The organism is Leisingera sp. ANG-M7, assembly GCF_000813965.1.
GTDB lineage: Bacteria > Pseudomonadota > Alphaproteobacteria > Rhodobacterales > Rhodobacteraceae > Leisingera.
The window spans coordinates 1-41,177 of sequence record NZ_JWLI01000009.1; the positions used below are offsets into that span (position 1 = coordinate 1).

Genomic DNA, 41,177 nt, shown 5'->3' on the forward strand with positions numbered 1-41,177 from the left:
TCACCGCCTGACAGCGTGTCCGCCCCGACGCCACCTTGCAGTTCGTCATTACCAGAGCCACCCCACAGCTGGTCATCGCCCCAACCGCCGTCCAGTGTGTCTGCGCCTGCATCCCCGTACAGAAAGTCAGCCCCGCGGCCGCCATTGACCGCGTCGTGGCCATCGCCGCCATGCAACTGGTCAGCTCCGGCATCGCCCCACAAACCGTCATCGCCGCCGCCGCCACGCATCATGTCGCCGCCGTCACCGCCTGACAGCGTGTCCGCGCCAATGCCGCCCTGCAGTTCGTCATCGCCGGTGCCGCCCGAAAGAAGGTCATCCCCCCAGCCGCCGTCCAAAGTGTCTGCGTCGGCATCCCCGTACAAGAAATCAGCTCCGGTTCCCCCGTAAATCAGGTCTCCGCCCGCTCCACCATGCTGCTGGTCAGCTCCAGCCTCACCCCGCAGCGTGTCCTGTCCGTCATCTCCATAAAGGAAATCATCTTCCAGGCCGCCCCAAATCGCATCCCCTTCAGATCCGCCGTAAAGGGTATCGGATCCGGTGCCACCATAAAGCAGATCCTGACCGCCATTGCCCCTGATCAGATCCGCTCCGGAAAGTCCGTAAAGGGTATCGCTCTGGTCCGAACCGTAAAAAGTATCGGAGCCGCCGTAGAAAAGCAGCAAAAACTCATCTGAAGTGATGTTTGGATCTGCAACGACGGTGTTGGCATCAAGCGAAAGGCCAGTAACAGAATAAGTAAGCTCTGTAACGCTATAGGACTGGTACTGATAGTAGGACTCAATAGTGCCGGTCACCGAGAAGCTGTTGTTCGGGCCAATAATCAGCTGGAACTCCGAACCCGCCGCAGCTCTGTATTCTGCACGAAAGCCATCGGCGCCCGTAAAAATGATACTGCTGCTTGTCACCAGAAACTCTGCTTGAATTTCTGTACCGACAACAAAGGGTTCGTAAAAGGTGATCGTCGCCATGGCGGCCTCATCAAATCTTTGCAGGTGTATTAATCGCGGCCCGGGGCAACCCGCTGCTGACCAGACCTTTGGCTTTGGGAAAAATGGCAGGCAGTTGTCCCGCCACGCCAGAACACGCTAACCTAAATTGCACACTATCTCCAGACCAGTGCCGCAAGGATTTTCTTACTACCAGGCACAGATGCAAAAATGGCACCGCCTTACCACTCTTACAATGCAATCTCTATGCCGTGCCATTTGGTGAGGAACATTCATCCAGACAAATTTACGAAATGAGGTTCCCGCATGCTCCTTCTGAAACCACCCGTTTCCAATCCTCGCCATGCTAGGTGGAGTGTTGCACTGCAATGTAACAGCAACCATGCAGCATTTGTCTCAACTCCAGGCTGTTTTAGCCGTTGCTGAGTTGCTGATTTCACCGGCCTATGCCCCAAGCTGGCTAGTGCTGCCGCCGGATTGGCACAGGCAATCAATTCTGTGCCGTCTATCGAGCTTTACCGGTTCGCCTAGTTGCAGGGCTCCTGCAAAAGCTCCAGTGCCTTGCGCAAGCCCCCTGGACCGTGAGCACAGCCTGTTCCCCTCTTAGAAAGAAAGGTGAGCCAGGTCCCAAGCCGGCCACACAGCAACGGCTGCTGCGAAAAGCTTACGCGGCGCAACCGGCTGCAGCACGTTCACTTCAAAAGTGCCGCTGCCTCTGCCCCCGTACTGCAGACAATGGTTTGGTTAGACCTTTTCGGACCAAGGGGAACTTGGCCGCACGTTCATGCGCTGGCCCGCAAATTTTCCATTCCATGATCCAGATTCAGCGCTGCGGGAACACTCTCCAGATTGAGCCCCGCAAGAACCATTGCCACGGCAATTTCCGGCCGGATGCCAACAATTGCATTCTGCGTACAGCGCAGGGAAACCGACGCTGCGACATCGCTTTCTTACAGCTCTTCCTGAACCGCTGCTATCAGCACATCCCCCTGGCTTATATCGGAACGCACCGGGCTACTTCAGCGCTCCAGCAGGTTGCGGGCAGTTGCAACGCCGCGCTCTAAATCGCTTGCGGGGTTCAGAGCGTCACCTGTCACACCGGTCTTGACCAGCGCCTGAACCACTTCTGCGCTGAATCCGGTCAGCACCGATTGCGGCACCAGTCCGCCGGCAATATCCCTGGTGGGGCCGAAAGCGCTTCCTGGGTAAACCTCAAAGGACCGCGCCATTGGCCTTGGCGAGGCGTACGCCGCTCCCCAACAGCGCGTTGCGAACGGCTGCAGCAATCGCAAGGGCTGCCGGAGTGTCGCCATGAAGGCATATGGTGTCGATCCGCGCCGGGATACGCTTGCCGCTGGCGGTGATAATGGCCTTTTCCTGGACCATCTCTACCATCCGCCGTGCGGCTTCCCCAGGATCATGGATTACTGCGCCAGGAAGCCTGCGATCCACCAAAGTTGCATCGTCGTTATATGCACGGTCGGCAAAAATCTCGCAGGCAGTGTTAAACCCCAGTTCCTGTGCTGCCTGCTGCTGGGCGGTTCCCGCCAGTACCATGACGATGATCTGCGGGTCCACTGACAGCGCTGCCTTATAACAGGAGCGCGCCACAGCCAGATCCTCCGAGGCCATATTGGCCAGCGCACCGTGCAGCTTCAGGTGCCGCACTTCGCCGCCCGCGGCGCGTGCCATCGCCTGGGCCGCGCCGAGCTGGTAGCGAACCATGTTCCCCAAGGTCTCATTCGGCACCGACATGCGGCGGCGGCCGAAGCCCTGCAGGTCGGGAAAGCCGGGATGAGCACCAATTCCAACATCTTTGGCCACTGCGATCTTCATTGTCGCGGCCATCACGTCCGGATCACCTGCGTGATAACCGCAAGCAATATTGGCCGAGGTCACAATATCCAGCAGCCCGGCGTCATCACCCAGGGACCACGCGCCGTAGCTTTCACCCAAGTCTGCATTCAGATCGACAGTCCTGGTCATCTCATTTCCTCCAAGACATCATCTTCACCGGCAATCGCGCCGCTGATCAGCTGATAGGACAGCAGATTGGGCATGGTGCGCGGATCCCGGATCAGGGGAAGGCACAGACTGCGCAAGCGCTCACACCGCTCCGCCTCGGCCCGTTCCAGCGCCACCGCCTCTTCCAGCGGGATGAAACGGAAGTGCAGCTCCGCCCCCGCTGCCGCCTGCGCCAGCAGCGGCAGGTCGCAGGGCACCACTGTGCCGATCCGGGGATAGCCGCCGGTGGTCTGGCACTCCGACAGCAGCACATAAGGCGTGCCGTCGCCGGTCACCTGGATGTCGCCGGGCACGATCACCTCAGAGACAACCGTGCGCGCGCTTTCGGGGCGGAAGCCTTCGCCATCGCTCTCCACCGGAACGCCCATCCGGTTGCCGCGCGCTCCCCGGCGGAACATCGTCTGCTCAAACCGCGTCAGCTCGGCCTCCAGGAACAGCGCCGTCTGCAGGCTCGCCACCACCCGCACGGTGCCGCCCTCGAACCGGTTCTCCGGTGCCAGCCCCAGCCCGGTGCCGCGGCCGCCGTCCGCCCCGGTTTCCAGCACGTCCCCTTCGGCCAGCGGCGCGCCGATACCCGCCGCCAGATGCGTCGAGCGCGCGCCAAGACGCTCCTGCGTCTGAAAGCCGCCGCCCACATGCAGATAGCCATAGCTGCCGCGCTGCGCCGCGCCGATCACCAGCCGCGCCCCCGCGGGCAGCAGGTGGCTGGAGTTCCAGGCTGCGGCGGCGCCGTCGATGCTCGCCCGCATCGGCGCGCCGGTCAGGGCGATACGCAGATCGCTGTCCGCCTGAAACTCGCCGCCCATGCCGGCCATCTCGACTGCCGCCAGTTCCGCGCCCTGCCCCAGCAGCGCAGCGCCCTCGGCCAGCGCCAGCCGGTCGGCAGCGCCGCCGCGCGACACCCCGTATTCCAGCCAGCCCGGGCGGCCGAGGTCCTGAACCGTCACCCCTGGCCCTGCGCGCAGTACTGTCAACGTGCCGGTCAAGACAGATCCTCCGCCTTGGCGCCGCCCAGTGGATCGCGCCGCAAGCCTTGCAGCTCTTCCGGCGTCACCGGGGTGAATTGCACCTCATCGCCGGGGCGCAGCAGGAACGGCTCCTCCGCTTCCGGGCGGAACAGCCGCACCGCGGTCTGGCCCGCGTGCATCCAGCCGGTCGGCGTCGCCACCGAGAACAGCACCAGCTGCCGGATCGCAACCGCCAGCGCGCCTTCGGGGATGCGGGTGGTCAGCTGGGTCTGGCGCGGAATGTCCCACGCTTCCGGCAGCTCGCCCAGATAGGGCTGGCCGGGGGCAAAGCCGATGGTCTGCACCCGCACCCGCGCCGCCGACAGCGAGGCCACCGCCTCCGCCTCCGTCATCCCCGCGGCCTCTGCCGCCTGCGGCAGCTGCGGCGCCAGCTCGGTGCCGAACACCGCCGGGATCCGCCACAGGCGGCGCTGGCCGGGCAGCTCTGCCGCGTACCAGTCGCGCTGCGCCAGCAGCGCCCCCAGCCGCGCCCGCAGCGCCGCATGGTCCAGATGCCGCAAGTCAAACCGCACATAGGCCGACACCAGCGAGGTAGAGACTTCCTCGACCCCGTCCCAGCTTTCCGCTGCCAGCGCTGCACGGAACGCTAGGGCGGCGCGATTGGCAGGCTCGCTCAGGCGGCTGCCAAAGCTTACCAGCATTCCGTCCACCCCCACCGTGCGGATCTCGGGGGCGGGCGTTGCTGCGCTCTCCCGTGCCATCACATCTGCTCCGGCAGGAAGGTTACGATGGACGGGAACAGCACGATCAGCACCAGCGCCACGATCATCAGGAAGAAGAACGGAAGCGCCGCCTTGGCCACCGTCAGAATGTCCCGCCCGGTCAGCGACTGCAGCACAAACAGGTTGAAGCCGACCGGCGGCGTGATCTGCGACATCTCCACCACGATCACCAGGAAGATGCCGAACCACAAGGGATCAATCCCCGCCTCCAGCACCATCGGCATGATCACCGAGGCGGTCAGCACCACAACCGAAATCCCGTCGAGGAAGCAGCCCATGATCACAAAGAAGATGGTCAGCGCCGCCAGCAGGGTGAAGGTCGACAGGTTCAAGGACCCGATCCACTCCGCCAGGATGCGCGGAATGCCGGTGAAGCCCATCGCCACGGTCAGGAACGACGCCCCTGCCAGGATAAAGGCGATCATGCAGGAGGTGATTGTCGCCCCCATCAGCCCCTCGGTAAAGCTCTGCCGGGTGAGCGAGCCGGACTGCCACGACAGCAGCAGCGCCAGCACCACGCCAACAGCTGCAGCATCGGTGGGCGAGGCAATCCCCGCATAGATCGAGCCGATCACCCCGCCGATCAGCAGCACCACCGGCAGCAGCCTGCGGGCGCGCTTCAGCTTCTCGCGGAAGGTGGCCGCAATGTCCTCGGTCGGCAGCTGGCTGCGGTTGAGCAGCGCCCAGACCACCACATAGCCCACGAACAGACCAACCAGCAGCACGCCGGGCAGAACGCCCGCGACAAACAGCCGGGCGATGGATTGTTCGGTCGCCACGCCATAAACGATCAGGATGATCGACGGCGGGATCAGCAGCCCCAGTGTGGCGGAGCCGGCCAGGGTGCCGATCACCAGCTTTTCGGGGTAGCCGCGGCGCGACAGCTCCGGGATCGACAACTTGCCGATGGTGGCGGCTGTGGCTGCGGACGAGCCCGACACTGCGGCAAAGATCCCGCAGGCAAAGACGTTCACATGCAACAGCTGGCCCGGCAGCCGGTTCATCCAGGGCGACAGCCCGGTGAACATGTCCTCCGACAGGCGCGAGCGGAACAGGATCTCGCCCATCCAGATAAACAGCGGCAGCGCCGCCAACGCCCAGGAGTTGCTGTGGCCCCACATGGTGGTGGCCATCACCAGCCCCAGCGGCGCCTCGGTGAACAGCGCCATCGCGGCGATGCCCACGCCCAGCAGGGCAAAGGCCACCCACAGGCCGGCGCCCAGGAACAGGAACAGAAGGACCAGAAGAATGATGGAAAGCGCGGCAACCGACATGATGATCCCCTATTCGCTCAGAAGATTTTCGCCCTTGCCCTCCCAGGAGGGCAGCGCGCCGCGCAGCATCGAGATCAGCTCGTCCGCCAGCGCCAGGGTGAGGATCGCAAGGCCGACCATCACCGGCATCTGCGGCAGCCACAGAGGCACCGACACCATGCCTGCGCTGCGGTCACCGAACTCCCGCGATTCCAGCAAGAGCAGCCCCATGTACCAGGTGGCATAGCTGCTCATCGCCAGCGCCAGCAGGATCACGCCCAGCTCCGTCGCGCGGTGCGCGGCAGCAGGCAGCCGGTTGGTCAGTAGCGTCACCCGGATATGACCGCCAGCGCGCAGCGCATAGGCCAGCGCCAGAAAGGTCGAGGCCGCCAGGAAAAAGCCGGTGAAATCCGCATAAGACGGGATCGTCAGCCCCACTCCGGTTCCGGTCAGTGCCACCGCGATCTTGTCAGCGAGGTTCAGGCACACCTGCGCAAAGACCAGCGCCACGATGGCCACGATGAACAGTGCTGCCAGCCCGCCGGCCGCACGGTAGATGAAATCAAGCACAACCCGCATGGCTGCTCCTCCTCCCCAGGAGACCGGACGCCGCCCCCGGCGCCCGGCCATGGTCACGTTACTGCTGGTAGGCGTTCAGCAGGGTGGCACCGGCCTCCCCGGCCTCGCCTTTCCAGTTCTCCAGCATCTGGGCGCCAATCGCGCGCAGGCCGTCCATCAGCTCTTCCGACGGCTCGGACACGGTGATGCCGTTTTCCTTCAGCACCTCGATCTGGCTGCTGGTCTCGGCCCGGCTCATTTCCCAGCCGCGCGCCTCGGCCTCAGCCGCGGCTTCCAGAATGGCGGTCTGGGTCGCTTCATCCAGACGGCGGAAGGCGCGCTTATTCACCACCACGATGTTCTTCGGGATCCAGGCCTGGATGTCGGTGTAATGGGTCAGGAAGTCCCAGGCCTTGGAATTCACGCCCGTGGAGGGCGACGTGATCATCGCCTCAACCCGGCCGGTGCTGAAGGCCTGCGGAATGTCCGGCACCTCAACCTGCGTCGGCGCGGCACCGGCCAGGTTGGCGAACTCTTCCAATGTCGCGTTGTAGGTGCGGAACTTCAGACCCGCCAGATCGTCAACGCTGCTGATCTCCTTGGTGGTGTACAACCCCTGCGGCGGCCACGGCACCGCGTAGAGCGCCATCAGCCCTTGTGCGTCCAGCAGCCCGTCGATTACGCCCTTTTGCGCCGTCCAAAGGCGTTCGGCCTCTTCATAACTGGTGGCCAGGAACGGCAGCGAGTCGGCGCCGAAAGCCGGGTTGTCATTGGCGAGCAGTGACAAGAAGAACTCCCCCGCGGGTACTTGGCCGCTGCGTACCGCCTTGCTGATTTCAGGATGTTTAAACAGCGAGCCGGCCGAGTGGACCTTTATCTCCAGCCCGCCGCCAGTCGCCTCAGCAACGTCACCGGCGAACTCAGCGATGTTTTTGGTGTGAAACGTGGCGTCCGGGTACGGGGTCGGCATGTCCCAGGTTGCCGCCTGCACCGAAACCGAAAGCCCGGCAATCAGGACAGCAGCGCTGCCCAGCATACGCGTGATCTGCATTTTCTCCTCCCAATGTGATATACTTATATTTCGTACTCATAACGATTACATTTTGTCAACGTTATGCAAGCATATACCAAATATCTGCTTGATCTCCTTGAAATCCTGCCCTTTTAGCTTCAAACATAGGCAAAACACCGGGGTTTTACTGACAAAGAAGAGGCATTCAATGAGTGAAAAATTGCCAGAATCCCGCCGAATCGTCTCTTCGCGCCATCTGGCCGAAGGTGAAGGCTGGGAGCTTTCGGAACTGGAGTACGGCCTCATCGTGGCCTATAACGCCTTTTCACGCTGGATGATCCGCTGCATGAGCGCAGCCGGGCAGCCCAACCTCAGCGCGCTGGAAATCCTGATCCTTCACAACGTCAACCACCGCGGCAAGGATAAGCGCCTGTCCGACATCTGCTTCCTGCTCAACATTGAAGACAGCCACACGGTGAACTACGGGCTGCGCAAACTGCTGAAGGCCGGGCTGCTGGACTCGGAGAAACGCGGCAAGGAGGTTTTCTATCGCACCTCGGCAGAGGGCGCGGACCTTTGCGCCGCCTACCGCGACATCCGTCGTCATTGCCTGCTGGATGGATTAGAAGCAGGTGATCTGCCAGGAAAGGACCTGCGCGAATTGGCCCGCAGTCTGCGCGCGCTTTCGGGGCACTATGACCAGGCCAGCCGCGCGGCGGCGTCTTTATAGTTCCGCCCCCACTAATTTTAAGTGTTCGGCATTGTTCACCGGCAAAGAACAAGCGGTGTCCGGCTCAAACTCTTTGTGCTGTCACCGCACGATGCTGCCACGCTTTCCAACAGGGCAGACATGGCGTAACGACAAAGCCTTTCAGGTTCCGGTCTGTTACCTTAACGCCAGCCCGGCCGAATGCGCTGCAATCCACTCGAATACCAGATTGGGGCCGCGCAGGCGGCTTGAGTAGTCGCGTGACATCACATAGCCCGCGTCGCTGGCGACGACATCCCCGGTCACCTGCACCAGCCTGCCATCAGCCAGCAGGTTATCGATCAGCCCCAGCCAGCCCAGCGCGATGCCATCACCTGCCACCGCCGACTGCACCACCATGTCGTAGTTGTTGAAGCTGATGTAGTTCTTGGAGCGTTCCCCCGCGATGCCTAGCCGATCGAACCAGCCCTGCCAGGTCTGCCACTCCGCCGAAGCCGGTTTCGACAGGCTGAGAAGGTGGCAGTCCAGCAGATTGGCAGACGCGGCAATCGGGCCGTGAGCCTCAAGATAGGCAGGGCTGCTGACAGCCGTGACCCGCTCCTGAAGCAGCATCACATCGCCGTCCACCATGCTGCTGCGCGGAGAAACGTGGATCTTGATGTCGCAATCATCGCCGTAATCGTCCGGCGGCACCTGTGCCGCAAGGATCTGGATCTCTATTTCATCCCCCAGCTCTGCCCTCAAATGCGACAGCCGCGGCAGCAGCCAGAAACTGGAAAAGGCAAAGTCCGCTGATATCCGAACCCTTGGCCGCGACTTGCGCTCCATCAGGGAAGACACCGAGTTCCCCATTTGCGCCATAGCCGGGCGTACCACGTTCAACAGCCGCACACCCTCGTTGGTCAGAGACACCCCGCGGTGCTCGCGCCGGAACAGGGCAATGCCCAACTCCGTCTCCAATCCCTTGATTTTCTGGGAAACCGCCGACTGCGTCAGCCCCAGTGATTCAGCTGCGCCGGTAAAGTTGCCATGCCGGGCTACCAGGTCGAAGGTGTGCAGCGCGACCAGGTTGTAGCTCAGCTTCCTATTAATACTGCTAATGTCATTCATAAAATATTGCCTACTGCAAAAGGGCAAATTTTTATAACAAAAAATGCCCTGTGTAAGTTCTGCTAAGGCCGCAGCCCCGGCGGCACCTCCAGGCAGATCATAAAAAGACAGGGACACTGCATGTCAATTAAACCTCCTTTAACGGATTTGCCGATCGGCACGTCCGACAGCGGATTTTATCGGGGCTTCAGCCAGATCGTCACCATTTCATCAAAGCTGATGATCGGCGGGCTGGTGGTCTGGGCGATTGCCTTCCCGGAACAGTCGGGTGCGGTCTTGAACTCGATAAACGGCTTCATCCTCGCCTCCTTCGGTGCCTGGTATATCTGGACCGTGGCGCTATTCGTTCTGTGCTGCATTGCGCTGGCGATCTGGCCAACAGCAGGGCGGCTCAAACTGGGCCAGCAGGGCGACGCGCCGGAATTCTCCAACTTCTCCTGGTTCTCGATGATGTTCGGGGCTGGAATCGGGGTCGGCATGCTGACCTGGGCGGTGGCCGAGCCGATCTATCACTGGAACAACAACCCGGAAGTGATCCAGGGCCTTACCACGGGCGGTGGCGCCGACAATATCCGCATGGCTTACAAGTGGTCGTTCCTGCACTGGGGCCTGGGCGCCTGGGCCTGTTATGCAATTGCTGGGCTGGCGCTGGGGTTCTTCAGCTACCGCCGCGGGCTGCCGCTCACCATGCGCTCCTCGCTGACGCCTCTGTTCGGCACCCGCCTCTCCGGCTCCATCGGTCATCTGGTAGATATCGTTGCCGTGGTCGCCACCATCCTCGGCGTGGCGCAGACTCTGGGTTTCGGGGTGGAGCAGTTTGTTTCCGGCCTGACCCGTATCGGTATTACAGGGCTGACCAATGAAGCCGGCACCGCGAACACCACCGGTGTGCTGGTTGCCATCGTGGTGATCATGGCTGCCTCCACCGCCTCTGCGCTGTCCGGAGTCGGCAAGGGCATCAAGTGGCTGTCCAACCTGAACATGGTTCTCAGCATCGCGCTGCTGAGCTTCTTCCTGCTGTTCGGCTCCACCTTCTTTGGCTTGCAGGCGCTGGTTGTTGGCCTGTGGGATTACCTGGCGGCGCTGCCGGACATGAGCTTCCGGGTCTGGACCGGTGACGGAAACCCGGACAGCGTGGCCTCCAAGCTGGAGGGCTGGCAGGGCGGCTGGTCAGTGTTCTACTGGGCTTGGTGGATCGCCTTTGCGCCCTTTGTCGGGCTATTCCTGGCCCGCATCTCCAAAGGCCGCACCATCCGTGAGTTTGTGCTGGGAGCGATGATCGTGCCGTCGCTGATGTGCTTTGTCTGGTTCACCTGGGCCGGCGGCACCGCTATCGACCTTGAGCTGAACGGCGGCGCCGGCGGCCAGATCTCCGGCGCGCCGGATGGCGACAAGATCTTTGCCATGGTGCAATATATGCTGTCACCCTGGCTGGGCTGGGCGATGTCGGTGATGATCGTGGTTCTGCTCATGACCTATCTGGTGACAACGGCTGACAGCGCGGTGCTGATCGTCAATACCATCAACGCGGCCGGCGACGAAGGCCCCAAGGCCCGCCCGCACATCCTGTTCTGGGGTGCGGCTCTGGGTGCGGTGGTCACCGCGCTATTGCTTGTCGGGGGCCTGAAGGCGATCCAGACTGCAATGGTGATCGGCGCCCTGCCCTTTTCGGTGGTGATGGTGCTGCAATGCGCGGCACTGATCAAGGCGATCTACAACGACGGCCGCCGCGCGCAGGCAGGCGTGGCCACCACTATAACCCAGGAGCCCGCTGAATAAAGTTCTCCCCGCGAATGGCGGCCAGCGGGCAGGGCCGCCGTTCAAACCTCCACACTGCTGCCCGCACCCTTTCCGGGGCTGAGCACAGCAACAAAGGACGCAAAATGACCCAATACTACAACAGGGAAACCCTCCACCCGGCAGTCCGGATGCACGTGGCGGAAGCGGCTGAAGGCAAGCTGGACCGCCGCGAATTCCTCAGCCGGGCAACTGCGCTGGGGGTAACCGCCTCTGCCGCCTACGGCATGATCGGCCTCAGCCAGCCGGTGCAAGCGGCAGCCAATGCGCAGGAAGGCGGCACAATCCGCATCCAGCAGGTGGTGCGCGCGCTGCTGGATCCGCCGCTGTTCAACTGGCCGCAGCTGGGCAACCTGGTGCGCGGCTATCTGGAATATCTGGTGCAGTACAACGCCGACGGCACCTTTGAACCCCGGCTTCTGGAAAGCTGGGAAGTCAACGAGGACGCCACCGAATACCTGCTGCACATCCGCCCCGGCGTGAACTGGAACGACGGCCGCGGCACCCTTACCGCCAAAGATGTCGCTTATAACTTTGCACGCTGGTGTGATGGCAAATGGGAAGGCAACTCAATGGCGGCCCGCATGGGCTCGTTGCAGAACGAGGCCGGCGACGGCCCCGCCGAGGGCGCACTCGAGATCGTCGATGACCTGACACTTAAACTGAAGCTGACCCGCCCGGACATCACCATCATCCCGGCGGTGACGGAATACCCCGCTGCCATCGTGCCGGACGGCTGGTCGGGTGATCCGGGCGCTGATCCGGTCGGCACCGGCCCCTACAAGCTGGTGGAGTACGAGGTCGGCGTGAAGGTGGCGCTTGAGAAGAACACCGACCATGAATGGTGGGGCGAAGGCGCCCATCTGGACCGGATCGAGTTCATCGACTTCGGCAACGACGGCTCTACCCACCTGTCCGCCGCCGAAGCCGAAGAAATCGACATGGTCTATGAAACTGTAGGCGAATATGTCGACATCTTCTCCTCCATCGGCTGGAACGTAAGCGAGTCAGTCTCGGCCAATACCCTGGTGCTTCGCACCAACCGCGACGCCATCGTGGACGGGGCAACCCCCTATGCCGACGCCCGTGTCCGCCGCGCCCTGGCGCTGGCCTGCGACAACGCGGTGCTTCTGGAACTCGGCTATGACGGCCGCGGCACCCTGGCTGAAAACCACCACGTCTGCCCGATACACCCGGAATACGCCGACATCGGTGCGCCTGCGCGTGACGCCGAGGCGGCGCGCCAGTTGATGGAAGAAGCCGGCATGCTCGATTTCGAGCACGAGTTGATCTCAATCGACGACGATTGGCGGCGCAATACCACCGATGCGCTGGCGGCGCAGATGCGCGATGCGGGGCTCAAGGTCAAACGCACCGTGCTGCCCGGCAACACCTTTTGGAACGACTGGGACAAATACCCGTTCAGCTCAACCGACTGGGGCCACCGTCCGCTGGGGGTGCAGGTGCTGACGCTGGCCTACAAGACCGGGGTTGCATGGAACGAAACCGGCCTCGCCAGTGCCGAGTTCGACAGCATGCTGGAAGAAGCTTCAGCTATTGCGGATGCGGATACTCGCCGCGGTCATATGGAAAAGATCGAGCAGTTCATGCGCGAGGACGGGACCATCATCCAGCCCTACTGGCGCTCGCTCTACCGCCACGCGCGGCCTGGCATTATCGGTGCCGAGAGCCATCCGATCAATGAAATCCACGTACACAAGCTGGCTCTTGAAGCTTGACCACAGCTTAAATCCATAGCCGCGATGACAGCGAAGCGCGCACCAGAGTTGGTGCGCGTTTCTTGCCACTTTGAGTGCCATCCTACAAAGGAAATTCAGGCAGAGGATTGCTTCCTGAACTGGCTGGGGGTGGCCCCCTCCTGCTGCCGGAAGGCGCGCTCGAATGCAGATACCTCGGAATAACCCAGCCTTTCGGAGATGTCATGAAGCTGCGCGTTTGAGGCCAGCAGCATGCGCTTGGCGATCTCCATCCGGCAGCCTGCCAGCAGGCGGGAGAACTTCTGCCCTTCATCCTCCAGCCGCCGCCGCAGGGTGCGGCGCGACATGCCCAGGGCGGCGGCGATGGCGGTCTGCTCAAAGCTTTCGCGGCCGATCCGCATCAGCAGCTCGCGGCGCACCCGCACGGTCACCGGCGCTTCGCGTTCGCTTTGCCGGGCGGTACGGACAATGGATTGCGAGGCGGTTTTGAAAGCGGGGTTTTCGCGGTCCGCCAGCGGCAGATCGAGGAGGCCTGCGGAAAACACCAGCGTATTCGAGGGGGCGGAATATTGCACCGGGCAGCGTGGCCCGGCGGCACTGCGGCTGTGCAGCGCGCTTGATTCGTGCTCCAGCGACAGCAGGTCGGGCCGCCAGTCCGGCCCGGTGGCGGAGCGGATCAGGCTGTGAAACACCGACAGAGTCAGCTCCGCATCCTGCTGCCGCGGCCAGATGCGGGTGTCGAGAATCCGGTAGGTCAGCCGCGCCTTGTCCCCGTCGACCGTCAGCCGCAGTTCCGAGTCGCTTTGCACCATTGGAAAGGCATTGCGGAACAGTGCCAGCGCCGCCCCCAGCGTTGGCGCCTGCAGGATGTATTCCCCAAGCGTGCCAAGGTTTTGCAGGTTGAAGACCGAGCCGACCCGCCAGCCGAAATCAGGGAGGCCGAGCTGACCGGAGGCATGTTCGCAGAAGTCCACGAATTTCTTCAGTCCGATCTCGCCGTCCAGGTCCTGGGGGCTGATCCCGGCGTTGCGGGAGATCGCGGCGGCATCGCCGTTCATGAACTCGACAGCCCGCAGCGGGTCGTTCAAAGTGGAGGCGGAAATCCGGGGCTGATAGGTGTGTGGCATCGCGCAGTTCCTCAGGATTGCGCCAGAATACCGCAAAAATCCGCTATTCCAGAAAAATTGCCGCAGGCAGGTCTCAAGCGGCCGATTCTGTCCGAAAATGTCGGGTTGTTGTCCGGATGTGTCCGCCACAAGGCGCGGCCCGCCGGGGCACCTTGGTTAAATGGCACCTCAAATTGGCACCTTTGATATTGCGATCGCAGGCGGCGGACCGGCCGGGTCGGTGGCGGCGGTTCTGCTGGCACGGGCCGGGTTCCGCGTGGCGCTGGCTACTCTGCCGCCGCGCGGCCCCCGGTATGAGGGCATGTCCGCCCGCGTCGCGGCGATCCTGGCGCAGCACCACCTGCCGCTGGCCGGGATCGGCCCGGCGGCGCAGCGCCATGTCAGCTGGGGCGCATTCCAAGGCGGGCAGAACAGCGAGCATCTGGCCGACCGCAGTGCCTTTGACACCGGGCTGCTGGAGGCGGCGCGGGCCGAGGGTGTCAGCGTTATCTATGCATCAGTGTCCAGTGTGCGGCCCGAGGCGGGTGAGATATGCATGGCCGATGGCAATTGCCTGTCTGCCCGGCTGCTGTTTGAGGCCCGGGGCCGCCGTGCGCCGCGCCAAAGTTCGGATTTGAACCGGGATGAATTGGCCGGTCCAGACACAATCTCCGTTGCCGGATTTGCACCGCCTCAGGCGGGAGATATGGAAACACCGCGGATCGAGGCACGGCCTGATGGTTGGGTCTGGTCGGTTCCGGTGGACCGGGGCTGCTTGTGGCTGCAGGCGGTGGGCGCTGCTGCCTCGCTGGGCCGGACCAACGGCAAGGCCGCGGTCGCGGAGCTATGGCACAGCGTGCTTGGCAAAACCGCCCTGCCCCGCCGCCCCGTTGTTCATGCGATTGCTCCACGGCTGACGGCGCCGGATCTGGACCCGCGCTGCCCGCGGCTGGGCGATGCCGCGGTGGCGCTGGATCCCCTATCAGGTCACGGGATGTTCTGGGCGGTGTCCTCGGCGCTGATGGCGGTGCCGGTTGCGAGGGCGCTGCTGGCGGGGGAGGCGGACTTGGCTCGCGATTTCTACCGCAACAGGGTGGCGGAGACCTTCTGGCGGCAGGCGCGGGTCGGGCGGGACTTCTACCGCGAGGCGGGGTTCCAGACGCCGTTCTGGCAGCAGCGTGCGGCCTGGCCCGACGAGGCGCCGACGCATGACACGGACATTCGCCCGCACACCGCGATGCGGGTGGTGGTGCAGGACGGGTATCTGGCGCGGCGCGAGGTGCTGATTACCCGGGACGCCCCCGGCGGTGCGGCGTTTGCCGCCGGGCAGGAGATCGTGCCGCTGCTGCGCCGCCTGAACGGGCAGGCGCTGCCGCAAGCGGACCGCTTTCACAGCGCGGTTCTGCCCGAGGCCCCGCCGCAGGCGGCGCGGGCGATCCATCAATGGCTTTTATCGCAAGGCTTTACCGAGGGGGCGCAGATCCCCTGGGACACTGCAAACAGGGAGACTGAACCATGCAACTACGACCCCGCGGCCTGACGGCTGCACTTCTGATATCAGCGGCGGGCGCAATGCCGGCAATGGCCAGCGAAGAGCTGCTGCAGAACATCTGCTCTGCCTGCCACATGGCAGAGGAAAACGGGCTGAGCCGGATCAGCGGCCAGCGCAAAAGCCCCGAGGGCTGGATGATGACCATCGTCCGGATGCAGCAGGCGCATGGGCTGGAGATCAGCGCCGAGGACCGCCGCGCCATCGTGCAGCATCTGGCGGACACGCAGGGGCTGGCGCCTGCCGAGGCCGCGCCGTTCCGCTATGCGCTGGAGAAGGATCCGAACGCGCAGGAGAGCTTTGACGAGCCGTTCGCCTCGATGTGCGCGCGCTGCCATACCGGCGCGCGGGGGCTGCTGCAGAACCGCACCGCGGAGGAATGGGAACTGCACATGGACTTCCATGTCGGCCATTTCCCGACCATCGAATACCAGGCGCTTGGCCGCGACCGCGAGTGGTACAAGATCGCGCGGACCGAGATCGCCAGCTTCCTGGCGGAACAGAACCCGCTGGAGACTGCCGCCTGGACGGACTGGAAGGCAGCGCAAAAGCAGCCGGTGGCGGGCGACTGGGTTGTGATGACCGACCTGCCCGGCATCGGTGAGGCCTATGGCAAGCTGACGGTGACGGGCGATGCCTCGCCCTATCAGGTCAGCGGCGAGTTCGTGGCGACGGATGGTACCGCGCATCCGGCGTCGGGGCAGATGAACCTGTACACCGGCTATGAATGGCGCGCCAATCTGGATATTGGCGGCACCGCCTACCGCCAGGTGCTGGCGCTGTCGGAGGATGGCAACAGCCTGCAGGGCCGCCAGTTCGACCGCAGCAACGACGCCTTGGGCGCACCGCTGAGCGGTGTGCGGGACGGGGCTGGCAGCGTCATCCTGGGCACCGTTCCCTCTGCCGTTCCGGCAGGGGAGGCGCAGGTGCAGGTGGTTGGCACCGGGCTGGACGGGCTGGACTCATCCAGCGGCGAGACGGCTGCGAACACCTATGGTGCGGCGTTGGCGCTGGCCTCTGAAGGAAATGGCGTTGTCACCTTCAGCACAGGCGGGGCAGAAGGGCAGATCGCCCATTACACCTCTGTCGATAGCCTGAAGGTGGAGCCGGAGTTCACCATCGCCCGCGTCGGCGGCGGCAGCGAAGAAGGCCCAGCGGCGGTGCCTGCCTATTTCAATGCGGTTGGTATGTGGAACGGCCCTGACGGCAAGGCGGGAACCGAGGATGACGTGCGCATCGGCCGGGTTGAGGCGCAATGGACCGTGGCCAACGCGCATGAGCACGCAGCGCACATGAAGGACACTGAATTTGCAGGCAAAATGCAGGCAAACGGTATCTTTGCGCCCGCGGTTGCCGGACCCAACCCGGACCGCCCCTTTAGCGCCAACAATGCGGGTGAGCTGACCGTGCAGGCAGAGGCGATGGGCCAGCAGGCGGAGGCGATGCTGATCGTTACCGTGCAGCGCTTCATCGACCCGCCGATCCGTTGAGACAGGGGAGAGAGACCATGAAAGACTTTCACTATCAGCCGGCCAATGCGCACCGGGTTGAGGTCGAGGGGCGGGAGGTTCTGTTCCATGTGCCAACCACCTCGATCTTCGAGATGGACGGGGTAGACCGGGATATTCTGGACTATGCCGCGCAGGAGCAGGCGTTCTCGATGGACGAGTTCGAGGCGCGGTTTGCCGCCCAAGATGCGGCGGCGCGGCTCGATGGGCTGGTGCGGCTGGATATCGTCAACGACGGCCGCCCGCTGCAGCCGGAGCGGCCGCCGATCGAGATCGAGACCTTCCCGCTCACGACCATCGTTCTGAACGTCAACACCGGCTGCAACCTGGCGTGCTCCTATTGCTACAAAGAGGATCTGGCAGTGCCGTCAAAGGGCCAGAAGATGGCCTTTGACACCGCGCGGAAGTCGGCGGAGATGCTGCTGGCGGAAAACCCGGACCGGGACAGCTACAACATCGTGTTCTTCGGCGGCGAACCGCTGTCGAACCTGCCGTTGATCCGGCAGGTGGTGGACTGGGCCGAGCCCCATTTTGCGGCGCTTGGCAAGGAGGTGAACTTTAGCCTGACGACCAATGCGACGCTGCTGACGGAGCCGCTGATCGACTGGCTGGACCAGCATCGCTTTGGACTGACGGTCTCTATCGACGGGCCCAAGGCGCAGCATGACCTGAACCGCAAGACGGTGGGCGGCAAGGGCACCTATGACACCGTGGCCGCCAAGGCGCGGCTGCTGCTGTCGCGGTACAAATCCAAGCCGGTGGGCGCCCGCGTCACCCTGACGGCGGGGGTCACCAATATCGTGGAGATCTGGGATCATCTGATCAACGATATCGGCTTTGCCGAGGTCGGATTCTCGCCAGTCACCTCGGGAGACATGGATGCCTTCAACCTCAATAGTGCCGAGCTGCTGGAGGTGTTCGAGGGGATGAAATCCCTTGGCAGGCTCTATGTCGAGGCAGCGCTGGAAGGCCGCAACATCGGCTTTTCCAACATGCATCAGATGATGAACGACCTTTACGAAGGGCGTTCCAAGGCGCTTCCCTGCGGGGCCGGGGTGGGCATGCTTGCTGTCAATCACGACGGTGCGCTGAACCTGTGCCACCGGTTCACCGGATCTGAAATGGACCAGTTCGGCACCGTCGATGAGGGCATAAAGCGCAAGGAGCTGTCGGGCTTCATCAAGGCACGCTCCGACCGCACAGAAAAGGGCTGCGCCACCTGCCGGATCCGCAACCTGTGCGCGGGCGGCTGCTACCACGAAAGCTATGCCCATTTCAGCGACCCGATGATGCCGACTTATCACTACTGCGATCTGATGCGCGACTGGATCGACTTTGGCGTGGCCGCCTATGCCCGGCTGATCGCCCAGGCACCGCAGTTCTTTCACCACCATGTTGCGCCGAGGAGGGCGTTTGGAAAATGAAACCGCTTAATCAGAAAGCCGAACGCGTTCAGCTGGCCGCGGCCGAAGGCCAGATGGAAGAGGTCCGCGCGATGCAGACCGTGACCGCGGGCTGCGCCACCACCTTCGATCCGGGCTGGGAGGTCGATCCCTTTGGCGGCCTGGCCGCGCTGTGCCAGCCGATGGAGGCGGACCTTTACGGCTGCTCCGACCCCTGCTGGTGGCCTGCCCAGGTGCCCGACATCATGGTCAACCACCAGAGCTGGGACGAGGGCGCGCCCAATGCCGCCAAGGACTGGCGCGCGCTTGGCGCCACCTATCCTACCGACGCCGAAACCTGAGGAGACCCGCATCATGAAATCCGCGCTTTTTGCTGCTGCCGCGTTTTGCGCGTCAGCCCTGCCGCTGGCCGCTGGCGACCTTCTGGTGACGGTGGCCCGGCCCTCCAATCTCTATGTCTTTGATGCCGAAGACCGCTCGGTCAAGGCCGACTGCGACCTGGGGGCGAATGTGACGCCCGGTGTGATCGCCATGTCGCCGGACAACCGCATCGCCTATGTGCTGCTGAACCATTGGCAGGATGTGGTCGGGGTCGATATCGAGACCTGCGAAAAGGTCTTTCACGCAGCCCAGTCGGAGGGGGATGTGACCCGCCGCTCGCTGGCCTCGCTGGCGGTGTCCAAGGATGGCAGCCAGATCTACACGGTGCGCAATCCGGTTCGTAAGAAGACCGACCGGTATGAGGTGATGCAACCGGAGTTTGCCGTCTATGACGCCGACGCCGGGCTGGAGGCCAAGCCGTCCGCCACCTATGAGGCGCCACGGCGGTCCACCCTGATGGCGAGCGACCGCAATGGTCAGGTTTATGTCGCAGGGCATGAAATCTACCGGGTCGATCCCTCCAGCGGCGAGACCGAGGTGGCGATTGCCAACGCCAGCTGGGACCGCCCCTCCTACAGCCCGCCGGATGTTCTGGCGTTCTGGCCCACCGGCAGCCAGAACGATGAGATGCTGCTGATGTACACAGCGGCGGTGTTTACGGATGAAACCCAGCAGGAAATGGCGGATTTTGTCTGGGGATATCAGTCTGTTGACCTGGCCACGGGGGAGACGGAGATCGCCGATTTTGCCTCCTTCGAGGTGCTGATGTTCTCGGCGGTGCGCAGTGCGGTGGATCCCAAGCACCTGTACGGCGTCTATACCCAGCTGTCCAAGCACAATCTGGAAACCCAGGAACTGGTGAAGCGGGTGGACCTGCCGCACACCTATTACGTCATCAATGTCTCCAGCGACGGGAAAGAAATCTACGTCGCGGGCACCAATGACGATATCGGCATCTATGACAGCGAGACGCTGGAGCGGGTGGGCGAGATCCGGATGCCCTCAGGTGGGGATATGTCTGTCTCCACCCTGCATGTCGTGCCGCAGGGATGACCGGGCCTGCTGCCAAACTCTCCCCCCAGCCGGGCGGCGGTGCTGCCGCCCGGGCCTGGCCGCGTCTGCCTTCACGTGCGGGCGCGGCGCTTTTCACGCCCGCCACGGCGGGCTGGCTGCTGCCTCTGTTGCGCCCGCACCGGCGGCGGCTGGCGGTGCTGTTGCTGATCAGCTTTGCAGCCGCCGCGATTGGATTGCTGCCGCCCTATATCAGCAAGCTGGTGATCGACCGGGGGCTGATGGCGGGGGATGCGGCGCAGCTGGTGATCTGGTCCGCGGCGCTGTTCGGGATCGGCCTGCTGGCCACCGGCACCGGCGCGCTGAGCAATATCCTGCACATGCGGGCCTCGGTCCGGATGCTGGCGCGGATGCGGCAGCGGCTGCTGTCGCGGATGGCCGCCAAGCCTGCCGGCTGGTTTGCCAGCCAGCGCGCGGGTGAGTTGCTGGCGCGGATAGATGGCGACGCGGCGGACGTGCAGAAGTTTGCGTTCAACGCGGTCTTGGGCGGCTCCTCGGCGCTGATCCGGCTGATTGGCGGCTCGGCAATGCTGATGGTGCTGGACTGGCGGCTGGGGTTGCTGACGGCGATGCTGGCTCCCGCGGAGCTGCTGTTCCTGATCTGGGCGCGGCCCCGGACCGAGCGGCACGCGGCGTCGGTGCGCGAGAGGCAAGGGCAATACTCAGCGGGGCTGTCGGAAACGCTGTTCGGCCTGCCTGCTCTGCAGGCCGCCCGCGGTGCAGGATGGGCGCAGCGGCGCAGCCTGCGGGATCATGCCGGGCTGAGCCAGAGGCTGATCGCGCAGAACTTGTGGGGAGAGTTCACCCGCGCGGTGCCGGTGCTGCTGTCGGCGCTGACCCGGTCGGCGATCTTTCTGGCGGGCGGGCTGATGGTGATCCGGGGCGAGTGGCCGCTGGGCTCGCTGATCGCCTTCGTGGCCTATATGGGCTTCATGACCGGGCCGATGCAGTCGCTGCTGGGCCTGTGGCACGCGCAGGCGCGGGTCAAGGTGGCGGCGGCGCGGCTGGATGCGGTGATGCAATCTCCCCCTGCCCTTTCTGACCGTTTTTCCCCTTCTGGCTATGTGCTGCAGCTACACAACGTAACCGTGTCCCGCGGTGAGGCTGCACCTTTGGGACCAATCACCCTGTGCCTTCCCGAGGGAGTCAGGGTGGCCCTGAAGGGGAGCAGCGGCGCGGGCAAGACGTCGCTCCTGGCTGTGCTCTGCGGACGGGCACGACCCTTGGCCGGGCGAGTGACCCTGGGCGGTGCGGACTTGCGCCTGCTGACCGGCAGCTGCTTGCCAGATCGGGTCGCCTATGCGGGGCAGCGGCCCTTCACTGTGCGGGCCAGTCTGCGGGGCAACCTGTTCCAAAGCCGCGCCTATTGGGCCAAGCCTGAGAATGAAGCGCGGGTGTGGCAGTTGCTGGAGCTGTTTGGCTTGGCGGACAGGTTCAGCGGGCCTGAAGGCCTTGACACTATGCTGGGCGAAAGCGGGCTCACGCTGTCTGGAGGTGAACGCCAGCGGCTGTGCCTTTTGCGGGTGCTTCTGGCACCGTTTGATATCCTGATCCTGGATGAAGCGCTGTCGGAAGTGGACCCAGCCACTGCGGCTCGGATCCTGGCGCACATCGACGACGCCTTTCCCCGCACCACTCGCATCCTGACCGCCCATGGCGGTGCGGCGGCAAGCGGGAGTTTCGACATGGAGATCGACCTGGCAGAGGTGACGGCATGACACAAACACCACTGATAGCGCTGATCGACGGGCCTCTGGCGGCAGGCACCCCAGGCCTTGCACGCCGCGTGGATTTGTGCGCCGTGCACCCGAAAGCGGCAGAAAGCCCGGCGGCACTGCATGCCAGCTGCATGACCGCTGCCATCCGCGTAAATGCGCCAGACGCGCGGATCCTTGGGCTCAGTGTCTTTGCGGGCCACTTGACCACCTCACTTGCCACTGTGGCGGAAGCATTGCACAAGGCTGCGGGGTCAGAAGCGGAAATCGTTCACTGTTCCTTTGGCCATGGTCAGGCAAGTCCGCTGATGGCAGAGGCGGTGGCTGCGGTGCTGGCAGCGGGAAAGCTGCTGGTGGCCTCTGCGCCGGCGCGTGGTGCGCCGGTTTTTCCAGCGGGGTGCGCGGGCGTGCTACCGGTGCAAGGTGATGCCCGTTGCAGCAGCAGCCAATGGTCGCTGCTGAACTTGCCCGGCGCACAATACGGCGCCAGCCCGGGGGCTCCCGGCGCGCCGGTCCGGGGCGCCAGCCTGGCGGCGGCGCATTTCACCGGACTGCTAGCACGGGCCTGCCTGAACGGCGGCGTTGAGAAGATGCTGCAAAACCCGTCCTTCACCGGCCGCGAACGCATCGGGACCGAAGGCCCGCGTGCTGCATGACCGGCTTTGACAATTGGAACAGCACGCTGCGCGCCAATTGCGGCCACTATTATGCGACCCCGGATCAGGCTTCAGGAAATTGGGCGGGGACCTTTGACCTTCACCAGCGAAGCGGCGTTGATGTGGCCGAAATCCGCTGCCCGCCGGCCCGCATTGAGCGCACCCGCAAGGGCATCTTGCGTGACGATCAGGAGCACTTCTTTTTGCTGCGTCAGCTGGAGGGGGAAACAGGCATCCATCATGCAGGCCGCGAGACGCTGCTGATGCCCGGGGAGTTTCTTCTGCTCGATTCCACCCGCCCGGCGGAACTGAGCATCACCGGCCAGCCTGCCGCCTTCCTGTCGGCGCATCTGCCGCGAGCGCTGGTTTTGGAAACGCGCCGGGAGATGCCCGCGGCAGGCCGCAAGATCAACTCAGCGCATCCGCTGCATGCCAGCCTGTGCGGGTTGCTGGATGCCGCCGGAGCAGATGACAATGCAGACTACATATTTGAGTTGGTGCCATTGGCCTTTTCACAGGCAGGAGCACGCCCGGGGGCAGGAAGCCTCGGCGGCCGCACGCACCGGTTCCGGCTCATATACGAGACCCTGGAGCGTCTCAGCAGTGATCCGCATCTGTCTCTCGACATTCTGGCCACCCGCGCAGGACTGTCGCGGCGCCAGTTACAGCGGGAGTTTCAAGATAACGGAACCACCTTCACCAACTGCCTCATCCGCGCAAGGCTGGCTGTGGTGACCGGCAAGCTGCGCCACGCGGCGCGGCAGGGCGCCCGGGTACCGATTGCCCAGATCGCCTATGGCGCCGGGTTTGGCGACATCTCCCATTTCAACCGCGTCTTCCGCCAGAAATTGGGCTGTTCACCCCGCAGTTTCTTTCGCACATGCAAACTCAACGGCTTTTTGGCGCAGGACGCAAACTCTTTGTCACAGCCGTCCAAGACCTTGCCGCCGGGCCGTGGTTGTCTTTTCCAATCAAACCCGGCTGACGGATAAACAGGGAGAACGGCAATGGACTACCGGATGCTCATCAATGGCGAACAGGTTTCGGCGGAGCGCATGATCGACGTAATCAACCCGGCAACGGAGGAAGTGTTTGCCCGCGTGCCGCATGCCTCCTTGGCCCAGATGGAACAAGCGGTAGCCGCCGCCAAAGCAGCGCAGAAGGCCTGGGCGGAAACCCCGATGGCCGATCGCCGCACCAAGGTCGAGGCACTGGCCGCCGCGATCGGCGAGGAAGCCGATGAACTGGCACGGCTGATCACGACGGAGCAGGGCAAGCCGCTGCCCGAGGCGCAGGGCGAGGTCGCCTGGTCGCAAGGCTATCTGGCGCATACCGCAACTTTGGAGCTGCCGGACCGGGTTATTCAGGATGACGCCGAGTTCCGGATCGAAACCCGGCACAAGCCCCTTGGCGTGGTGGCAGGCATTATCGCCTGGAACTTTCCGCTTTTGCTTTGCTGCTGGAAGATCGGCCCGGCGCTGATGGCCGGAAATGCCATTGTTCTGAAGCCTGCACCGACCACGCCGGTTGCTGCGCTCAAGCTCGGCGAGATCTGCGCCCGGGTTTTTCCGGCCGGCCTCGTGAACATCATCACTGATGCAAATGACCTCGGCCCCAGGCTGACAGCGCATCCGGATGTGGCCAAAATCGGCTTTACCGGATCGTCGGAGACCGGCAAGCGGATCATGGCGAGCGCGGCGGATACCATGAAACGGGTGACGCTGGAGATGGGCGGCAACGACCCAGCCATCGTGCTGCCCGATGTGGACGTGAAAGCGGCAGCGGAAAAGGTCTATGGCGGGGCTTTCCTCAATGCAGGCCAGGTCTGCCTGGCGGTGAAGCGCGCCTATGTGCATAGCGACATCTACGACGAGTTCTGCGCAGAACTGGCCGCCCTTGCCGGGCAAGCGGTGGTCGACGACGGGATGAAGCAAGGCACCACCATCGGCCCGATCCAGAACAAGGCGCAGTTCGAGAAGATCAAGGGCTTCCTGGAGGATGCGCGTGCCTGCGGACAAATCATTGCAGGCGGCAACGCCAAGGATGGGCCCGGTTACTTCGTGCCGCCCACCATTGTGCGCGATGTGACCGACGGCCAGAAGATCGTAGACGAAGAGCAATTCGGCCCGGTTCTTCCAGTGATCCGCTTCGACAGCATCGATGATGTGGTCGCCCGCGCCAATGCCTCAGACTACGGGCTGGGCGGTTCCGTGCATTCTGCGGATACAGGCAAGGCCACAGAGATCGCCGGACGCATCGAATCCGGCACCATCTGGGTAAACCAGCAGCTGAACATCGGGCCGCATATCCCGATGGCCGGCTTCAAGGGCTCTGGCCTCGGCGTTGAGCAATCGGTCGAGGGCCTCGCCGAATATACCCAGATGCAGGTGATCAACGTCGCCCGCGGCTGACCTTTTGCCCGAAAACCGGCCAGGCCGCCTTATGGCGGCCCGGTCCGCTCTACCAGCAGAGACTGACCATGACTGATCCGCAATCAGACTTCACCGCACCCATTGACGGCCTTTCGCATGTGCACGGGTCAAGTGAGCCGCCGTTGCAGCACATCACGATCCCGGACCTTCTGCGGCAAGCAGTGGAGAAGCATGGCAGCCGCGAAGCCCTGATTTTCACGGATACAGGTGTGCGGCTGACTTATGGGGAACTGGCCCAGCAGGCGGATAATCTTGCGGCGGGGCTGCTGAAACTGGGTGTCAGCAAGGGTGACCGGGTCGGCATCTGGTCCCCAAACCGGTGCGAATGGGTGATGACGCAGTTCGCCACTGCCCGGATCGGTGCCATACTGGTCACGATCAATCCAGCCTACCGGTTGTCGGAGCTGGAATATGCGCTCAACAAAACCGGCTGCAGGGTGCTGATCTCAGCAGAACGATTCAAAAGCTCCAACTACCTCAGCATGATCCGCGAGCTGGCGCCCGAGTTGGCCACCGCACCCCCGGGGCAACTGGCCGCGGAGCGGTTGCCCGACTTGCGCCATGCAGTGGTCATGGCGGCGAACCCTGGCCCCGGCATTCTGCCCTTTCAGACCTTGCTGGAGCTGGGAGCGGACGCGGACTCTGCAGCGCTGGATGCAATCGGCGCAGAATTGGTGCCGGAGGAGGCGATCAACATCCAGTTCACCTCCGGAACCACCGGGCTGCCCAAAGGGGCGACGCTGACGCATTTCAACATCGTCAACAACGCCCGTTTTGTCACCAGCCGCATCAACCTGACTGAGGCTGACCGTCTTCTGATCCCAGTGCCGCTTTACCACTGCTTCGGCATGGTGATGGGCGTGCTCGGCGCAGTTTCCAAAGGTGCCGCAATGATCTTCCCGGGCGAAGCGTTCGAACCCGCCTCCGTGCTGGACGCCGCCGCCGCCGAACGCGCCACTGCGCTTTACGGGGTGCCGACGATGTTTGTCGCCATGCTGCAGGATCTGGACCAGTCGCCGCGCGATGTCTCCTCCCTGCGCACCGGCATCATGGCGGGTGCCCCCTGCCCGATTGGAATCATGCGCCGGGTCAACACAGACATGCATATGAAGGAAGTGACGATCTGCTACGGCATGACGGAAACCGCACCGGTGTCCTTCCAGAGCTTCACTTCCGACCCGGCAGACAAGCGCTGCACCACCGTGGGCCGGGTGCATCCGCATCTGGAAGTGAAAGCCGTGGACGCCAACGGCGCCACCGTGCCTGCAGGGGAACGGGGCGAATTGCAAGTGCGCGGCTACTCGGTAATGCAGGGCTATTGGGATGACCCGGACGCAACCGAGGGAGCCATCAGGGACGGCTGGATGCGTACCGGCGATCTGGGCTCTTTCGATGCGGAGGGGTTCTGCAGCATCACCGGGCGCGTGAAGGACATGATCATCCGCGGCGGCGAGAACATCTACCCGCGCGAAATCGAAGAATTCCTGATCCGCCACCCGCAGATCGCAGATGCCCAAGTGTTTGGCGTGCCAGACGAGAAATTCGGCGAACAGGTCTGCGCTTGGATCGTCCCTGCCCCGGGTGCAAGCCTCGGTGAAGAGGAGATCCTGTCTCACTGCCGCGGCCAGATCGCGCACTTCAAGATCCCCCGTTTTGTCCGGATCGTTGCCGAGTTGCCCATGACAGTCACGGGCAAACCGCAAAAGTTCAGGATGCGCGAAATCATGATGCAGAAGCTTGCGCTTCTTTGATTTTGGAGGTGTGCCTGATCCAGAATGATGGTTCCCTGACCAGTGAGCCTGTTGTGGACTTGGCAGGCTGAAGGCTTTGAGGCAACCTGAATCAACAAAGCCTCCCGCTGGAGGCAAGGGCTCGGCCGGAAATTCAGTTGCGGGAGCAAGCATCCGCCGTATCCTGCCTGTCCTCACCGCAATCCTTTAAACCCCTGATTGCGCACAGCTAGCGGTACTTTTACGCAGATAGCGACGATTGCAAAGCGAGGGGTCTCAAGCGGGCTACAGGCATGATTAAACCGGAGCCGCCGTTCGATCGTGACCGGCAACGCTGCATCGTTGCGCTTAAAGCGCCGCCGCTCGCCGCCTTATGATGGGCAAGGATGAAGTGTTTTAAAGCGCCACACTCCTCTTCCGTCATCAGATCTAGTGCCAAGCTGGTCCCCATGGCAGACATCAGCTTGAATCATGCCTGCGCAGCGGTGTGTTTTCTTCTTGTTAACACGACCAGGTTACAGGGCGGCATTTCATTGGAAAACTGGCTTTTGCGCTCGCTGGAGGCTGCTGTTACTGATCAGCGTAACTTCCAGCGTCTCGCCTTCGGACACCTTTGGCAGCCGGGCAACAAAATCCCAACTTCCGGAGCCGGGGTGAATAGCTGCCACATCCGGCCGTGCCGGTCCGAGAACCGGAATGCCAATCACACCTGCGTTTGTGATTGAAACTACCAGGGTGGGCGGCGTTTCTGCAGGGGCGACGAACCAGCCGTGTGCCCGGAGAAGACCGCTGCCGCTGTTGTAATCGACTTTAGAAATCGCCAACCGGAGCGCTTGGCTGCTTGTACGGCAGGCATTATCGAACACGTCCTGAGGTGCGGCTTGGAATGAAGGAGCGACAGAGCGAAACTCTTTCCAGGTTCCGCCGCCAAAATGCACGACGCAGGGCGCATTGCCGGTCAGGCGGTTTACAAAATGGCCTGGTTGACGCTCCTCTACCAGAGCCATGCCTCCACCGCACAAGTGCAGGATACTGTCTTCGGGGAATTCACGGAACAGTTCCGGCTGCGCCGCACGGATTACCCGGGCCAGGTCCTGATCATGCCAGTTATGGTCACGTATCAGACTGGGCGGCAGTTTCGTAAAGCGCGTCTGGATCTCCTCAAACAACCCCTTCATCAAATTCGGCTGCGCCGTGATAAAGCCGATATTCACTTCATGCAGGCCGCCATTAAATTCCCAGTCACCGACAAGCTGGCGGTAGCGCAGATCTTTCTTCCAAAGGCTAGTGCCGGGGTAGATCGGATTGGCCTCGGCAGCGTAGTTGATACAACCATTGGCGGCTTGTTCGAACAGGCCGCTGACGTCACTCTGAAAATACAAGTCATTGTCACAGATCGCTACGGCGTGGTAGTCCTGGCCGTGAAGCGCATGCCACTCAAGATAGATGAGCTTACTCATACGCTTGTTGCGGTAGGCATGAAATGCGGCCAGGGCTTCGGCGTCGGGCTTTCCTGGAAACAGCTGGCGCCATTTCATTTTCTCGTCTGCCCATGTCATCGGGCTTACATGAGCGCAGATGCCCTCGGCTTCCAGATATGACCGGGCCTTGCTGCTCAGCTGTGTCGAGAGCACCCATATGTCCTGGTCATAGGCGCCGAGGCGGGGATCGCGCAAAGTTTGCGTCATCAGGCTGGACGCCGCCAACTGAGGGGTGTTCGCCGTAAATAGAAGAGCGGTTTTCATGTGGACCCCGAGGAGTTGTGTGGAAAAAACTACCGAATTTCACAGGCCGCACGCTGGCCGCAGACGGCAATCCAGTGTGCTTTCAACCGGGTACGGTCCAGGAACTCGGCAAACGCCCGGCGCTCGTGCTGCTCAAAATTGGGATAGCAAAAATACTCATCAAACAGCAGGATGCAGCCGGGCTGGATCTTGTCTTCCAGCGCCCGCAACACGGTTGCAGTTGAACTGTAGATATCACAGTCCACATGCATGAAGCTGACGTGATTGATAGCGTCGGCATAGGCGGGCAATGTGTCATCGAACCAGCCCGTATGCAGGCGTACGTTGGATTCTACCTCCGGAGGCTTACCCTTGCGGTCGAAGTCAAACGGCTGCCATCCACGCCATTCTTCGGGCAGCCCGGTGAAACTGTCGAACCCGTCAAAGGTGATTTCAGGGCGGGCGCGGGCCATCATATTAAGGGTGCGGCCGGAAAAGACCCCGAATTCCGCATGGGCACCGCTGCGCTGCGCCTTCGACAGCGCATAGAGGAGAATATCGTCGGAACGCTCGAACAACATCGCTTCAGGCATCTCGCGCTGGACAATTTCCACTGTCCGCTCTAGCGCCTTTTCGGACAATGCCCGAAACAGCGCGTGATTGCTGTTGGGGCGGGTGTCGAGCCAGGCGCTTACCTTGGGATATGGTTTGGCTGAATGTTCTGCGATCTGCTCCAGTTGCTGCAGAATCTGGCCCAGCTTTTCTTCGAGGTCTTTCACGTGGCAGGCTCCGGGTTGTAGGGAGGGCAGGCTTGCCCCGTATCTGCAGAATTCATATGACTCCAAGCGCCTATTTGCGGCTTAGCACTTCGTCCAGATCCACCCGCGGGAAGATCTCCAGCTTTGAAAACCGGCTGGCGTTGTATACCTCTACGCCGATGGAATCACAGTAATCCTTGGCAAATTGATAAGAGTGCTCAAGCCGGTCCAGCACCGGGTAATGCCACTTCTCGCCGGGCTTGCGGTACTCGGGATGGAAATGGTTCACTTCGCCTTCAGACACCAGCGCACCGTCCTGTTTGGTTTTGGGCTCCACATAGGAGTGATCGAGGCCAAGGATGTAGATTTCCTTGAAACCCATATGCACTGCCATCTGCATCATTGAGTAGGTGATGGTTGAGCCCCAGCAAATACCTTTGGCGAGATCTGCAGAGAACTCGCGGAAGGGTGACCGGTTGTCGGCGGGCGGCAGCCAGCGGGCGTAGTGGTGATTGGCCTGGCGCGGCAGGTAAGACAGCATGTGATGCGGAAAGATCTTGGTCGTTCGGTCCACTGCCAGGATCTCGGCCCGGCAATTTTGCGCCACCAGTAGATCCTCAACCGAATAGAAGGTCGGGCGCCAGTCTGTCTCATCAAAGCAGAGATAGATCTTGTTGGCGGCAAAGGTGACCTCGTCTTTCAAAAGCTCAATATCCGCCACCGTGAGACTGGGCCCGTTACCGAGCACAAAGCAGCGCTGGCCCTGGTAGCGGTTGCGCAGCCCGTTCAAGAAAGCCAGATCCTCATCGGTCACTGGCGCGCGAACTGCAGCCCCAGCCTGGGTGCGCTGCAAGGTTGCCATCGCCCGGCGCATGTCCCGCAGCGCGGCGCTTTCCTGATCGGCGGCTGCCAGGCGCGGCGCTTCGCCGTGTTTGCCGTAGGTGGCCCAAAAGGCCTGCGAGGTGAGATGCGTCCGGGCGGCCTGGTAACACGATGCCAAGGTCGGAAGACGGTCGAGCATCCGGCGGCGAAGGCTGCGTAGGGCCAGCATCTGACGCAAGGCCCGGCGCGAGTTGCGGGTCACGGTGAAACCGACGCCTTTTTGCGGATTCCAGTAGCTCACTTGTTTGCCGCGGCGGCAGTCAGCGCGCTTGGAGGGACGGGTGGTGTCGATGACCACCTGCTCCTTCAGCGGCAGGAAATGGTTGTTCCAGGTGCGCCCGTTCAGCCAGAGGGTGCGCTTTGAGGCTGGCGGCTCTAGACCGTTCACCACGGGAGCGCCGCCGGGCGGCTCAGGCATCGTGTTGTTCTTTTCCTGCACCACAATGCGGAAAACCCCGGCCAGAATGGCATCTTCGTTGCGGACCAGGTAGTCGGGCCCCTGCAGGAAATGCGTCATTGCATCCAGCAGCAACTGGGCATGCTCGTATTTACGGGCTTCAACAAAACCGCGCACCAAACGGTCAAATTCTGTTGTGAAACCGGCAGGATCGTTCAGCCGTCCCTGCTGCGCCAAAAGCACCCAGCGGTTGCGGAAGCGGAAATACTGCATGGCGGCCGAGTATTTCTCTTCGAAATCGTCGTGCAGCACCCAGAAGGAGAAGGGGATCACCAGTTCTACCCCGGCATCGCGCAGCCGCAGCCCGTATTCCACATCATCCATTTTGATAAAGAACGGATACGGCAGGCCGATGCGGTGGATATCCGCCACGGCCATGCAGCTCCACCACCAGCCGGTGCTGTCGGGTCGCCGGTCCATGCGAATAAAGGCAGGGATGTCAGCTGTGTCCAGCCCGGCACCCAGGGCGCTGTCGCTGGGATGCACCGTGCCGCGGTACTTATGCCCGAAACAGGCGCTTCGGAGCGGAACTCTGTTCTCCGAGGATGCTGGATACATCGGCGCGCCGACGTGAAAACCAGGCTTCAGGAAGCGCATGAATGCGGTATTACGGGCAAACATCTCCGGATGCAGGTAGATATCGTCGTCCAGCAGGCAGACATGGGTGAACCCTTGTTCTGCCTGCCCTCCGTAGCAGCTTTCGTAGAGACCGCGGCCAAAACCTCCTGCACCGCCGGTATTGCTGTTGGCAAAGACGGTCACATTGGCATCCGGCTGCACCCCGCAAGCGCTGCTGTCGCTGCCGCTGCCATTGTCGACAACCGTCAGATGCGCCTCATCCTCGGCCCGGTTGCGGCGGACGTAGTCGCGGAACACATCCGCGTTGCGCTGCACATATTCCGCCCGCTTGAATGTGCAGAATACATAGTTGATCCGCAGGTTCGGTGTTTCAGGCTGATCATCAGTCCCGAAGGTAATGTCGTAACTGGAGCCTTTGACTGCATGCTCCACCACCGGCAGTACCGCACCTTCCATATCCGCCAAACGCAGCGGCGGGAAAATCTGCGTGCCCGGACCGCTTTGCTGTGCCCGCGCCAGTACGGTGACAGTGCCATCGCGGGCAATGTGGTGCAGGGCCACGCGGACTTCACCTGAACGCACCACCAGCCGGGTGCCCAGCCAGATGAGGCTGGTGGCGCGGCGCCAGGCGTCTAGATCAAAGGCGTTAACGGCGCTGGCGCCAAACTCCCGCACGTACCGCTGCAGCGGATAGAGCCCCCGGATAGGAGAAAACCGCTCTCGCGCTGAATGGTCTTGGCAAGTTGGGTTTGCAGACGGAACTTGGGGGACAATGTTCATGATGGCACTCGGTATTCAGGAGGTTTTAGGTTTGCACTTGAGGTTCTGGGCGGCCGTGCACTGGTGATTTCAGGGCAAAGGTCTGCCCCGCCGTTTGCCGCCATTCCACTGCCTCTTCCGGCAGTTTCTGAGTGGCGGAGGTCACAAAGAGCGTGGTGAAGTCAGGCCCGCCAAAAGCGGGGCAGGTTGCATGGCCGGTTGGCAGATCCAGCGCTTGCAGGAATTTTCCGCAGGGGCTGTAGCGGGCCACGCGGGCCGAACCCCATTGAGCGCTCCAAAGGCAGCCTTCGGCGTCCACCACGGCTCCGTCCGGCTTATGCTCGGGTTCAGTTTCCCTGGCGCGCAGGTCCAGGAATACTTCCTTGGCGCCTGCCGGCCAGCCGGTTTGCGGGTCAAGCGGCCGGCGCCAGACTATTCGGGTTTTGGTGTCGCTGTAATAGGCACAAGCCCGATCTCCGTCGAAGCAGACCGCGTTGGGGGTGGTGAGGCCGGTTTCAACAATCCGAAGCTCGCCATGAGCCCAGCGGTACAACGTGCCCAGCTCCGGCTCTCCCGCTTTGCCCATCGTGCCTATCCAGAAACCGCCCCATGGATCGGCGCGGCCGTCGTTGGAACGGGTTGCCTTCCGGTCCGCCTCAATAGGGCACAGCATCTCTTCGGTACCGGTTTCCAGGTTGAAGCGGCTGAGCCCGGTTTCACTGGCAACGAGCAGGTTACCGTGATCGATCCAGCCTGCCGCACTCACATGGCGCTCGAACTGCCACTCCAGCGGCCGTCCGCCCAGACGTGACAGCAGCTTGCAATTCACGATGTCAAACCAGAACAGCTGCTGACGCAGCGGATGCCAAAGCGGCCCCTCCCCCAGAATGCAGCTGCGGCTGTCAAACACAGTCACCGTCATGCGGATTCCTTTGCTGCTGTGTTCGGTGGGAACAGGGTGTCGAAGTCAGCCCGCTCGAACACCTCGAGACAGCTTCGGCGCGAAGCATTCAGCACCTGCACACCGCGTGCGGCACAGCTTTCGCGGGCGCGGGCGTAAGAGACTTCCAGAACATCCAGATTTGGCTGGTGCCAAGCCTCTCCGACCTGCCGGTAACCGGGGTGAAAATGGTTCTGCTCGCCTTCATGCAGATACTGGTTGCCCCGTTTGACACTTGGCAGCTGATAGCTGTGGTCGACGCCAATCAGGATGATTTCGGAGCACCCCATGAACAAGGCCATCTGAATCTGGCTGTAAACGATGGTCGACCCCCAGCAGATACCATGGCTGAGATCGGTGCTGAAACTTGGAAAACCCGGGTCCGACAGCGGGTCTTCGAAAGATTTTGGCGGAAGGAACGGCACAAAAATGGTGTCTGGCGCGTGATAGCCGAAATCCCGGACATTTGCCGGGAATATCTTGATGCTGCCCTGCAGCCCCGCGATCTGGTCCCAGCTGTTTTGAATAACCAGCCCATCCTCGACAGAGTAGTAGGTCGGCCGCCAGAAGGTTTCGCCATAGGCAAGGTAGATCTTGTTGGAGGCGAAAGTTACGTCCGCCTGCAGCCGGTCCAGATCCGATATCCGAAGGCTGGGGCCGTTGCCGACTATCACCGCTCGCCGTCCCTTGTGGCGGTCCCGCAGCAAACTCATCATGATCTGACTGGCGCGGTCCTGATCCGCATGAGACCGGCCTGTATCCAGCAGCCGGTTGTGTTCCAATCGGCCTTCCAGCGCCGCGAACTGGCGGCTCCAGGCGGACTGGAGCCCGCGCAGCCGGTTGTCTGACTTCAGATGCAGAACGCTTAGTTCCTGCTGCCGCTGCAAAGCGCCTTCCGGGGCGCGTGCGGGATCAGACGGAGGCCGGTTGCCCCCCATCTGCCCCCAATAGGCAATCGTGCCCAGCTGCCACCGGGCAGTGTCATAAGAACGGGCAATCGCGGACAGACCGGAGATCCGGGCCAGCTGACTGCGCAATCGGCGGTTCAGCTGCCAGCGCACGAACGGGGGGCGGGGGACGGCTCGAACTGGCTGCTGGCGGCACGCAAAAAGCTGCTGCGGGCCGCCCAGAAAGATATCCATGCTATTCATAAGACGAGTAGCGCCTTCGGCATCGCCGGCCGCAATGCGGTCTTGAACTTCACCTGCGAATTCCGCCTGCAGCTCGCCTGCCCCGGGCAATGTGCCCATCAGGAGCCGAAGTGCCCAGTCCGATCCTTTGCAGGGAGGGGAAGCCGGAGCTGCCTGACAGGGAAGTGCTGGGTTTGCAATCACTTGCAGACCGGCGGCGCGCATGCGGGCGCTGTACTCCTGCCGGGCTGCCGGTTCCGGCAGTGGGCAAGGCAGCCCGTTGCGGTGGATGTCACGGACATCCATACAATGCCAGCCGACCGGTTCCCGCTCCGGCTCTGGCTGCCCGCCGGAATCCGGCCCGCAAACCTGGAACCCGGGTTTCAGAAACCGCATCAAGGCTGCAGCGCGAGCGAAGTATTCGGGATGCGGCGGCAGCCCGGCGGGGGGCAGGCAGAGATGAGTGAAGCCTTCTTGTGCAAGGCTGCCATAGCAAGCCTCGTAAAGCCCGCGGCCAATGCCGAGCGCGCCGCCGGTGCAGTCGTTTGCGATCCAGGCGATGCCCGTTTCCTGCGGCCGTGCCGCCAGGCCTGCGCTATCCACACCAACAAGCTGCACCGCATCTGTGCCGCCGCGATCAAAGTGTTCTTGCAGAAAGCCGAGGGCCGCAACTGCTGCAGCTTCAGCGTCCGGACTGTGCAGTTCCTGAATGAACGCAATATTTGCTGCAGGCAGCTCAGGGACCTGATTTGTGCCAAAGTAGAGGTCAAACCCGGCATCTTCCGAGGACCGCTCCAGCACAGGCAGCAGCACACCGTCCATCTGCGCCACAAAAATCGGCGGGCTGAAGACCGATCCCGGCTCCAAACAATCCAGGCGGCAAAACTCCCGCCTTCTGCCGTCTGCAGCGATATGCTGCAAGCTGATCTCAACAGCGCCCCGCTGCACGCGCAGCTCCACGCCAAAGGCGTCAAGTGTTGTTGCCCGGCCCCATACCTGCAGGTCGAATGCATTGGCGGCGGCAGCGCCAAGCTCATGAATATATCCCTGCAAACGGTGTTTCATGTTTCAGCCCTATCTCTTGAAAACCGGATCAAGCGGTCAGGTGCTTGAACAGATTTTCAAGTGTATTGGCATGCACATATTCAATCGCTTCAATGGTGCTGTTGGCATTGTGGCTGGACACAGCAACATTCTCGAACTGCAGCAGCGGGTGGTCCTGCGGCAGAGGTTCGGTCTCAAAAACATCCAACGCCGCGGCGCCCACCTTACCCGACTGCAGCCCGGCCACCAAAGCGGCCTCATCGATCAGCCCGCCGCGGGCCACATTGACCACGACCACCCCGTCGCGGGCGTGTTCCAGCGCATCGGCGTTGATCAGGTGATAATTCTCTGCAGTCTGATTGCAGCACAGGCAGATCACATCGGCCTGCGCCAGAAGTTCCGGGAAAGAGACCAGCTGGGTACCGTCCGGGGCAGTGCTCATATAGGGGTCGTGGGCGATCACCTCCATGCCGAGGCCGCGGGCGCGCTGGCCAACGCCCTGACCAATGGCACCATAGCCGATCACTCCCATGGTCCGGCCCGCCATGCCCGGAAAACGGCCCTTGGGCCAACCAGCCTGGCGGATCATCCGGTCTGTGCGCGCCAGCCGCCGGGTTGCCGTCAGCAGCAGACCGATGGCATATTCGCCGACCGCATCGCGGAAGGCACCGGGGGAATTGCAAACCGGCACGCCGCGGCGCTTGGCGGCCTCCAGATCGATGGAATCCAGCCCGGTCCCCCATTTGGAGATCACCTTGAGACGGGGCAGGAAGGCTTCCAGAACCGCATCGGTTATCCGATCGTCGCCCGCCAGCCAGCCATCAATCTGGCCTGCGAATTCCATGCATTGGGCTTCACCCATGAACTGGTTTACCTCGGGCCAGATAGGTTCGATGCCCTTTTCACGCAATACGGCGTCAAACCGTGCCTGCTCGTTCAGCATCATGATGTTGGAAACCAGTACTTTCATGGCCTGCCCGTCCTTCTTGCCTTGCCCTATTTGTTGCCCAGAACGCTCAGCAGCGCCTCAGCAATATCGAGGTCCTGCTGGGTCTTGATCACATGACCGGAGATCGGGTCAACCGGGTAAAAAGCGATCTTGCCGTTGTAGGTTCCAATACCGCCAGCTTCGACCGCTTCGATATAGGATTTTGCCCGCCAACCGGTGATTGACCAAGTCACCCGCTGGGTAGGTTCCAGATCCTGCGAATTGGTCTTTTCAGCAAAGGTGAAATTGACTGGCTGGTCCTGGTAGGCCACTTCGATCCGGTCTTCGATGCAGGACAGCATCACATCCGCATCCGAGGCAATGAAGGCTTCCGCAAAGGATTTCACCTCCGCTGCGCTCAGCAGAGGCGCAATGGAATGCACCTGCACCAAGAGGTCGCACTCCACGTTTTTCAGAAAGTCATACACAAACTGCTCGGAAGTGGCGATCGAATTACCCAGTTCTTCCGGGCGCTGGTAGAACTTGATGCCGTATTGCACGGCGAACTGACCGAATTCGGCATTCTCGGAATTGATGTAAATTTCGTCGAAGCAGCCGGAATCCTGGCATTTTTGCACGGCATGGGTGATCAGCGGCTGGCCCGCCAGCGGTGCGAGGTTTTTCTTTTTCAGGCGCTGGCTACCCATCCGGGCAGGAATCATGGCGATGGTTTTCATTGCGGGTCTGTCCTTGTGATTAGGCCGGTCTCAGGCTGCAGACCGGGCAAATAGCGGGGCATAGTTGTCAAACAGGTCAGCAGGGGCGCAGAGACTGAATTGATCTGCATCCATGGCCGGGGGCCTTTCTGCCGGAGTATGGTAGGGGCCATAGGCAAGCCCGGCCTCACGGGCGACCAAGGCACCCGCCAGGTCGTCCCACCCTTTGGCTTCGCGGCTGGCGACCATGCTGACGCGGCCGGCCGCGGCATAACACAAGTGCAGCGCCTGGCTGCCGAAGTTGCGCAGTTTAAACTCCTGCAACAACACAGCGATTTGGTCCGGAGCCCGGGTGGCCAGGTCACGCAGCAGCCCCGAGCTGACAATAGCAAGCCGAGCCGGGCTCTCCTGGCGCTGCAGAGGCACGCCATCAGCAAAGGCGCCTTTGCCCGCAATGGCGGAAAAAACCATGCCATTGGGCACATCATACACCGCCGACAGCACAGGCTGACCGCCTTCGATCAGCACTGCCGCCACCGAATACGCAGGCAGACCAGCCACAAAATTCACGGTTCCATCCAGCGGGTCCACTAGCCAAAACGGAGCATCGCCCGGCGCCCCAGTGAAGTCTTCTTCGCCAACCACAAGCGATCCCGGCAGCAGTGCCGCCAGTCCGGTTTCCAGCCGGGCCTGCATGGCCAGGTCAACAGAAGTGACCAGATCAAGCCCGCAACTGCCTTTGGCCCGGGTTTCAAAACCGTTGGCAAAGACTTCTGCAGCTGCCTGGGGCAGCAGGGCGCAGAGTTTGCCGTGCAGATCTGCAATTAAGTTATCTTCGCGTGCCGGAAACATTAGACGGGGATCAGAATTTCCGCTGGCCCAGCAGGCTCTGATCCATGTTGTCCATGCGCAGATATTGGGTGAGAATATGAATAAAGGCCATGTGGACGTCTTCGATCACCCCATAGTTCTGGGCGTTCACATGAGCGTTCAGATCGGCCAGTTCACGCGAGCGGCCACCGGAAAACCCGGTGAACGAAACCGAAGCCATCCCGCATTCTCGCGCCACCAGAAGGGCGCGGACCACGTTTTCGGAATCGCCCGAAGAGCTGACAGTCCAAACCAAGTCTCCAGGCCGTCCCATTGACTGCAGCTGATAGGCAAACACTTCGTCATAGGAAATGTCGTTAGCCAATGCCGAGTTCATCTCGGTATGTGCGGCCAGCGACATTACCCGCGGCATCAGGGCCGTGTCAGTACGCACACATTTCAGGAAATCGCACAGGGAATGGTTGGCGATTCCTGCTGATCCCCCGTTACCGCAGATGTAAATGAAATTGCCTGTATCGATGGTCTTCTTAACCAGGGCGGCAATTTTGTCCAGCACGCTCAGGTCGCTGGCCTGAACGGCCGCCGCCAGAGTGGCAAAATACTCGCCAGCAAAGCCTTCACAGCTGCTGAATGGGGTAACCGGGAAGAGGGCAGTCATAAATCGGGGGTCCTGTCAGGTTTTTAGAACGAAACGCATCACGCCGGACTTGAGGCTGCGCTGAAGCAGAATCTGCAAATCCCGCAACCTGTCCTTGTCTGCGTCCTGGAAGAAGCTCGACCAAAAGGGAATTTTGGCATTTTCAGCGCTGTTGAAGTATTGCTCCAGCAACACCGCGTCGCGGCGGCCGGGCGTTGAGGCTTCAAGCACTGTGTAACCCAAACTCTGAGCCAGCAGCTCGAACCCCTTGACGGAAAAGATGTTCAGCCGGTCCAGGGGGATGAAGCTGGGAGAATCCACACCGAGGATTTCGTATTCCAAACCGTCAGAGCAGGAAGTGCCAATGAAGACAATTGTGCCCTCAGCAACATTTTCGCGCAGCGTGCGCAGCAACTGGGCAGGATCGGCAACCCGGTCCATCTCCGCCTGTACCAGAACCGCTTTTGGTGCGAGATCCCGCAGGCTCCGGGTCAGCTTGCCTATGCCGCCGTCTGCAGCGCTTTCCAGCGGCAGGAACTGCCAGTCACGGTTGTGGCTCAAACGGCCAGTTGCCTCCTCGAACCCGGGCGCCTGCGAGCAGAACCGGTAGTCCAGAACCCTTTCCAGACGGCAGCCGCTGCGGGCTTCGGTCAAGCTGATCCAGTTCAGCAGCGAAATGAACTCGAACTCCCGGTCCTGTTCGGCTTCGGGGTCTTTGACGGCGGTTTGCTCCAGGCGCAGCCGGTCCAGCTCCTGCTGGGCAGGCACGCGGGCCGCATAAATACTGTTGCACCCCCCGCACCGCTGGAACGGCAGGTAGGCCCGGCTGAAGTTCCGGCTTTTTGCGATGCTCCCGCCGCAGGCAGGACAGTTGCTGCGCTCATGCCAGTGGGCGGTGTCGTCCAGCAACAGCTCGGACAGCGCCTTGTTCCGGGTCAACCGGTAGCGCTCAGGCTTGCGCCCCGTCACCGTGGAAATATCGGGCAAGTGGTCAAGGAATACAGGAGTTTGCATCTGTCAGAACGACTCTTATTCGGCGGCAGTCACAGACTGGCGCTGCAACTGGGCATGCCACTCGGGATCGGCGGCATAAATTGCTTCCACCAGTTCCATGACCTCCAACGCCTGGGCAGAAGTGCCGCTGCGGATCGGAGTGCCATTGGCAATCGCCTCATAAAATTCAGCCGCTTCTTTGTCCCAGGACAGATCCTCGGTGAACCGGATCTCCTGGCATTCCGGGTTGGGAATGGGATTGCCCCCGCGGTCCAAACGGTTCAGTGCTACAGTCAGCACCTCGGTGCCGTAGCTGCCGGAGGCCGACAGGATCCCGTCCACCGAAATAAATCCATTGCGCATGTACAGCTCAAACCGGAACGTGTGCTGCCATTGCGTAGCGGAAGAATGCACCGACGCGATAATGCCTTCTGGGTTCTTCATCAGCGCAAAGGCGTTGTCCTCCACCGGCACTTCGGTCCAGAAATTGCGCTGAATGAACGATTGCACCTCAGTAAAGCGGCCCGCAAACATCTGAAACAAATCCAGCATGTGGATACCCTGATCAATCAGGATGCCGCCGCCGGATTGCGTCGGATCGTTGCGCCAGTTCTGCGCATAGCCCGGCCCGCCCGCCTTGCCGTAAACTCCGCGCATGAAATAGAGATCGCCCATCGTCCCGGCATCGGTCAGCTTCTTGGCTTCCTCGATGGCGTCATGCATGCGGTGATTGAATCCAAATTTCAATACAAGACTTGGATTCTGCGCCTCTGCCTGGCGCATCCGGCGCACGTCGCCGGAATTGCGCCCTGGCGGCTTCTCCGAAAAGACGTGCTTGCCGCGGGTGAGCGCTTCGCAAACCACATCCGGGATCATCATATTGGGCACACTGCAGACTATCACGTCAGGGTTGTAGTCGTATACCGCCAGCGGGTCTGTCACCACCGGAATAGCGGCGGTTGGATCCGGCTGGCTATCACAAGCGGCCACAACTTTGAAACCGCCATGCTTTTCCATCGCAGCATGACGAATACGTCCCATTTTCCCATAGCCAATAATGGCGGTGCGCAAGGTCATTACGGTGCTCTTTCGTCAGACGCGGCGGCGGGTCACACAACCCCTAGTGGAACTATCATGAATGGATCACTGGCACAGGCAGCTGCCAAAACCCTGCAGGAAGCAGGCAGGAGGACCTTACCGCCCCGGTTTCCCGGGTGCAAGCCGATCCCGCAGGTTTGTGGTTTCCCCCTGCGCCAGAAACCGCTAATCCCTCCACAAACCATCAGCTGCAACTGCAATCTACAGGGGACCACATGCTTCAATTGGCCGACGTGCTGCAGGCGGCGCGCACCCAGGTAAAAGCCGCTCGAATTGCTCCGGAAGACTTACCTCCGACCGCAGCAGCAGCCTACGCGGTCGCGCGTCAACAGGCGCCGCAGCCCGCAGCCTGGAAAATTGGCGGGGCCAACCCTTGGTCGCGCCAGGTATTTGAAAACGCTGAGGTGTTCTTCGGTCCGCTGGCGGCCAGCGAAGTGGCCATAGAGACGGAAACACTCAGCCTTGCCGGACTGCACGCCCCATTGGCAGAACCGGAGATCATGCTGGAACTTGGTGGAGACCCGGCTGCCGACATGCCGTTCTCCCAGATGGGGCTGGGTTTTGAAATCCCTGCCAGCGTGCTTCCAGAAGCTTTAAAAGGCAAACTTGCCGGGCAGATGGCTGACCGGGCGGGGGCAGGCGCCCTGTGGATCAGTGCGGTGCGGCCATTTGAGGCAGAGAAATTTCAGGCGCAGTTTGCGGCCAGTTTCCGCCGCAACAACGAGCCAGCTGGCGAAGGGGGCAGCGCCAACATCATAGGCGGCCCCCTCGGGGCGGCGCAGGAGTTTTTGCAACTAGCCCGCAGCTATGGGATGCCGCTGAAGGAGGGGCAATGGGTTGCCACTGGCGGGCTGTGTCCAGCCATACCAGCAGTGGCCGGCGACCGGCTCGAATGCAGCGCAATGGGAATGCGTGTGACCCTGCACCTCGCTTGAAGAAGTGCCGTTGCACCAACTGTCCCCGGCCAAGATGTATGACGGGTTCACCTGCTTCCTAAACCAGCGTCTCTTTCAGCGTGGCGGCATCGTCCTGGTTGACCCACCAGCGTTCTTCGCGCTTTCGCGGCCGCACCAGGGCAAAGGCGGCTACCAACTCTTGAGCTTGGCGTTTTCTGCGTCCAGGATCTTCAACCTCTTGGCCTCAGACACTTCCATACCGCCATACTCCGACACCACTTGTAAAACGTCCCATCTCCCCCTCTCGGCTGATTGCTTCGCAATCGCCTATCGGGCGGTGGAAGCCGTGCGGCTGGCACAGTTCCTTCGCCC

At 62.1% G+C, this 41,177-nt stretch carries 35 protein-coding genes and 1 pseudogene; 14 read left to right on the forward strand and 22 right to left on the reverse strand.

What is annotated here, in order from left to right:
* From RA26_RS22125 to RA26_RS12970, 8 genes are all read right to left on the reverse strand, one after another.
* Positions 1-971 (reverse strand): calcium-binding protein (locus tag RA26_RS22125; RefSeq protein WP_275041643.1); only part of this gene is annotated, 971 nt, incomplete at its 3' end.
* A 998-nt stretch (positions 972-1,969) separates the two neighbouring features.
* A complete protein-coding gene (locus RA26_RS22985; RefSeq protein WP_039184206.1) occupies positions 1,970-2,179 on the reverse strand; it encodes a hypothetical protein in 210 nt (69 codons plus the stop codon).
* The gene (locus RA26_RS12945; protein WP_039184209.1) at positions 2,163-2,936 is read right to left on the reverse strand and encodes a LamB/YcsF family protein; all 774 of its coding nucleotides are present in this window, start codon (positions 2,934-2,936) and stop codon (positions 2,163-2,165) included. The genes RA26_RS22985 and RA26_RS12945 overlap by 17 nt, the downstream gene beginning before the upstream one ends.
* Entirely contained in the window at positions 2,933-3,961 is a 1,029-nt protein-coding gene (locus RA26_RS12950; RefSeq protein ID WP_039184210.1) for a 5-oxoprolinase subunit C family protein, read from the reverse strand. Before RA26_RS12950 ends, RA26_RS12945 begins: the two co-directional genes overlap by 4 nt.
* Positions 3,958-4,704: a 5-oxoprolinase subunit B family protein gene (locus RA26_RS12955; protein ID WP_039184211.1), complete on the reverse strand. Its 747-nt coding sequence runs from the start codon at positions 4,702-4,704 to the stop codon at positions 3,958-3,960. The genes RA26_RS12950 and RA26_RS12955 overlap by 4 nt, the downstream gene beginning before the upstream one ends.
* On the reverse strand, positions 4,704-5,999 hold the full coding sequence (locus RA26_RS12960) for a TRAP transporter large permease (RefSeq protein WP_039184212.1): 1,296 nt from the start codon (positions 5,997-5,999) through the stop codon (positions 4,704-4,706). The genes RA26_RS12955 and RA26_RS12960 overlap by 1 nt, the downstream gene beginning before the upstream one ends.
* Positions 6,000-6,008: 9 nt before the next feature.
* Positions 6,009-6,557 (reverse strand): TRAP transporter small permease, encoded by a 549-nt coding sequence (locus RA26_RS12965; RefSeq protein ID WP_039184215.1) that lies wholly within the window; start codon positions 6,555-6,557, stop codon positions 6,009-6,011.
* Positions 6,558-6,615: 58 nt separating this feature from the next.
* Complete coding sequence (locus RA26_RS12970) at positions 6,616-7,587, reverse strand: TRAP transporter substrate-binding protein (protein ID WP_039184216.1); 972 nt, start codon at positions 7,585-7,587, stop codon at positions 6,616-6,618.
* 169 nt (positions 7,588-7,756) lie between these two features.
* On the opposite strand from RA26_RS12970, the gene RA26_RS12975 reads away from it, so the two are divergent.
* Positions 7,757-8,278, forward strand: a complete 522-nt coding sequence (locus tag RA26_RS12975) for a winged helix DNA-binding protein (protein WP_039184217.1) — start codon at positions 7,757-7,759, stop codon at positions 8,276-8,278.
* Positions 8,279-8,434: 156 nt separating this feature from the next.
* Here the strand turns inward: RA26_RS12975 and RA26_RS12980 are convergent, their stop codons facing one another.
* The gene (locus RA26_RS12980; protein ID WP_052272415.1) at positions 8,435-9,367 is read right to left on the reverse strand and encodes a LysR family transcriptional regulator; all 933 of its coding nucleotides are present in this window, start codon (positions 9,365-9,367) and stop codon (positions 8,435-8,437) included.
* 120 nt (positions 9,368-9,487) lie between these two features.
* On the opposite strand from RA26_RS12980, the gene RA26_RS12985 reads away from it, so the two are divergent.
* Together RA26_RS12985 and RA26_RS12990 are read left to right on the forward strand one after the other, a co-directional pair.
* Entirely contained in the window at positions 9,488-11,146 is a 1,659-nt protein-coding gene (locus tag RA26_RS12985) for a BCCT family transporter (RefSeq protein ID WP_039184218.1), read from the forward strand.
* Between the two features lie 104 nt (positions 11,147-11,250).
* Complete coding sequence (locus tag RA26_RS12990) at positions 11,251-12,903, forward strand: ABC transporter substrate-binding protein (protein ID WP_039184244.1); 1,653 nt, start codon at positions 11,251-11,253, stop codon at positions 12,901-12,903.
* A 95-nt stretch (positions 12,904-12,998) separates the two neighbouring features.
* Here RA26_RS12990 and qhpR read toward each other — a convergent pair whose 3' ends face one another.
* Positions 12,999-14,009, reverse strand: a complete 1,011-nt coding sequence (qhpR, locus tag RA26_RS12995) for an AraC-like transcriptional regulator QhpR (protein ID WP_052272416.1) — start codon at positions 14,007-14,009, stop codon at positions 12,999-13,001.
* A gap of 160 nt (positions 14,010-14,169) precedes the next feature.
* Between qhpR and qhpG the strand changes: the two genes are divergently transcribed.
* The 10 genes from qhpG to RA26_RS13045 all read left to right on the forward strand — a co-directional run bounded on the left by qhpG (position 14,170) and on the right by RA26_RS13045 (position 26,454).
* Positions 14,170-15,528: a flavin-dependent monooxygenase QhpG gene (gene qhpG / locus RA26_RS13000; protein ID WP_039184220.1), complete on the forward strand. Its 1,359-nt coding sequence runs from the start codon at positions 14,170-14,172 to the stop codon at positions 15,526-15,528.
* Positions 15,504-17,027: a quinohemoprotein amine dehydrogenase subunit alpha gene (gene peaA, locus RA26_RS13005; RefSeq protein ID WP_039184221.1), complete on the forward strand. Its 1,524-nt coding sequence runs from the start codon at positions 15,504-15,506 to the stop codon at positions 17,025-17,027. The genes qhpG and peaA overlap by 25 nt, the downstream gene beginning before the upstream one ends.
* 17 nt (positions 17,028-17,044) lie before the next feature.
* On the forward strand, positions 17,045-18,469 hold the full coding sequence (gene peaB, locus RA26_RS13010; RefSeq protein ID WP_039184222.1) for a quinohemoprotein amine dehydrogenase maturation protein: 1,425 nt from the start codon (positions 17,045-17,047) through the stop codon (positions 18,467-18,469).
* A complete protein-coding gene (gene qhpC / locus RA26_RS13015) occupies positions 18,466-18,789 on the forward strand; it encodes a quinohemoprotein amine dehydrogenase subunit gamma (protein ID WP_039184223.1) in 324 nt (107 codons plus the stop codon). Before peaB ends, qhpC begins: the two co-directional genes overlap by 4 nt.
* A 13-nt stretch (positions 18,790-18,802) precedes the next feature.
* On the forward strand, positions 18,803-19,882 hold the full coding sequence (peaD, locus tag RA26_RS13020) for a quinohemoprotein amine dehydrogenase subunit beta (RefSeq protein WP_039184225.1): 1,080 nt from the start codon (positions 18,803-18,805) through the stop codon (positions 19,880-19,882).
* Positions 19,879-21,618, forward strand: a complete 1,740-nt coding sequence (locus tag RA26_RS13025) for an ABC transporter ATP-binding protein (RefSeq protein WP_052272417.1) — start codon at positions 19,879-19,881, stop codon at positions 21,616-21,618. The genes peaD and RA26_RS13025 overlap by 4 nt, the downstream gene beginning before the upstream one ends.
* The gene (locus tag RA26_RS13030) at positions 21,615-22,271 is read left to right on the forward strand and encodes a hypothetical protein (RefSeq protein ID WP_039184226.1); all 657 of its coding nucleotides are present in this window, start codon (positions 21,615-21,617) and stop codon (positions 22,269-22,271) included. The genes RA26_RS13025 and RA26_RS13030 overlap by 4 nt, the downstream gene beginning before the upstream one ends.
* On the forward strand, positions 22,268-23,263 hold the full coding sequence (locus tag RA26_RS13035; RefSeq protein ID WP_039184227.1) for a helix-turn-helix domain-containing protein: 996 nt from the start codon (positions 22,268-22,270) through the stop codon (positions 23,261-23,263). Before RA26_RS13030 ends, RA26_RS13035 begins: the two co-directional genes overlap by 4 nt.
* Before the next feature lie 15 nt (positions 23,264-23,278).
* Positions 23,279-24,682: an aldehyde dehydrogenase family protein gene (locus RA26_RS13040; protein ID WP_039184228.1), complete on the forward strand. Its 1,404-nt coding sequence runs from the start codon at positions 23,279-23,281 to the stop codon at positions 24,680-24,682.
* A 68-nt stretch (positions 24,683-24,750) separates the two neighbouring features.
* A complete protein-coding gene (locus tag RA26_RS13045) occupies positions 24,751-26,454 on the forward strand; it encodes an AMP-binding protein (RefSeq protein WP_039184230.1) in 1,704 nt (567 codons plus the stop codon).
* A gap of 509 nt (positions 26,455-26,963) precedes the next feature.
* Here the strand turns inward: RA26_RS13045 and RA26_RS13050 are convergent.
* From RA26_RS13050 to RA26_RS13100, 11 genes are all read right to left on the reverse strand, one after another.
* The gene (locus RA26_RS13050) at positions 26,964-28,178 is read right to left on the reverse strand and encodes a hypothetical protein (protein ID WP_152612607.1); all 1,215 of its coding nucleotides are present in this window, start codon (positions 28,176-28,178) and stop codon (positions 26,964-26,966) included.
* Between the two features lie 29 nt (positions 28,179-28,207).
* A complete protein-coding gene (locus tag RA26_RS22130; RefSeq protein ID WP_052272418.1) occupies positions 28,208-28,936 on the reverse strand; it encodes a class I SAM-dependent methyltransferase in 729 nt (242 codons plus the stop codon).
* A gap of 70 nt (positions 28,937-29,006) precedes the next feature.
* A complete protein-coding gene (locus RA26_RS13060) occupies positions 29,007-31,508 on the reverse strand; it encodes a 6-hydroxymethylpterin diphosphokinase MptE-like protein (protein WP_039184233.1) in 2,502 nt (833 codons plus the stop codon).
* A 130-nt stretch (positions 31,509-31,638) separates the two neighbouring features.
* A complete protein-coding gene (locus RA26_RS13065; protein WP_039184235.1) occupies positions 31,639-32,514 on the reverse strand; it encodes an SMP-30/gluconolactonase/LRE family protein in 876 nt (291 codons plus the stop codon).
* Positions 32,511-34,727 (reverse strand): hypothetical protein, encoded by a 2,217-nt coding sequence (locus RA26_RS13070; RefSeq protein ID WP_039184236.1) that lies wholly within the window; start codon positions 34,725-34,727, stop codon positions 32,511-32,513. The genes RA26_RS13065 and RA26_RS13070 overlap by 4 nt, the downstream gene beginning before the upstream one ends.
* A 28-nt stretch (positions 34,728-34,755) precedes the next feature.
* The gene (locus tag RA26_RS13075; protein ID WP_052272419.1) at positions 34,756-35,676 is read right to left on the reverse strand and encodes a phosphoglycerate dehydrogenase; all 921 of its coding nucleotides are present in this window, start codon (positions 35,674-35,676) and stop codon (positions 34,756-34,758) included.
* A 26-nt stretch (positions 35,677-35,702) separates the two neighbouring features.
* Entirely contained in the window at positions 35,703-36,371 is a 669-nt protein-coding gene (locus RA26_RS13080; protein ID WP_039184237.1) for an acylneuraminate cytidylyltransferase family protein, read from the reverse strand.
* 30 nt (positions 36,372-36,401) lie between these two features.
* Positions 36,402-37,202 (reverse strand): inositol monophosphatase family protein, encoded by an 801-nt coding sequence (locus RA26_RS13085; protein WP_052272420.1) that lies wholly within the window; start codon positions 37,200-37,202, stop codon positions 36,402-36,404.
* A gap of 10 nt (positions 37,203-37,212) precedes the next feature.
* Complete coding sequence (locus RA26_RS13090) at positions 37,213-37,839, reverse strand: SIS domain-containing protein (RefSeq protein WP_052272421.1); 627 nt, start codon at positions 37,837-37,839, stop codon at positions 37,213-37,215.
* Between the two features lie 15 nt (positions 37,840-37,854).
* Positions 37,855-38,805: a hypothetical protein gene (locus tag RA26_RS13095; protein ID WP_039184239.1), complete on the reverse strand. Its 951-nt coding sequence runs from the start codon at positions 38,803-38,805 to the stop codon at positions 37,855-37,857.
* Between the two features lie 42 nt (positions 38,806-38,847).
* Positions 38,848-39,888, reverse strand: a complete 1,041-nt coding sequence (locus RA26_RS13100; protein WP_039184240.1) for a Gfo/Idh/MocA family protein — start codon at positions 39,886-39,888, stop codon at positions 38,848-38,850.
* Between the two features lie 236 nt (positions 39,889-40,124).
* On the opposite strand from RA26_RS13100, the gene RA26_RS13105 reads away from it, so the two are divergent.
* Complete coding sequence (locus RA26_RS13105; protein WP_039184241.1) at positions 40,125-40,844, forward strand: hypothetical protein; 720 nt, start codon at positions 40,125-40,127, stop codon at positions 40,842-40,844.
* Positions 40,845-41,003: 159 nt separating this feature from the next.
* On the opposite strand, the pseudogene RA26_RS22655 reads toward RA26_RS13105, so the two are convergent.
* A pseudogene (locus RA26_RS22655) lies at positions 41,004-41,101 on the reverse strand (transposase); the annotation flags it as partial.
* Between the last annotated feature and the right edge of the window lie 76 nt (positions 41,102-41,177).

Bases quoted from the DNA above. Each gene is read 5' to 3' on its own strand.
- RA26_RS13080 (WP_039184237.1), bottom strand. From the start codon at position 36,371: ATGAAAACCATCGCCATGATTCCTGCCCGGATGGGTAGCCAGCGCCTG.
- RA26_RS13075 (WP_052272419.1), bottom strand. From the start codon at position 35,676: ATGAAAGTACTGGTTTCCAACATCATGATGCTGAACGAGCAGGCACGG.
- RA26_RS12970 (WP_039184216.1), bottom strand. From the start codon at position 7,587: ATGCAGATCACGCGTATGCTGGGCAGCGCTGCTGTCCTGATTGCCGGG.
- peaD (WP_039184225.1), top strand. From the start codon at position 18,803: ATGAAATCCGCGCTTTTTGCTGCTGCCGCGTTTTGCGCGTCAGCCCTG.
- RA26_RS12985 (WP_039184218.1), top strand. From the start codon at position 9,488: ATGTCAATTAAACCTCCTTTAACGGATTTGCCGATCGGCACGTCCGAC.
- peaB (WP_039184222.1), top strand. From the start codon at position 17,045: ATGAAAGACTTTCACTATCAGCCGGCCAATGCGCACCGGGTTGAGGTC.
- RA26_RS12960 (WP_039184212.1), bottom strand. From the start codon at position 5,999: ATGTCGGTTGCCGCGCTTTCCATCATTCTTCTGGTCCTTCTGTTCCTG.
- RA26_RS13045 (WP_039184230.1), top strand. From the start codon at position 24,751: ATGACTGATCCGCAATCAGACTTCACCGCACCCATTGACGGCCTTTCG.
- RA26_RS12945 (WP_039184209.1), bottom strand. From the start codon at position 2,936: ATGACCAGGACTGTCGATCTGAATGCAGACTTGGGTGAAAGCTACGGC.
- qhpR (WP_052272416.1), bottom strand. From the start codon at position 14,009: ATGCCACACACCTATCAGCCCCGGATTTCCGCCTCCACTTTGAACGAC.
- RA26_RS22985 (WP_039184206.1), bottom strand. From the start codon at position 2,179: ATGGCGCGGTCCTTTGAGGTTTACCCAGGAAGCGCTTTCGGCCCCACC.
- RA26_RS13050 (WP_152612607.1), bottom strand. From the start codon at position 28,178: ATGAAAACCGCTCTTCTATTTACGGCGAACACCCCTCAGTTGGCGGCG.
- RA26_RS12990 (WP_039184244.1), top strand. From the start codon at position 11,251: ATGACCCAATACTACAACAGGGAAACCCTCCACCCGGCAGTCCGGATG.
- RA26_RS13040 (WP_039184228.1), top strand. From the start codon at position 23,279: ATGGACTACCGGATGCTCATCAATGGCGAACAGGTTTCGGCGGAGCGC.
- peaA (WP_039184221.1), top strand. From the start codon at position 15,504: ATGCAACTACGACCCCGCGGCCTGACGGCTGCACTTCTGATATCAGCG.
- RA26_RS12975 (WP_039184217.1), top strand. From the start codon at position 7,757: ATGAGTGAAAAATTGCCAGAATCCCGCCGAATCGTCTCTTCGCGCCAT.
- RA26_RS13030 (WP_039184226.1), top strand. From the start codon at position 21,615: ATGACACAAACACCACTGATAGCGCTGATCGACGGGCCTCTGGCGGCA.
- RA26_RS13105 (WP_039184241.1), top strand. From the start codon at position 40,125: ATGCTTCAATTGGCCGACGTGCTGCAGGCGGCGCGCACCCAGGTAAAA.
- RA26_RS13100 (WP_039184240.1), bottom strand. From the start codon at position 39,888: ATGACCTTGCGCACCGCCATTATTGGCTATGGGAAAATGGGACGTATT.
- qhpG (WP_039184220.1), top strand. From the start codon at position 14,170: ATGGCACCTCAAATTGGCACCTTTGATATTGCGATCGCAGGCGGCGGA.
- RA26_RS12955 (WP_039184211.1), bottom strand. From the start codon at position 4,704: ATGGCACGGGAGAGCGCAGCAACGCCCGCCCCCGAGATCCGCACGGTG.
- RA26_RS13065 (WP_039184235.1), bottom strand. From the start codon at position 32,514: ATGACGGTGACTGTGTTTGACAGCCGCAGCTGCATTCTGGGGGAGGGG.
- RA26_RS13090 (WP_052272421.1), bottom strand. From the start codon at position 37,839: ATGACTGCCCTCTTCCCGGTTACCCCATTCAGCAGCTGTGAAGGCTTT.
- RA26_RS13070 (WP_039184236.1), bottom strand. From the start codon at position 34,727: ATGAAACACCGTTTGCAGGGATATATTCATGAGCTTGGCGCTGCCGCC.
- qhpC (WP_039184223.1), top strand. From the start codon at position 18,466: ATGAAACCGCTTAATCAGAAAGCCGAACGCGTTCAGCTGGCCGCGGCC.
- RA26_RS12965 (WP_039184215.1), bottom strand. From the start codon at position 6,557: ATGCGGGTTGTGCTTGATTTCATCTACCGTGCGGCCGGCGGGCTGGCA.
- RA26_RS13025 (WP_052272417.1), top strand. From the start codon at position 19,879: ATGACCGGGCCTGCTGCCAAACTCTCCCCCCAGCCGGGCGGCGGTGCT.
- RA26_RS12980 (WP_052272415.1), bottom strand. From the start codon at position 9,367: ATGAATGACATTAGCAGTATTAATAGGAAGCTGAGCTACAACCTGGTC.
- RA26_RS13085 (WP_052272420.1), bottom strand. From the start codon at position 37,202: ATGTTTCCGGCACGCGAAGATAACTTAATTGCAGATCTGCACGGCAAA.
- RA26_RS13035 (WP_039184227.1), top strand. From the start codon at position 22,268: ATGACCGGCTTTGACAATTGGAACAGCACGCTGCGCGCCAATTGCGGC.